This window comes from Nocardioides sp., assembly GCF_025965415.1.
Taxonomy (GTDB): domain Bacteria; phylum Actinomycetota; class Actinomycetes; order Propionibacteriales; family Nocardioidaceae; genus Nocardioides.
Genome location: NZ_JAOPWY010000092.1, coordinates 1 through 49,433 on the forward strand (window position 1 = coordinate 1; position 49,433 = coordinate 49,433).

Here is a 49,433-nt window from a genome sequence, read left to right on the forward strand (position 1 = left end):
GGTCGACCACCACGAGAACGCGGCCGCCTCCGCGGCGGCCGACCCGGCGATCCTCGGGCACCTCGTCACGCTCGCCGACCAGGTGGCGAAGGCCGCCGGCAACGAGGAGTACCGCCTCGTCGTCAACACCGGCGCAGGCGCCGGGCAGAGCGTGTTCCACACCCACCTCCATGTGCTCGGCTCGACGCCCGCCATGACCGAGTCCCTGATCTGAGCCGGGACATGTCACGCATCCGCGCCACCGTCGCCGCCCTCCTCGCCACGGGGCTGCTCGCGCTGTCCGCCTGTGGCGGCGCGTCCGACTCCCGGTCCGACGTCGAGCGCCGCGCCACCCAGCCGGCCGGCGCCTCGCCCACGGCGCAGGAGGCGGCCGAGGGCCACGACGGCCACTACGCCGAGCCGGCGAGGTCCAAGCCGCTGCGTGCGGGAGAGACGCGTACGACGATCGCGATGCCGGGCAGCTACACGCCGTCCGCCCCCTACGGCAAGGGCACCGACGACTACCGGTGCTTCCTCCTCGACCCCGAGCTGGCGCGGGACTCGTGGCTCACCGGCACCCAGGTGCTGCCGGGCAACCCCGAGGTCGTCCACCACGTGATCCTCTTCCAGGTGCCGCCCGAGCAGGTCGCGGCGGCCGAGGCGAAGGACGCGGCCGAGGACGACGAGGGCTGGACCTGCTTCGGCGGCACCGGCCTCGACCGCTTCCAGAACGTCGACAACGCTCCCTGGCTCGGCGCCTGGGCCCCCGGCAGCGACGAGTCGGTCGTCAAGCCCGGCTTCGGCGTCCGCCTCGCCAAGGGCAGTCGCATCGTGATGCAGGTGCACTACAACCTGCTCGCCGGCGTCCAGCCGGACACCTCCGCCGCCCAGCTGCGCCTGGCGCCGGGCAAGCGCCCCTACCAGGCGCTCACCACCATGCTGCTGCCCGCGCCGGTCGAGCTGCCGTGCCGCGCCAAGCACGCCGACGGGCCGCTGTGCGACCGCGACGCCGCCGTGGCCGACGTCAAGGAGCGCTTCGGCGCCGAGGGCAACACCGCGGACCTCCTCCACATCCTGTGCGGCACCGAGCCGAAGGCCGGGGAGGTGCAGTCGTGCGTGCGCACGCTGGCCGAGCCGATCACGATCCACGGCGTCGCCGGCCACATGCACCTGCTCGGCCGCTCGATCAGGATCGAGGTCAATCCCGGCACCCCGCAGGCCAGGACGATCCTCGACATCCCCGTGTGGGACTTCGACGACCAGGGGAGCCGGCCGATCGAGCCGGTCCACCTCGACGCCTTCCAGCAGGTCAAGGTGACGTGCACCCACGTCCAGTGGCTGCGCGACAAGCTGCCGTCCTTCGAGGGCCAGCCCGACCGCTACGTCGTGTGGGGCGAGGGCACCACCGACGAGATGTGCCTCGGGATGCTGCAGGTCACCCGCGGCTGAGCCCGGAGCGAACCGAGTGGGCCGGGAGCCGCCCGCTCGGTAGCATGGAGCCTCCATGCCACCGACTCGGAAGGCCGCCCGCCACGGGCATCCATGACTGACACGACCCGCAGCACGAGCCGCAGCACCATGCGCAGCGCCACCCCGCAGGACAAGCCGACCCACACCGTCGTCGTCCCCAACAGCATCGACATGGTCTCGGTCCTGGGGCCGGGCGACGAGCACCTCCGGCTGATCGAGCGGGCCTTCGGGGCCGACGTGCACGTGCGCGGCAACCGCATCACGCTGACCGGCGACTCCGCCGAGGTCGCGATGGCCGAGCGGCTCCTCGACGAGGTCGTCACGCTGGTCCGCACCGGTCAGGGCGTCACCGCCGAGACCGTCGAGCGGATCATCCAGATGCTGCAGACCGAGACGCAGGAGCGCCCGGCCGACGTGCTGAGCCTCAACATCCTGTCCAACCGCGGCCGCACGATCCGTCCCAAGACGCTCAACCAGAAGCGCTACGTCGAGGCGATCGACAACTCCACGATCACCTTCGGCATCGGTCCCGCCGGCACCGGCAAGACCTACCTCGCGATGGCCAAGGCCGTGCAGGCCCTGCAGGCCAAGGAGGTCAACCGGATCATCCTGAGCCGTCCGGCCGTCGAGGCGGGAGAGCGGCTCGGCTTCCTGCCCGGCACGCTGAGCGAGAAGATCGACCCCTACCTGCGCCCGCTCTACGACGCGCTGCACGACATGGTCGACCCCGAGACCATCCCCAAGCTGCTCGCCGCCGGCACCATCGAGGTCGCGCCGCTGGCGTTCCTCCGCGGCCGCTCGCTCAACGACTCCTTCATCATCCTCGACGAGGCGCAGAACACCACGGCCGAGCAGATGAAGATGTTCCTGACCCGGCTCGGCTTCGGCTCGCGCATCGTGGTCACCGGCGACACCAGCCAGGTCGACCTCCCCTCCGGGACGAAGTCCGGGCTGCGGGTGGTCGAGGGCATCCTCGACGGTGTCGACGACATCACGTTCTGCCGCCTCACCGGCACCGACGTCGTACGCCACCGGCTGGTCGGCCGCATCGTCGAGGCCTACGAGGTCTTCGATGCCCACGCTGAGGCCAAGCTCGCGACGGCGCCGACCAAGACCGGCCCCACCAAGAGCGAGCGGAGCACCCGATGAGCATCGAGGTGCTCAACGAGTCGGGCCTCGAGTTCGACGTACGCCGCCTCTCCCGGCTGGCGCGCTTCGTGATGGAGCAGATGCGCGTCCACCCGCAGGCCGAGCTGTGCATCAAGGCGGTCGACGAGGACACCATCGCCGAGCTCAACGGGCAGTGGATGGAGAAGGAGGGCCCGACCGACGTGCTCGCCTTCCCGATGGACGAGCTGCGTCCCGGCAAGGTCAACGAGGAGCCCGAGGAGGGCGTCCTCGGCGACCTGGTGCTGGCCCCGGCCGTCGCCGAGCGGCAGGGCGTGGAGGCCGGTCACGGTCGCGAGGCCGAGATCGACCTGCTCACCACCCACGGCATCCTGCACCTCCTCGGCTACGACCACGCCGAGCCCGACGAGCACGCCGTGATGTTCGGCCTCCAGAGCGAGCTGCTGGAGAAGTGGCGCTCCAGCGAGGACCGTGCCGACCAGGAACCCGGCTGGTCATGACCGCCGACATCTGGCAGCTCGGATCGGCGACCCTGCTGGTCCTGCTGGCCGGTCTCTTCTCCGCCGCCGACGCCGCCCTGGGCAGCTTCTCGCGCGCTCGCGCCGAGGAGATGAAGGCCGAGGGCCGCGGCGGTGCCGCCCGGCTGGTCCGGCTCCTCGACGACCCCACCCGCTACCTCAACACCGCGCTGCTGCTGCGGCTGCTGTGCGAGATCAGCGCCATCGTGCTGGTCTCGACGTGGGCCCGCGACGCCTTCCCGGGCTCGCTGCTGACGAGCGTGTTCACCACGATCGGCGTGATGCTGGTCGTCTCCTTCGTGGTGATCGGCGTGGCCCCCCGCACGATCGGGCGCCAGCACGACGCGAAGGTCGCCCTGCTCTCGGCGGGGCCGATCTCGCTCGTCACCACGATCCTCGGCCCGATTCCGGCGCTGCTGATCATGCTCGGCAACGCGATCACCCCCGGCAAGGGCTTCAGCGAGGGCCCGTTCTCGACCGAGACCGAGCTGCGCGAGCTGGTCGACATGGCCGAGGCGTCGGCCGTCATCGAGTCTGGCGAGCGCCGGATGATCCACTCCGTCTTCGAGCTCGGCGACACCTCCACCCGCGAGGTGATGGTCCCGCGGCCCGACGTGGTCTACATCGAGCGCCACAAGAACCTGCGCCAGACGATGTCGCTCTTCCTGCGCAGCGGATACTCCCGCATCCCGGTCACGGGCGAGAACCTCGACGACATCATCGGCATGGCCTACCTCAAGGACCTCGTCCGGCGCGACTTCGAGGCCCCCGACGTGGAGTTCACCCAGCGCGTCGACGAGGTGATGCGCCCGGTGCACTACGTGCCGGACTCCAAGCCGGTCGACGCCCTCCTCACCGAGCTCCAGGCCCGACGCCAGCACATCGCGGTGGTCGTCGACGAGTACGGCGGCACCGCCGGGCTGGTCACCATCGAGGACGTCCTCGAGGAGATCGTCGGCGAGATCACCGACGAGTACGACGCCGAGGAGGTCGAGGTCGAGCACCTCGACGGCGGCGTCATCCGGGTCTCCTCGCGCTACCCGGTCGACGACCTCGACGAGCTGGTCGGCTTCACCGTCGAGGACGACGACGTCGACAGCGTCGGGGGCCTGATGGCCAAGCACCTCGGCAAGGTCCCGATCCCGGGCTCCGTGGTGGAGTGCCACGGCCTGCGCCTCGAGGCCGAGCGCGCCACCGGTCGGCGCAACAAGATCGAGGCCGTGCTGGTGTCGGTGGTGGCGGCCGACGGCGAGGACGCCGATGACGACGCCCCCGCCGCGCAGGTCACCTCCGCCGGCCGCTGACCACGACGTACTCCCAGCGCATCCGTCCCGAGCCCTCGTCGGCGTCCGCGGCCAGGGCGTCGAGCGCGGCGTCGAGCTCGGCCCTGCGGTCCGGCCGGTCGGCCAGCGCGCGGTAGGCCATCAGCGTCGGACCGTAGTTGTCACGGAAGTAGGCACGGAAGTCCTCGCGCCCGGGGAACGCGTCCACGTCGACGTGGGCCCGATCGAAGGCCAGGTCCTCGACCCGGTCACCGAACAGCTCGCGCACGTGCGCCTCGTCGCCCCACAGCGGGGGCGGCTGCACCCCGGCCGGCGGGGCCGGCACGAAGTCGCGCATGGTGGCGAACAGTCGGCCGATGAATCCCTCCGGGGTCCAGCTCAGCAGCCCTAGCCGGCCGCCGGGGCGCAGCACCCGCAACAGCTCGTCGGCCGCCGCCTGGTGGTGCGGTGCGAACATCACGCCGACCGTGCTGAGCACGACGTCGTACGACCCATCCGGCCAGGGCAGTGCCTCGGCGTCGGCGACCTGCCAGTCGATGCCGGCGTCGGGGTGCTCGGCCCGTCCGGTCTCGAGGAGCTCGGGCGTCAGGTCGGAGGCGACCACGGTGGCGCCGGTGCGGGCCGCCGGGACGGCAGCGTTGCCGGTGCCGGCCGCGATGTCCAGGACGCGCTCGCCGGACGTGATGGCGAGCGAGGCCACCAGGCGCTGGCCGAGCTCCGGGATGATCTCGCGCGCCACCCGGTCGTAGTGGCCCGAGGCCCACATCGTCCGGTGGCGCTGCTTGAGTGCCGCGTCGCCGTCCACGTCGGTGGGCGGTGCGGTGATCTGGCTGTTCATGTGGGTCCTCCCCGGTTCCGTCAGTGGTGTGCGAGTCACGCTAGGAGCGACGCAACCGTGCGACGAGTGCACGATCTGTACCAGCCGCGCGGGCTGGCGTAGCGTGCGATCCGTGGGCGCGAGCTATCGCCAGTTCTGCCCCATGGCCAAGGCCATGGAGCTGCTCGACGAGCGGTGGACGCTGCTCCTCGTGCGCGAGCTGCTGCTCGGCAGCGAGCGCTTCAACGACCTGCGCCGGGGGCTGCCCCGGATGTCGCCCACCCTGCTGTCGCGGCGGCTCCACCAGCTCGCGTCCGCCGGAGTGGTGACGCGCGAGGACACCGGGGGAGAGGTGCGCTACCGGCTCACCGAGGCGGGTGCGGAGCTGCGGCCGGTGGTGGAGGCGCTGGGCGTCTGGGGCACCCGGTGGATCCCCGGGCTCGCCGACGGGGAGCTCGACCCCAAGCTGCTGCTGTGGGACATGCACCGCAACGTCGACCGGGAGCGGGTGCCGGGACGGCGTACGGTCGTGCGCTTCGAGTTCTCCGACGTGGAGCCCAGGGTCGCGCACTGGTGGATCGTGATCACCGCCGACGACGTCGACGTCTGCGACGACGACCCGGGCGACGAGCCGGCAGCGCGGGTGCAGACCACGCTGCGCACGCTCACGCAGGTCTGGCGCGGCGACCGCACCTGGTCCAGCGCAGTGCGCGACGAGTCGATGCGCGTGCTGGCGAGTGGCGAGGTGGCCCGCTCGCTGCCGGGCTGGTTCCTGCTGTCCCCGTTCGCGGGGGTGCCGCGACCCGCTCACTAGGCTGGGCGGCATGCCTGACGTGCCCGACCTGCCCGACCTGTCCGGCGACCTGAGCGCCGAGGACGCCAAGCTGGTGACCCTGGCGCGCGCCACCCGCGCGCGGGCTCGCTCCCACGAGGGTGCCGCGGTCCGCGACCTCGACGGCCGGACGTACGCCGCGGCGGGCGTCCGCCTCGCGCACCTGGAGCTCTCCGCGCTCGAGGTCTGCGTCGCGATGGCCGTCTCGTCCGCGTCGACCGGGCTCGAGGCGGCGGTCGTCCTCACCGACAGCGAACTGGTCGACGTGGCCGCGGCGAGCGACTTCGCGGGCGCCGACGTGCCCGTGCTGGTGGGCGACGCGACCGGGCGGATCCACACGCGCCAGAGCACCCACGGCAGCTAATCCCTCGCGGGTTGTCCCCGGGACTCGCTAGCGTGGGTGTCGTGCACGTGCCTGTGGGTTGGGAGCAGCACTCCGCCGGGGTGGCGAGGCTCTTGGAGTCGTACGCCGCCCTGCCCGCCGACGCCCCGGTCCGGCTGGCCAAGCGCACCAGCAACCTGTTCCGCGGACGCGCGGCGCTCGGCGCCGGCCTCGACGTGTCCGGCCTCGACGGCGTCATCGAGGTCGTCGGCGACGTCGCCGAGGTGCAGGGGATGTGCACCTACGAGCACCTCGTCGAGGTGACGCTGGCCCACGGGCGCATCCCGCTGGTCGTGCCGCAGCTCCGCACGATCACGCTCGGCGGCGCGGTGAGTGGGCTGGGCATCGAGGCCACCAGCTTCCGCAGCGGCCTGCCCCACGAGTCCGTGCTCGACATGGACGTGATGACCGGCTCGGGCGAGGTCGTGACGACCAAGCCCGGCGACGAGCTCTTCGACGCCTTCCCCAACTCCTACGGCTCGCTCGGCTATGCCATCCGGTTGCGCATCGAGCTCGAGCCGGTGCCGCCCTACGTCGCCCTGCGACACGTCCGCTTCGACGACGCCGATGCCCTCGCCGGGGCCGTGGGCCGGGTCGTGGCGGAGGGTGCGTGGGCGGGGGAGCGCGTGGACGGCCTCGACGGCGTGGCCTTCACCCCCGACGACCTCCGCCTGACGCTCGCCCGCTGGACCGACGAGCCCGGCCCGACCTCCGACTACACCGGCCAGCAGGTCTTCTACCGCTCCCTCCAGCATCGCTCCACCGACCGGCTGACGATGCTCGACTACCTGTGGCGCTGGGACACCGACTGGTTCTGGTGCTCGCGGGCGTTCGGTGCCCAGCACCCGCTCGTACGCCGGCTGTGGCCGCGCCGGCTGCGGCGCTCCGACGTCTACTGGCGCCTCGTCGCCCTCGACCGGCGCTTCGGCATCGGCGACCGGCTCGACCGGCGTGCCGGGCGCCCGCAGGGCGAGCGGGTCGTGCAGGACGTCGAGATCCCGCTCGACCGGCTCGCCGAGTTCCTCGCCTGGTTCGACCGCGAGGTCGGCATGCGCCCGGTCTGGCTGTGCCCGCTGCGGCTGCGTCGGGGGGCCGGGGAGGACGACCGGCCGTGGCCGGGCTACCCGCTGACCGCCGGCACCACCTACGTCAACGTCGGCTTCTGGGGCGTGGTCAACGTCGGGCCCGACGCGCCCGAGTCCCCCCGCAACCGGGCGATCGAGGCGAAGGTCTCCGAGCTCGGCGGCCACAAGAGCCTCTACTCCGAGGCGTTCTACGAGCCCGACGAGTTCGCCCGCCTCTACGGCGGCGAGCACCTCGCGCGCGTCAAGGCGCGCCACGACCCCGACGACCGACTCGCGACCCTCTACGACAAGGTGGTGCAGCCACGATGAGCTCCAGCCCCAGCCTCAACGCCGGCGCGAGGACCACGCCCCGCATGACCATCGGCGACGCGATGGAACGCCTCGTCAGGGGCGGCCTGCCGCTGCGCTTCACGGCGTACGACGGCAGCAGCGCCGGGCCGCCCGATGCCGCGCTCGGCATGGACCTGCGCACCGAGCGCGGGCTGTCCTACCTGATGACCGCGCCCGGCGATCTGGGCATGGCCCGGGCCTACGTCAGCGGCGACCTGGACCTGTCCGGCGTCCACCCGGGCGACCCCTACGACGCGCTGGTGCTGCTCAAGGACCACACGAAGTTCCGGGTGCCGACGCCGTCCGAGGCACTGCGCATCGCCCGCGACCTCGGACTGTCGCACCTGCGCCCGCCGGCCCCGCCTCCCCAGGAGCACCTGCCCCGCTGGCGGCGTGCGGTCGAGGGCCTGCGCCACTCGATGACGCGCGACGCCGAGGTCATCTCGCACCACTACGACGTGTCCAACAGCTTCTACGAGCGGGTGCTCGGCCCGTCGATGGTCTACACCTGCGCGCTCTACGAGACGCCCGACGCGACGCTCGAGGACGCGCAGGCCGCGAAGTTCGACCTGGTCTGCCGCAAGCTCGACCTCCGGCCGGGGCAGCGGCTGCTCGACGTCGGGTGCGGCTGGGGCACCATGGTCCGCCACGCCGCCCGCGAGTACGGCGTGAAGGCGCTCGGCGTGACGCTGTCGCTCGAGCAGGCGCAGTGGGCCAAGGAGGCCATCGACCGCGAGGGACTCGGCGACCTCGCCGGGGTGCGCCACCTCGACTACCGCGACGTCGTCGAGACGGGCTTCGACGCGGTGAGCTCGATCGGCCTGACCGAGCACGTCGGCGTGCGCAACTACCCCACCTACTTCTCCCACCTGCGCGACCGGCTCAGGCCCGGCGGCCGGCTGCTCAACCACTGCATCACCCGTGCGCACAACGGCCGCCAGGAGACCGGGGCGTTCATCGACCGCTACGTCTTCCCCGACGGGGAGCTGATCGGGTCCGGCACCATCATCTCGGCCGCGCAGGACCAGGGCCTGGAGGTGCAGCACTCCGAGAACCTCCGGCTCCACTACGCCTCGACCCTGCGCGACTGGAACCGCAACCTCGTCGAGCACTGGGACGAGTGCGTCGCCGAGGTGGGCGAGGGCACGGCGCGGGTGTGGGGCCTCTACATCGCCGGGTCGCGGGTCGGCTTCGAGCGCGGCGAGGTGGAGCTGCACCAGGTCCTGGCCACCCGCAACCACGCCGACGGACGGACCGATTTCCCGATGCGCCCCGACTGGTGAGACACCGATAGCCTCTTCGGGTGAGCACCCGCGCAGCCCAGTTCCGGGCGACCGTACGTCGCCGCGAACCGCTGACCGACCACCTCGTGCGGCTGGTCCTCGACGGCCTCGACGGGTTCGCGTCCACTGGCGTGCCCGACGAGTGGGTCGGCCTCGTGGTGCCCGGCCAGTTCCAGAGCCGCTACTACACCGTGCGGTCGCTCCGGGACGGCGAGCTGACCCTCGACGTCGTCGTCCACGACGTCGGGCTGGTCACCGAGTGGGCGATGCGCGACTGCGTCGGCGACACGGTCACGATCACCGAGCCCAAGTCGTCCTTCTCGCCGCCGGCCGGAGCCGGGTGGCTGCTGCTGGTCGGCGACCTGACGGCCATGCCCGCGATCGCCCGCATCCTGGAGGCCCGCCCCGACCTGCCGACGTACGTCATCGCGGAGGTCCCCGACGACCTGGGCGACTACCTGCCCGGGCACGCGCAGGTCAGCTGGCTCGCGCCCCCGTCCGCCGGGCAGAGCGCGCTGGCCGAGGTCGTCGAGGGCATCGACTGGCCCGAGGGCGAGGGCTACTTCTGGATGGCCGGGGAGTCCGCGCAGATGCGGGCGATCCGCAAGCACCTGATGCGCGACATCGGCCTGCCGACCAGCCACTACGACGTGATGGGCTACTGGCGCGCGACCGCTGGCCGGCAGCCACGCGCGGTCGATCCCGGACCCATCTGGCGCGCGGGCAAGGCGGCAGGGAAGAGTGACGAGCAGATCTGGGCCGACTACGACGCAGCGCGAGAGGCGAGCGATGGCTGACGAGCAGGACGACACCACCGAGGACGTCGACGAGGACCTCGGTGAGGACGTCGACGACCTCGACGAGGACGACGAGGACGACGACTTCGACCTGTCCGGCGTCGCCCCGGCGGGCGCGTTCTACACCGCGCCCGAGGGCTACCGCAGCGGGTTCGCGTCCTTCGTCGGTCGGCCCAACGCCGGCAAGTCGACGCTGACCAACGCCCTGGTCGGCCAGAAGATCGTCATCACCTCATCCAAGCCGCAGACCACCCGCAACGTGGTGCGTGGCATCGTGCACCGCGACGACGCCCAGCTGATCCTCGTCGACACGCCCGGCCTCCACCGCCCGCGCACCCTGCTCGGCGAGCGGCTCAACGACCTCGTGCGGACGACGTGGGCCGAGGTCGACGTCGTGGCCTGCTGCTTCCCCGCCAACGAGAAGATCGGCCCCGGCGACCGATTCCTGGTGACCGAGCTGGCCAAGGTGCGCCGCACCATCCGCATCGCCGTCGCCACCAAGACCGACCTCGTCACCCCCGAGCAGCTGGGCCAGCACCTGCTGGACATCCAGGCGCTCGGTGAGGAGACCGCGACCGAGTGGGCCGAGATCGTCCCCGTCTCCGCGGTGTCCGGCGACCAGGTCCAGCTGCTGGCCGACCTCCTCGTCGCGCAGATGCCGGAGGGGCCGCCGCTCTACCCCGACGGCGACCTGACGGATGCTCCCGAGGAGGCGCTCGCCGCCGACCTGATCCGCGAGGCCGCGCTCGAGGGCGTGCGCGACGAGCTGCCGCACTCGATCGCCGTCGTCGTCGAGGAGATGGGCCTGCGCGAGGGCCGTCCCGACGACAAGCCGCTGCTGGTCATCGTGGCCAACCTCTATGTCGAGCGTGACTCCCAGAAGGGGATCATGATCGGCCACAAGGGCGCGCGCCTGCGCGCGGTCGGCACGGCTGCGCGCAAGCAGATCGAGGCGCTGCTCGGCACGCCGGTCTACCTCGACCTGCAGGTCAAGATCGCCAAGGACTGGCAGCGCGACCCGCGCCAGCTGCGCAAGCTCGGCTTCTGACCCGATCACCCGGGCGGATGGCAGCCATCGGGCATCGCGTGGGACCTGGGGTCGCGGTGGGCCGTGATGGTCACCGTGCCGTCGGGGTGCGTGGCCGACGTGGTCCTGCCCGGCGCGGCGTACGAGCTGGGGCCGGGGGCGCACCGCTGGCAGGACTCGCCTGCGCCTGCTTGCCGAGAGCCTCGATCAGGCGCCTGATCGCCGGCCTGCGTGAGGTGGGGGTGCGGTAGACGGCCATGAAGCGCCTCGTGGGAACGGGGCCCCGGAGCGGGATGACGCGGACGCTGTCGGGCAGGGCCGGGCGTCCCAGCCGCGGCAGCACGGCCACGCAGAGGCCCGCGGACACCAGCGCGACCTGGGAGGCGTACTCCTCCGCGCGGAAGTCCACACCAGGGTTCTCGGTCGAGGCGTTCAGCAGGTCGAGGATCCAGCGGGTGCAGATGCTGTCCGACACATCGGTGACCCACACGTCGCCCACCGTCTCCGAGAGCGCCACCGACCGCCGCTCGGCCAGGCGGTGCGAGGCCGGGACGACCAGGTCGACGGGGTCGTCGGCCAGGTGCACGGCCTCCAGGCCCGCAGCGAGCGTGGTGCGGTCGTGGACCCAGTCGTGGACGATCGCCACGTCGGCGTACCCGCTCGCGACCGCCTCGAGCCCCAGCTCGGGCGCCAGCTCCCTCAGCTGGACGCGCAGCTCCGGCGCGGCCTCGGCGAGTGCACCCAGTGCCGGCGCGGCAACACCGCGGATCGCCGAGGGGAAGCACGCCAGGCTCAGCGTGCCCGTGAGTCCGCCCGCGAGCTCCTCGAGCCGGCCTCGCGCCACCTCCCGCGCTGCGTCGATGGAGACCGCGGCGTCGACCAGGACCAGGGCGGCGTCGGTGAGGACGACACCACGTCCCACGGGTTCGAGGAGTCGTACGCCCGCCTCGCGCTGCAGCCGGCCGATCTGCTGGCTCACGGCGGAGGGCGTGTAGCCGAGCTCGCGCGCCGCGGCGGCCACCGACCCGTGGCGGTGGACGGCGCGCAGGAACACGAGACGGGACAGGTTGATCATGTAGCAACGCTAACCAGTTCTGACGTCGAATTGGCGCTTGTCCTTATCTGTTTTCGGCGCCGATCATGGAGCCATGACGGCACTCGCGCAGCAGCCCTGGCTTCCCGAGCACAGCCGGGCCTACGTCCACGCCCTGGCCGCGGCGGCCGCGGAGCGGCCCGGTCCCGCAGCGCTCGCCGAGCTGGACCGCCTGGTCGAGGCGAACCGTCAGATCCACGATCGTGACTGCCTGAACCTCAACCCGGCGACGAACATCATGAGTCCGCGCGCCGAGGCGATGCTGTCCGCCGGGCTCGGGTCGAGGGCATCGCTGGGATATCCCGGGGACAAGTACGAGATGGGCCTGGAAGCCATCGAGCAGATCGAGGTCATGGCGGCCGAGCTCGCTGCCGACGTGTTCGGGGCGCGGTACGCCGAGATCCGCGTGCCGTCGGGCGCCATCGCCAACCTGTACGCCTTCATGGCGACGTGCGAGCCCGGGGACACGATCATCGCCCCGCCTCCCAGCATCGGGGGCCACGTCACCCACCACGCCGGCGGGTCCGCCGGGATGTATCGGTTGCGCACCGTCCCAGCACCGGTCGACGCCGACCGGTTCACCGTCGACGTGGCGGGCCTGCGCGCCCTCGCCCTCGAGCACCGGCCCCGGATGATCACCATCGGCGCCAGCATGAACCTCTACCCGCACCCGGTCGCTGCCCTGCGTGAGGTCGCCGACGAGGTGGGAGCAGTGCTGCTCTTCGACGCCGCCCACCTGTGCGGCCTGATTGCCGGAGGCGCCTGGCCGAACCCCCTCGAGCAGGGTGCGCACCTGATGACGATGAGCACCTACAAGAGCCTCGGCGGGCCGCCCGCGGGCCTGATCGTCACCAACGAACCGGAGATCGCCCAACGCCTCGACGCCATCGCCTACCCCGGGCTGACCGCCAACTTCGACGCCGGCAAGGCCGCTGCCCTGGCCGTGACCATGCTCGACTGGAAGGCAGCCGGCACCGAGTACGCCGCGACGATGGTGCAGACCGCCACCGAGCTCGCCTCGGGCCTGCTGGCGCGAGGGCTGCCCGTGTTCGAGGGCGCCGGGGGAGCGACCGCGTCCCACCAGCTCGCCCTCGAGGCACACCAGTGGGGAGGTGGCCAGAGCGCCGCGAAGCTCCTGCGGCGGGCCAACCTCCTGACATCCGGGATCGGCCTTCCCGTGGACGCGGTGGACGGCGACATGAACGGGCTGCGGATTGGCACCCCCGAGCTGGTGCGACTGGGCATGAAGCCTCACGACATGGACGAGCTCGCCTCGCTCATCGCCGAGGGCCTGTCGGCCGAGGTCGATCACGGCGACCTCGCCGCCCGGGTCACGACGTACCGGTCCCGCTTCTCGGGAGTGCACTTCACCGCCTAGCGTGGCGGGCGGCGCGACCGTGGGCCAGCAGGCCAGGTCACACCGGCGTCGTCGACGGTGTCGGGGGAGTAGGCGGCCGCTCGCCGCAGGCGGGTGACGCGGTGTCGCCGCAGGTCGAGGTGCTCGGGACCCTGTCGGGGACGGTGCAGCAGGACTAGGTTCGGGTGCACCGGCTGTTGTATCCCTGGAGGTCCGAGATGAGGATCCTGCGCAAGCTCTCGTCTACGTCCCTGCTGGTCGCGCTGCTCGTCGCCGCGCCGCAGTCCGGCGGTGCGCCGCCGCCGGCCGCACCGCAGGCCCTGCCCCAGCTGGTCGACGTACGTGCCGTGCACCGGGCGGGCTTCGACCGCGTGATCTTCCAGTTCGACTCCGGCATCCCGTCGGGCGCCGACGTCCGCTACGTCCGCAGGCTCCGGGGCGACGGCTCGGGACTGCCCATCCGGATCGCCGGTCGCGCGATCCTCCAGGTCGGTCTCCACGACACCCGCACCGACACTGCGAGTCCCGCCCCGGCCCGCCGGGCTTTCGCCCTGCCCAACGTCATGACGGCGGTGCGGTCGGGCCTCTTCGAGGGCTGGACGACGTACGGCATCGGGCTGGCGAGGCGCACCCCGGTCGAGGTGATCCGCCAGCCCGGGCGGAGCCGTGTGGTGATCGCGGTCGACGCCGACTTCCCGACGGTCGACCGCCAGGTGTTCTTCCTCGACGAGGACCGCTTCGCCGCCAACCAGGAGCCGTTCTTCGTCGCCCGGACGCGCCCCGTCCCGCTGGGGTCGCCGGCCACCGGGGTGATGGACCGGCTCTTCGCCGGCCCGCTCGACCGGGAGCGCAGCCGGGGGCTGCGCCTGGTCCGGTCCGGCGCGACGGGCTTCGCCGACCTGGCCGTCTCCGGCGGCATCGCCCGCGTCCGGCTGCTGGGTCGGTGCTCCAGCGGTGGGTCGACGGTCACGATCGCGGGCGAGATCGCGCCGACGCTGCGCCAGTTCGACACCGTCGACTGGGTCAAGGTCCTCGACCGGTCGGGGGCGACGGCCGACCCGACCGGTCCGACCGACTCGATCCCGGACTGCCTCAACCCCTGACGCCGCCCGACCGCGCGAGCAGCTCGCCCAGGTCGTCGAGGACCGCCTCGAGCGCTTCGGTGCCCCGACGAGTCGGACGCCGTCCGGGAGCGGTGAAGCCAGTTCCTTCTTTCCGACCGGCCGGGCGCTCCGCACCGTAGGGTGAGGGGGTCGAACCTCATCGCCCCACCCTCGTGTCGGTCATCCGGCGCGTCTCGCTGAGCCTGCTCATCGCTGTCGTGGTCCCCGCCGTCGTGTTCTGCGGCGTCTTCGTGCTGGCGGGCGTGTGGACCGCGATCGCAGCGGCGCTCGCCTGGTCGTACGGCGCGATCGCGTGGCGCGCAGTGACCCGACGTCGTACGTCGGGGCTGCTGATCCTGACCGCCATCCTGCTCACCGGCCGGACCGCGCTCTCGGTCGTGGCCGGCAGCACGTGGCTCTACTTCCTGCAGCCGGTGATCAGCGACGGCATCGTCGCCTTCCTCTTCCTGCTGTCGCTGGCCAGCGCGCGACCGATGGTGGCCCGGCTGGCGGGCGACTTCTACCCGATGGACCACGAGCTCGCGATGCGGCCGCGGATCCGCCGCCTCTTCTGGCACCTCACCGCGTTGTGGGCGGCGCTCGGGCTGGCCAAGGCCGGCATGACGCTCTGGCTGCTCCAGTCGCAGTCCCTGGAGACGTTCGTCCTGGTCAAGAGCGTCTCCATGCTGGCGATCAACGTGCTCGCGGCGTTCGCCACGATCGGCATGGCAGCGCTGGTGGCGCGCAAGGAGGGCCTGATGGGCTCCACGCGCCTGCTGCCGGTGACCGTCGAGGCTCAGAACCCGATCGGGAGGCCGGCGTAGTTCTCGGCGAGGCCGGTGGCACCGGCCTCGCTCGTGGCGACCCACCGCAGCTGCGAGAGCTGCAGCTGCTGGTCGAAGTCGTCGCCGCTCGTGTGCAGCATCGTGGTCATCCACCACGAGAAGTGGGTGCAGCGCCAGACCCGGCGCAGCGCGGCGTCGGAGTAGGCGTCCGCGAGCCGGGCATCGTCCCTGCGCAGCAGGTCAACCAGGGCCGGTGCGAGCAGGCCCACGTCGGCCACCGCGAGGTTGAGCCCCTTGGCGCCGGTCGGCGGCACGATGTGGGCCGCGTCGCCGGCCAGGAACAGGCGTCCGTGGCGCATCGGCGTCTGCACGAAGGACCGCATCGGCAGCACGCTCTTCTCGGTGACCGGCCCCGGCGTGAGCGACCAGCCGTCCTGCCCGTCGCCGAGCCGGGTGGCCAGCGCCGACCAGATCCGGTCGTCGGACCAGTCGTCGATGTCGGTGTCGTGGGGGACCTGCAGGTAGAGCCGCGAGACCGTCGCCGAGCGCATCGAGTGCATCGCGAAGCCGTCGGGGTGCCAGGCATAGATCAGCTCGTCGGTCGACGGCGCGACGTCGGCCAGGATGCCGAGCCAGGAGTAGGGGTAGACCTTCTCCCAGCTCTGCCGGACCGCGTCCGGCACCGACGAGCGGGACGGGCCGAACGACCCGTCGCACCCCACCACCACCGACGCGCTCACCCGGGTCGGCGAGCCCGACGCCGACACGAAGGTCACCGACGGGCTGTCCGACTCGAGGTCGTGCAGCGCGGTGTCGGAGACGCCGTAGTGCACCTCCTGGCCGTCGGCTGCGCGCGCGGCGACGAGGTCCTTCTGCACCTCGGTCTGCCCGTAGACCCAGACCGACCGGCCGGTGAGGTCGACGAAGTCGAGGTGGTGCCGCTCCTCGGGCCACTGCAGGTAGATCCCGCGGTGCTGGTCACCCTCGCGCGCGAGCCGGTCGCCGAGGTCGGCCGAGCGGAGCAGGTCGACCGACGACTGCTCGAGGATGCCGGCCCGGATCCGGGAGCCGACGTACTCCTCGGTGCGCGCCTCGACGACCACGGACTCGACGCCCTCGGCCGCGAGGAGGTGGGACAGCAACATGCCGGCGGGGCCGGCGCCGATGATCGCGACCTGGGTGCGCACGTCGTCCATGGGTGCAGTCAAGGCGGTGGCGTGTCCGCTGGACGAGAGGTGGTTTCCGCTGGACGGAACCTCAGGTCGAGCGGGCCGCGTCGAGCGCCCGACCCACGCCGCGCGCGGCCACCTGGAGGGCCGCCACGAGTCGCGGCCGGTCACGCTTGAGCGAGGGCACCACCAGCCCGAGGGAGGCCACGACGTCGCCGCCGCGACGCAGCGGCACGGCCACCGAGCACGCGCCGAGGCTCATCTCCTCGGTCGTGGTCGCGAAGTCGTCGCGCAGCGCCTGCCGGAGCTGGCGCCGCAGCAGCCCGGGCTGGGTGACGGTGTACGCCGTGATGCGGGGAAGGTCGGCCAGCACCTGCTGCTGCACGTCGACCGGTGCGTGCGCCAGGAGCACCTTCCCGACGCCGGTCGCGTGCATGGGCAGCCGGGACCCGATGGTGCTGACGACCGGCACGGAGGCGCTGCCGCGCAGGCGGTCGAGGTAGAGGACCTCGGTGTCGTCGCGCACCGCGAGGTGCACGGTGGCGTGCGTGGCGCCGTAGAGGTCGTGGAGGTAGGGCGAGGCCAGCTCGACCAGCCCGGCCTGGAGTGGCGCGAGCAGCCCGATGTCCCAGAGCCGACGCCCGACGACGTAGTCGCCGGAACCGGTGCGGGTGAGGGCGCCCCACTCGACGAGCTCGGCGACCAGCCGGTGGGCGGTCGCCACCGGCAGCCCGGCGCGCTCGGCGAGGAGGGTCAGCGGGAGCCGGCGGTGGTCCTCGTCGAAGGCGCCGAGCAGGGCCAGCGCCCGACTGGTGACCGAGGCGCCGGGCGTCGTCGAGTTGCCGGCCATGCGTGGCAGTCTTCCACTAGGCGGAATCCGGCGGAACCGGGTCGTGCACGTGGGCGGGGACGGTCGCCAGGGCCGCGACGGCCAGGAGGGCCGCGACCGCGAAGGCGTAGAAGCCCCACGGATAGGCGATGCCCGCTGTCACGAGCGCTCCGCCCAGCGACGGTCCGACGATCGCGCCCACCCGTCCGACGCCCGCGGCCATGCCGAGAGCCGTGCCCCGGATCTCCGGCGGGTAGAGGTGGCCGACGAAGGCGTAGACGAGCACCTGCGCGCTGAACACGAAGATGCCGGCGAGCAGCACCGCGGCGTACACCAGGGCCGTGCTCTCCAGCTTGATGGAGAGCAGGGCGAGGAAGACGGCGGCCAGCCCGAACCAGAGCAGCACGGTGGGCTTGTTGCCCCGGGCGTCGGAGATGCCGCCGGCGACCATCAGGCCGATGACCGCACCGATGTTGAGGACCAGGAGCAGGCCGATGCCGCCCTCGATGGAGTAGCCCGCCTCGCCCATGATGGTCGGGAGCCAGGTGTTGAGGCCGTAGACCAGCAGCAGGCCGCAGAACGATGCGACCCACAGCCCCAGGCTCACCCGCAGGTAGCGGCCGCGGACGACCTCGGTGCTCCGGCTGACCTGCGCTTCGCCGTCGTCGCGGGCCTCGACCGCACGCAGGTACGCCGCCGACTCGGGCAGCCGCGCGTAGAGCAGCGGGACCGTGAGGAGCCCGGCGACGCCGCCGACCACGAACATCGACTCCCAGCCGTGGTCGTCCACCAGCCAGAGGGCGAGCAGCGCGGTGAGCACGGCGCCGACGTGGTAGCCCGTCATGGTCCGGGTCACTGCTGACGAGCGCCGCTCGCTGGTGGCGTGCTCGCTCATGAACGCGAGCGCGGTCGGCAGGCAGGCGCCCAGTCCGAGGCCGGCCAGGAAGCGCAGGCCGGTGAACTGCGTGACGTCCTGCGCCAGCGGCACCGCGAGGGTGAGCAGCGAGAACCACGTCACGCAGCCGATCAGGCTGCGGCGCCGTCCGAACCGGTCGGTGAGCGGGCCGATCGCGACCGCGCCGATGCCGACCCCGACGAGGCCCAGCGTCGCGGCGGTCGTCGCCGAGGAGGCGGTGAAGCCGAGGTCGCCGGTCTCGATGAGGGTCGGGATGACCGCGCCGATGACGACCAGGTCGAACCCGTCGAGGGCGACAGCCAGCCAACACAGCACGACGGGCCAGCGGTTCGAGGGCGCGGTGGTGGTGGGTGTGGAGAGGGAGGGGGAGGTGGACATGCGGCTGCTCCTTGCCGAGGTTCCGAGAGGTCTCACCGTGCCAGCGGTCACCGGGAGCGCCGACGCATTCCTTCCGCCCAGTGGAAGCGCTGGCGCTCGCGCCGTCGCGGGTGGCCGTAACCTCCGTCGGGTGACCCCGACCCACGCGGACCAGACGCAGGCGCAGGTGAGCGCGGAGATGGCGGCCGTCACCGCGGCGTACGACGCGTCCGGAACCGTCGAGACGCAGACCCGGCTCGACTACGCGCCCTACCGCAGCAGCATCCTGCGGCACCCCACCAAGGACCTCCACCACGCCGACCCGGAGGGCATCGAGCTGTGGAGCCCGGTCTTCGGCGAGCGCGACATCGACCCGCTCGAGGCCGACCTGACCATCCAGCACGACGGGGAGCCGATCGGCGAGCGGATGAAGGTCACCGGACGCGTCCTCGACGGCGACGGGCGTCCGGTCCGCCACCAGCTCGTCGAGATCTGGCAGGCCAACGCGGGTGGGCGCTACGTCCACGAGCGGGACCAGCACCCGGCACCGATCGACCCGCACTTCACCGGCGTCGGCCGCTGCCTCACCGATGCCGACGGCACCTACTCGTTCACCACGATCAAGCCCGGCCCCTACCCGTGGCGCAACCACCGCAACGCCTGGCGCCCGGCGCACATCCACTTCTCGCTCTTCGGCTCGGAGTTCACCCAGCGGATGGTCACCCAGATGTACTTCCCGGGCGACCCGCTGTTCGCCCTCGACCCGATCTACCAGGCGATCGTCGACCAGCAGGCCCGCGACCGGCTGGTCGCGACCTACGACCACGACCTCACCGAGCACGAGTGGTCCACGGGCTACCGCTGGGACATCGTCCTGACCGGCGCCCACCGGACACCGCTCGAGGAGGAGTCATGACCCTGGTCCCCACGCCCGGCCAGACGGTCGGGCCCTTCTTCGCCTTCGCGCTCGTCCAGGCCGGGGGAGCCGACCTGGTGCCGTCCGGGCACCCCGAGGCCGTGCGGCTGACCGGGCGCGTCCTCGACGGCGCCGGCGACCCGGTGCCCGACGCGCTCGTGGAGATCTGGCAGGCCGGACCGGACGGCCGCGTCCCGCGCGCCCCCGGCTCGCTGCACCGCGACGGGTCCACGTTCACCGGCTGGGGACGCGCCCCGACCGATCGCACGGGCCGCTTCGCCTTCACCACGCTTACGCCCGGCGCGACGAGCCCCGGCGCGGCGCCGTACGTCGCCGTGGCGGTGTTCGCCCGCGGCCTGCTCGACCGCCTGCTCACCCGCGCCTACCTGCCGGGCGACGACGCCGCGCTGGCCGCCGACCCGCTGCTCGCCTCGGTCGAGGAGGCGCGTCGCGCGACCCTCGTCGCCAACGCCGACGACCACGGGTTCGTCTTCGACATCCGGCTCCAGGGCGAGGGCGAGACCGTCTTCCTCGCCCATCGGCCAGACTGACCGCGTGAGCGACCTCTACTGGCCCGGCGACGACCGGGCGGGCGAGCACTTCGGCCAGGAGGCCTTCGTGCGCGCGCTCGTCGACGTCGAGGAGGACTGGTTGGCCCGTCTCGGCCATCCAGCCGACCTGCAGGCCCTCGTGCAGTCGCGCGACCTCGAGGTGCTGGCCCGCGAGGCCGAGCGGGGCGGCAACCCGGTGATCGGGCTCGTCGACCGCCTCCGCGACGGCCTCACGGGCGAGCCCGCGTCCTGGCTGCACCGCGGGCTCACGAGCCAGGACGTCGTCGACTCGGCGCTGGTGCGGATGGCGGAGCGCGCCGCCGGCGACCTCCGCGCCGACTTGGCGGCGCTGGGGGCGGACCTCACTGCTCTGGCGCAGGCCCACCGCGACACCCCGATGGTCGCGCGCACGCTCACCCAGCACGCCGTCCCGACGACGTTCGGCCTCCGCGTCGCGCAGTGGCTCGCGGCGCTCGTCGACGCCGACGAGCAGCTCTCCGGCCTGTCGTTCCCCGACCAGGTCGGCGGCGCCGCCGGCACCCGCGCGGCGATGGTCGAGCTGGGCGTCGAGGTCGACCTCGAACCGCTCCCGTGGCACACCGTGCGCGCGCCCGTCACCCGCCTCGGCGACGCCCTCGTCACGACCACCGACGCGCTCGCGCGGATCGCCAACGACGTCCTGGTCATGTCGCGGCCCGAGATCGGCGAGCTCTCCGAGGGGCGGCCCGGAGGGTCCTCGACCATGCCGGGCAAGGCCAACCCGGTGCTGTCCGTGCTGGTCCGCCGGGCTGCGCTGACCACGCCGCAGCTCGCGGCGACGCTGCACGTCGGCGCCGCCTCGCAGGTCGACGACCGGGCCGACGGCGGCTGGCACGCCGAGTGGGCGACGGTGCGCGACCTCGTACGACGCACGCTGACCGCCGCCTCGCAGTCGGTGGAGCTGGTCGCCGGCCTGCAGGTGCACGCCGAGCGGATGGCCGCGACCCTCGCGGCCGCCGGGGCGTCGGTCCGTGCCGAGCAGCGTGCGATGACAGACCTGACCGGCCGTGTCCCGCTGCCGTCGTACGACGGACAGGCCGGCGCGATCGTCGATGCCGTCGTCCTGCGTGCCCAACGCCACTGGAGGTCCGCATGATCCCCGTCGTCACCGCCGTCCGCCTGACCGCGGCCGAGGACCGCACCGCGCTGCCGCTGCTGGTGCTCGGCCCGTCGCTCGGCACCTCCGCCTCGACCCTGTGGGGCGACTGCGCGACGCACCTCACCGACGCCTTCGACGTCCTCGCGTGGGACCTGCCGGGCCACGGCCGCAACGGGTCCGTGCCCGACCGCTCGTGGTCGATGGGCGACCTCGCCGCCGGTGTGCTCCGGACCGTCGACGAGGTGCTGGCCGAGCGGGGCGAGGCAGGTGCCACCTTCGGCTACGCCGGGGACTCCGTCGGCGGCGCCGTCGGACTGCAGCTCCTCCTCGACGTGCCGGACCGGGTCTCGGGCGCCGTGCTGCTGTGCACCGGCGCGCGGATCGGCACCGCCGACTCGTGGGCAGAGCGGATCGACCTGGTCCGCTCGGCCGGCACCCCGGCTTTGGTCAGCGCCTCCGCGCAGCGGTGGTTCGGCCCCGGGTTCCTCGAGCGCGAGCCCGCCCGTGGCTCGGCGCTGCTCCACGCGCTGCAGGACGTCGACGACACCGGGTACGCCCAGGTGTGCGGCGCGCTGGCGGACTTCGACCTGCGCGAGCGTCTCGGTGAGGTCGGCGCGCCCGTGCTGGCGGTCGCCGGGTCGGCCGACGTGGCCACGCCACCCGACTCGCTGCGCCAGGTCGCCGACGGCGTGCGCCGCGGTCGCTTCGTCGAGCTCGACGGCGTCGCGCACCTCGCGCCGGCGGAGGCGCCCGAGGTGGTGGCCCGCATGCTCCGCGAGCACCTGCTCGGCAGTCCCGCACGCGACGGCCACCGCACCCTCGACGAGGTCCACGCCGCCGGCATGCAGGTGCGGCGCGAGGTGCTCGGCGACGCGCACGTCGACCGTGCCACCGCCGCGACCACCGACCTCACCCGCGACTTCCAGGAGCTGATCACCCGCTATGCGTGGGGGAGCATCTGGACCCGGCCCGGTCTCGACCGCCGCAGCCGGTCGCTCATCACCCTGACCGCCCTCGTCGCCCGCGGCCACCACGAGGAGCTCGCGATGCACCTGCGGGCCGCGCGCACCAACGGGGTCACGGTCGACGAGATCACCGAGCTGCTGCTCCAGACCGCGATCTACTGCGGCGTCCCGGACGCCAACACGGCGTTCCGGATCGCCCAGGAGGTCCTGGCCGACGAGCTCCCCGGTGGCGAGGCGCCCGACGCGTGACCCGCGCCTCGCCCGGCAGCGGTCAGGCAGGGACCCAGCAGATCCCGTAGCGCCGCCCGGCGTCCCACTGCTCCTTCGTCGGGCTCTCCTGTGCCCAGGTGAAGTCCAGCGGGTCGTCGGCCCGGGCCCGCGCCACGTCGCCGCAGGGAGCCTCCATCCGGTCCGCGACCGCTGCCGGGGCGGGCAGCCTGCGGCCGGGGATGTCGACCGTGGAGACCGCCTGCCACGTGTGCCGGGCCCCGCAGCCGACCCGACGGAACGCTCGTGTGCCGGGGGCCGCGGTAGCGCACATCGCGACGACCGGCGCGTCGCCCCAGCCCTTCGTCTGCCGCGGCAGCCTCAGCAGCTGCCGGGGCGAGGCGACGGCGACGACGTCGCAGCGGAACCAGTCGGCGCCGGCCTCGGCACGTCGCGGGCTCGGGGTGAACCACACCGCTTGGGCCATCGTCAGGCGCAGCTCGCGCGGCGTCACGCCCAGGTGGCGGGGGAGCCGCGCCGTGCACGTCGTACGCGCCTGTCGCTGCGCGGCCTCGGAGCCGACCCGACGGGACCGCCCGGCGGGCGTCTCCAGGCGCAGCCGGCCGACGAAGTAGGTCTGGGCGGTGTGTGCGCGGCGGCACGCGACGGGCTCCGTGCGTCCCACCACCGCCAGTGCCTGCGGGAATGACAGGGCGTGACACTGGCCGACCTTCGGGGTCGGGCCGGGATCGGGCGGGACGGTCTCGGTCGGAGTCGACGACCCCGACGGCGCGGGCGGCTCGGGGGGCGTGCTGGGGGAGGCGGTGCAACCGGCCAGCAGGAGCGCCGCCGCGAGGGTCGCGGCGAGGGCGCGCGGCATCGGCACCCTCACCCCATCACCAGGGCGGCCAGCGTCCCGCCCAGCTCGTACGCCGACTCCCGGTCCGCCTCACCGACGTCGCCCAGCACCTCGAGGACGGGGGCGGCCTGGCGCCAGGACAGCGCACCGACGATCGACTGCACCGAGCGCACGGCGCCGGCCGTGTCGTAGCGGCCGTGGACGTAGAGGCCGTAGGGCTTGCGGCCACCCTCGGCGGTCGCGGCCGACCCGTCGTCGCTGAGCGCGCCACCGGCCTGCAGGAAGATCGTGTCGAAGAAGTGCTTCAGCGCACCGCTCATGTAGCCGAAGTTGGCCGGGGTCCCCAGCACGTAGCCGTCTGCGGCCAGCACGTCGTCGGCGTCCGCGTCCAGCGCGGCCCGGAGGACGACCTCGACCCCCTCGATCGCATCGTCCGAGGCACCAGCGACCACGGCGTCGGTCAGGGCGCTGACCGACGGGGTCGGGGAGTGGTGGACCACCAGCAGTCGGGGCATGGTCAGAGCCTACGAGTGCGAGTAGCCTCCCGTGTCGTGTCCTTCGAGGTGGCGGGCGAGGCCTACGACCGGTTCATGGGTCGCTACTCGCGACCGCTCGCCGCGGACTTCGCCGCATGGCTCGCGCCGACGCCCGGCCAGCGCGCGATCGACGTGGGGTGCGGGCCGGGTGCGCTGACCAGCGTGCTCGTGGACCGGCTGGGTGCCGACCACGTCAGTGCCGTCGACCCGTCCGCGCCGTTCGTCGCCGCCTGTCGCGACCGCCTCCCCGGGGTGGACGTCCGCCAGGCCGGGGCCGAGTCGCTGCCCTACGACGACGACTCCTTCGACCTGGCGGGGGCGTGCCTGGTCGTGCACTTCATGTCCGACCCCGTCGGGGGCGTCGCCGAGATGAAGCGCGTCACGCGCCCGGACGGCTGGGTCGCGGCCACGGTCTGGGACCTGGCCGGCTCGCGCGCCCCGATGGCGCCGCTGTGGGAGGCGATGGCCGAGGTGGCCCCGGAGCACCCCGACGAGAGCGACTTCCAGGGCGGCTCGCGCGCCAGCCTGCTCGCGGTCCTCGAGGGCGCGGCGCTCCGCGACATCGAGACCACCGAGCTGGCAGTGACCGTCACGCACCCGTCGTTCGAGGAGTGGTGGCAGCCCTACCAGCACGGCGTCGGACCCGCCGGTGAGGCCGTCGCCGCGCTCGACCCCGAGCAGCGCGCGGAGCTCGAGCGGGTCCTGCGGCGCCACCTCGGCGAGGGCCCCTTCGACCTCACCGCCTTCGCCTACGCCGCCCGCGGCCGGGCCTAGTCGTCTCAGTTCCCGGGAGGCGGGGAGCGCGTTCGGCGCGCCGGGGCTACTCTGGTGGCGTCATGATGCGCAGCCTGCTCCTCCTTCGCAGCCGCAACGAGGCCTGACCCGGCCCCCTCGTTGCGGAGTGCGGCGCGTGCCGGTCGCCCCTTCAGCACAGCGAGGAAAAATCATGACCCACTTGAGCAACACCGCCAACCAGCAGGGCACCAGCCCGATGCCGTTCGGCCGCTACACGCCCTTCGTCCCCGTCGACGTGCCCGACCGCACCTGGCCCACCAGGAAGGTCGAGAAGGCACCGCGCTGGCTCTCCACCGACCTGCGCGACGGCAACCAGGCCCTCATCGACCCGATGACCCCGGCCCGCAAGCTCACCATGTTCGAGCTGCTCGTGAAGATGGGCTACAAGGAGATCGAGGTCGGCTTCCCCAGCGCCAGCCAGACCGACTTCGACTTCGTGCGCAAGCTCGTCGAGGAGGACCGGATCCCCGACGACGTACAGATCTCGGTGCTGACCCAGGCCCGCGAGGACCTCATCGAGCGCACCGTGGACTCGCTGGTCGGCGCCCCGCGCGCGACGATCCACCTCTACAACGCGACCGCGCCGCTGTTCCAGCGGGTCGTCTTCAACGTCACCCCCGACGAGTGCCGCAACATCGCGGTCCGTGGCACCGAGATGGTGATGAAGTACGCCGAGGAGCGCCTCGGCGGCATCGTCGGCAGCCAGGACTTCGGCTACCAGTACAGCCCCGAGATCTTCACCCAGTCCGACACCGACTTCGCCCTCAGCGTCTGCGAGGCGGTCTCCGACGTGTGGCAGCCCGAGGCCGGGCGCGAGATCATCCTCAACCTGCCGGCCACGGTGGAGATGTCGACGCCCAACACGTACGCCGACCAGATCGAGTACTTCGGCCGCGGCCTGACCCGCCGCGAGCACTCGGCGATCAGCCTGCACCCGCACAACGACCGCGGCACCGCGGTCGCCGCGACCGAGCTGGCGCTGATGGCCGGCGCGGACCGGGTCGAGGGCTGCCTCTTCGGCCACGGCGAGCGCACCGGCAACGTCGACCTCGTCACGCTGGGCATGAACCTCTTCAGCCAGGGCATCGACCCGCAGATCGACTTCGGCGACATCGACGAGGTCCGCCGGACGGTCGAGTACTGCACCAACCTGCCGGTCCACCCGCGCCACCCCTACGCCGGCGACCTCGTCTACACCGCCTTCTCCGGCTCCCACCAGGACGCCATCAAGAAGGGCCTCGAGGACCTGGACAAGAAGGCGTCGGCCCTCGGCGTCGAGGTCGGCGAGCTCCCGTGGGAGGCGCCGTACCTCCCGATCGACCCCAAGGACGTCGGCCGCACCTACGAGGCCGTGATCCGGGTCAACAGCCAGTCCGGCAAGGGCGGCGTGGCCTACGTCCTCAAGTCCGAGCACAAGCTCGACCTGCCGCGCCGCGCGCAGATCGAGTTCAGCCGGGTCGTCCAGCAGCGCACCGACACCGAGGGCGGCGAGATCACGCCGGAGGAGATCTGGGGGGTCTTCCGCGCGGAGTACCTCGACCGCCGGACGCCGCTCGAGCTCGACACCGTGCACACCTCCAGCGCCGCGGGGGAGAAGGACCGGCTCACGGTCGGGGTCTTCGTCGACGGCGAGCGGCAGGAGCTCTCCGGCGAGGGCAACGGCCCGATCGCCGCCTTCGTCGACGCCATCTCCGGGCTCGGCCACGACGTGCGCGTCCTCGACTACGCCGAGCACGCGCTCTCGGCCGGTGGCGATGCGATCGCGGCGGCGTACGTCGAGTGTGCCGTGGGCGAGAAGGTGCTGTGGGGCGTCGGGCTCGACCCCAACATCGTCACCGCCTCCCTCAAGGCCGTGATCAGTGCCGTCAACCGCGCCTGACCCCGCCCGCCTCGGTAGTCCGCTGCACAAAGCTCCTCGATGGAGGTCCGGCGCCAGCCGATTGCAGCGGACTACATTGAGCCCATGCTGGTGAGCGAGCGGATCGGGCAGTTCTTCGTCGAGTCCGACGGCGGGCGCGACCGGCTCGAGTACACCGAGTACGGCTCGGGCGACGAGTGGGTCGTGCTGCTGCACGGCCTGCTCATGCCCCGCCGGATGCAGCAGCCGCTGGCGCGGGCGATGGCGGCGCAGGGCCTGCACGTCGTGACGCTCGACCTCCTGGGCCACGGCCGCTCCGACCAGCCCCCCGACCCGCTGGTGTACTCGATGACCTCCTTCGGCGAGCAGGTCGTGGCGCTCCTCGACCACCTCGGCGCCGAGCAGGCGGTCATCGGCGGCACCTCGCTCGGCGCCAACGTCGCGCTCGAGGTGGCCGTCATCGCCCCTGAGCGGGTCAGGGGCCTGATCGTCGAGATGCCGGTCCTCAACCACGCGCTGGTGGCCGGGATCCTGGCCTTCGTCCCGATCATGCTGGCCGCGCGCTATCTGCCCTTCACGGCCAACACCCTCCAGAAGCTGGCGCGGTCGGTGCCGCGCGGCATCGTCCCGTTCTGGGCGGGCATCGGGCTCGACACCGTCGACCACCGCGCCGACTCGATCGCCTCGGTGCTGCACGGTGTGATCTTCGGGCGCCTGGCGCCGTCGTCCAGCCAGCGCCGCCGCATCCACGCGCCGGTCTTCCTCGTCGGCCACCCGATCGACCCGATCCATCCCTTCGTCGACGCCGACATGCTCGCCGCCGAGCTGCCCAACGTCCGCTTCGAGCGCGCGTCCTCGATCCTGGAGTGGCGGTTCCGGCCGGACCGGCTGACCGCGGCGGCCGCCGACTTCGCCGTCGACTGCTGGCGCGCCGGCGCCGCGACCACCCGCGCCCGGAAACGCTGACGTCCAACCGGCGTGCGGCGGGTGCGTGGGGGAGAATGGTCCCGTGCCCCTCTACCGCGACGAGGCGGTCGTGCTGCGCACCCACAAGCTGGGCGAGGCCGACCGCATCATCACCCTCCTGACGCGACAGCGCGGGAAGGTGCGCGCGGTCGCCAAGGGCGTGCGGCGTACGACGTCGCGCTGGGGCTCGCGCCTCGAGCCGTTCACCCACGTCGACCTGCAGCTCGCCGAGGGCCGCAGCCTCGACGTGATCACCCAGGCCGAGACCATCGACCCCTTCAACGCACGCCTCGGCCTGGACTACGACCGCTACACCGCCGGCACGGTGATGCTGGAGACCGCCGAGCGGCTGGTCACCGAGGAGCAGGAACCCGCCGTCCAGCAGTTCCTCCTCCTCGTCGGCGGGCTGCGCGCGATGGCCGGCACCGAGCACCCCGCCAAGCAGGTCCTCGACTCCTACCTCCTGCGCTCGCTCTCGGTCGCCGGCTACGCCCCGTCGTTCGACCACTGCGTGCAGTGCGGGCTGGAGGGGCCGCACCGCTTCTTCAACCCGTCGGCCGGGGGCGTCCTGTGCACCTCCGACAAGCTGCCCGGGTCGGCCACCCCCGCGCCCCAGACGCTGCTGGTGCTGGGCGCGCTGCTCGTCGGCGACTGGCCGGTCGTGCACACCGCCGACCCGCGCCACCTGCGCGAGGCCAGCAGCCTCGTCTCGGCCTACCTCGCCTGGCACCTCGAGCGGGGCCTGCGCTCCATGGCGTACGTCGAGCGCTGAGCCGAGTCGGCGCGTCTGCTGACGCGCAGCGCGCCGAGTCGGCGCGTCTGCCGACGATCGGCCTAGGCTCAGCCCCGTGAAGCGACCCGTCCGACCGCCGACCCCGCACCCCAGCGGAGCCATGCCCCCGCCGGTGCCGCGCGACCTCGTGCCCGAGCACGTCGCCATCGTGATGGACGGCAACGGCCGCTGGGCCAAGGACCGCGGCCTGCCCCGCACCAAGGGCCACGAGCAGGGCGAGTCCTCGCTCTTCGACGTCGTCGAGGGCGCGATCGAGATCGGTGTGAAGGCGATCTCGGCCTATGCGTTCTCCACCGAGAACTGGTCGCGCTCGCCCGACGAGGTGCGCTTCCTGATGGGCTTCAACCGCGACGTGATCCGCCGGCGGCGTGACGAGATGCACGAGCTCGGCGTGCGGGTGCGGTGGGCCGGGCGCGCCCCGCGGCTGTGGAGGTCGGTCATCAAGGAGCTCCAGGTCGCCGAGCAGATGACCCGCGACAACGACGTGCTGACCCTAACGATGTGCGTCAACTACGGCGGCCGCGCCGAGCTCGCCGACGCCGCCCGGGCCATCGGCCGCGAGGTGGCCGCCGGCCGGCTCGACCCCGACAAGATCGACGAGAAGGTCTTCGCCCGCCACCTCTACGTCCCCGAGCTGCCCGACGCCGACCTCGTGTGGCGCACGTCGGGGGAGCAGCGGCTGTCCAACTTCATGCTGTGGCAGGCCGCCTACAGCGAGATGGTCTTCACCGACGTGCTCTGGCCCGACGTCGACCGCCGGCACCTGTGGGCCGCGGTCGAGACGTACGCCCGACGCGACCGCCGCTACGGCGGCGCGCTCCCCAACCAGGCCTGATCCCGCGAGCGGTGGTCCAGCCACGGTCCACCGGCCCGGAAGGTGGCTCCACCACCGCCCATGGGAGTGGCGGCGTACGACACGCTGCCGAGCGGTGGTCCAGCGACGGTCCGCCGGCCCGGAAGGTGGCTCCACCACCGCCGATGGGGGTGTCGGCGTACGACACGCTCGCGAGCGGTGGTCCAGCGACGGTCCGCCGGCCCGGAAGGTGGCTCCACCACCGCCCGAGCCGGGACGGGGCCGGGCCTAGCGGCAGGCCGGGCAGGTCCCGAAGATCTCCAGCGTGTGGCTGATGTCGGCGAAGCCGTGCTCGCCGGCGATCGCGTTGGTCCAGCGTTCCACGGCCGGGCCCTCGACCTCGACGGTCGCCCCGCACGAGCGGCACACGAGGTGGTGGTGGTGCGTGTCGGAGCAGCTGCGCCAGATGGCCTCGCCGTCCTCGTTGCGCAGCATGTCGACCTCGCCGGCCTCGGCGAGCGCGGACAGGGTGCGATAGACGGTCGCCAGGCCCACCGAGTCGCCCTGCTGGCAGATCAGGTCGTGGATCTCCTGGGCGCTGCGGAAGTCGTCGAAGCCGGCCAGGGCGGCCGCGACCGCGAGCCGCTGGCGGGTGGGCCGGACGGCCGGCCGCGCGCCGTGGTCAGTGCTCGTCATAGTGCTCTCCATGGGGGGCGTGCCGGTGCCCGTCGTGGACGTAGTCGACGTGGTCGCCGTGCGGCACGCCCGGGTGCCCGCACTCCGGCCCGTGGGCGTGGTCGTGCTCGCCGCTGGTGCGGTGGGGCGTCGCGGTGACCTCGGGGAAGGGCGCCATCAGGCGTGAGCGGTGCCGGATCCACACGCCGAGTGGCCAGGTGGCGGCGAACATCGCCAGCGCCAGCAGCACGATCGTGGGGCCGGGCGCCACCGATGCGTGGAAGGAGAGGGCCGCGCTGAGGACCAGCCCGCCGACCGCGGCGAGGGAGCCGACCGCCATCGCGCCCAGGAGCGTGGTCCGGAACGACTTTGCCAGCTGCTGCGAGGTGGCCACCGGCACGACCATCAGCGCCGAGACCAGGAGCAGCCCCACCGTGCGCATGGCGACGGTGATGCTCACCGCGGCGAGCACCGCGATCAGCATGTTGTACGCCCGCACGCGCAGTCCGGCGACCCGGGCGAACTCCGGGTCGCTGGCCACGGCGAACAGCTGGGGCGAGAGCCCCAGCGTGACGACGAGGACCACGACCGCCAGCGCCGCGGTGAACCAGACGTCGCCGGGCGAGATGCTGTTGAGCGAGCCGAAGAGGTAGGCCTGCAGCGTGGCCGCGCCCTGCCCGGCCAGACCGGTGATGAGGACGCCGCCGGCCAGCCCGCCGTAGAACAGCAGCGCCAGGGCGACGTCGCCGTTGGTGTGGCCGCGCTCGCGGATGACCTCCATGAGCAGCGCCCCCAGCACGGCGACCGCGACGGCGGTCCACGTGGGGGAGGTGCCGGTGAGCAGCCCGAGCGCGACACCGGTGACGGCGACGTGGCCGATGCCGTCGCCCAGCAGCGCGAGGCGCCGCTGGACGATGAACGTGCCGATCGCCGGTGCGGCCAACCCCGTGAGCAGCGCCGCCACGAGCGCGCGCTGCATGAAGGACAGGGAGAACAGGTCGAGGAACGTCATGGCCGGCCTCCACCGTTCCAGCGGTGCGGGTCCAGCGGCCCGTCGAGGGGTGAGCCCACGTGGGGGGCGTGGTCGTGGACCCGGGCGTCGCCGTGGTCGTGGGGGTGGTGCGTGTGCGACGCGACCTCCTGGGTCAGCGGCGGACCGTCGTAGGCGATCCGCCCGTCACGCATGACCACGGTGCGGTCGATCAGCGGCATCATCGGGCCGATCTCGTGGGCGACGAGCACGATCGTCGCGCCGCGTGCCTTGAGCCGACCGAGGGCGTCGGCGAGGGCCTGCTGGTTGGGCAGGTCGACGCCGGCGGTGGGCTCGTCGAGCACCAGCAGGTCGGGCTCGCCGGCCAGCGCGCGGGCGATGAGCACGCGCTGCTGCTGGCCACCGGAGAGCTGGGAGACGCCGTACGACGCCCGGTCCGCGAGCCCGACGACCTCGATCGCCTCCTCGACGGCACGGCGGTCAGCGGCGCCGGCCGGCCGCAGGAGCCGGCGGCGGCCGATGCGACCCGACGCGACGACCTCGCGGACCGTCGCCGGCACCCCGCCGGTCGCCGTGGAGCGCTGCGGCACGAAGCCGAGGCGCTGCCAGTCGTGGAAGTCCTCGACCGGTGTGCCGAACAGGCGCAGCACCCCGCCCGCGACCGGGAGGAGGCCGGTCACGGCCCGCACGAGCGTGGACTTCCCGGAGCCGTTGGAGCCGAGCAGGGTCACGAAGTCACCGGTGCGGACCATCAGGTCCACCTCGCGCAGGATCGGTCGTCCGCCGATGGCGACGGACGCGCCATCGAGCACGACGGGCGGGACGGCGGGGTCGGGATGCATCACGAGCAGCCGTTGGCCTGCTGGAGTGCGGTCAGGTTCTCGCGCATGAGGGAAAGGTAGTCCTCGTCGCTGGTCTCGTCTGAGAGGCCCTCGAGGGGGTCGAGCACCGCCGTGGTGACGCCCAGGTCGCCCGCGAGGGTCTCGGCGGACTTCGCGCTCCCGAGCCGCTCGGAGAAGACCGTCGTCACGCCGTCGCTGGCGACCAGCTGCTCGAGCCGGGCGAGGTCGGCGGCCGTGGGCTCGGCGTCGGGGGAGAGGCCGACGATGGCCTCGAAGTCCAGGCCGTAGCGCGAGAGGTAGGAGAACGCCTCGTGGCTGACCACGACCGTGCTCCGCTCGCACGTGGCCAGTCCCTCGCTGAACTCCGTGTCGAGCGTCTCCAGGTCGCGGCGCAGGTCGGCGGCGTTCGCGGCGTACGTCTCGGCGTTGTCGGGGTCCACCTCGGCGAGCTCGTCGCCGACCGCGTCGCCGAAGTCGGCCACCAGCAGCGGGTCGAGCCAGAAGTGCGGGTCGAGGTCACGTTGGTCGTCGCCGTGGTCGTCGCCGTCGTCGGCGTGGTCCTCCGCGGTGGGTTGCAGGTCGACGACGGAGGCGGCGTCGAGGACGGGAGCCTCGACGTTGGCGGCCGTCTCGTCCACCGCCGGCTGGAAGCCCTCCTCCAGCACGACCAGCTCGGCGCGCTCCAGGGCCGCAGTCTGGGCGACGTCGAGGGTGAGGTCGTGCGGCTCCTGGCCGGGCTGGGTCAGGTTCTGCACCGACCACCCGTCACCCGCCACCCGACCGGTCACCCAGGCCAGCGGGTAGAACGCCGCGGCTGCCGGGCGACCGTTCCCGGAGTCGTCGGCGGTCGCACCACAGCCCGCAAAGAGGAAGGCGGTGGTGAGGGAGGCGGCCAGGGCGATCGGTCGGACGACGGACGACATGAGAACGATTCTCACCAGTGTTGAGAATCATTGTCAAACCGACCGGGACGTAGGCTGGCGCCGTGCTCGTCGTCACCCGCCTCCGTGCCCAGACCTCCGACGGCTTCTCCGACGAGGCCGCGGGGGAGGAGCTGCGACGCGGGCTGTTGCACGCGCTCGGCATCCTCGCCGCGAAGCCCGGGTACGTCGGCGGCGAGGTCGGTCGCAACGTCGACGACCCGACCCTGTGGGCCCTGGCCACGCGGTGGGAGAACGTCGGCTCCTACCGTCGCGCGCTCGGGTCCTACGAGGGCAAGATGCACATCCAGCCGCTGATGGTCCACGCCCTCGACGAGCCCAGCGCCTACGAGGTGGTCGAGGAGGGGACCGACCTCAACGAGGCCCGGGGCCGACGCCGTCCTGAGGAGGGCGACGGAGGAGTCCGTCTCGAAGGGTCGATACGCTGAGCGCTCGCCACGAGCCGGCAGCCAGCCGGCCCGACCTGCCCCATGTAGAAGGAACCACTGTGGCCAAGCCCGCCCCGACCGCCCTCGACAACGTCGTCTCCCTCGCCAAGCGCCGGGGTTTCGTCTACCCGTGCGGCGAGATCTACGGCGGCACCAAGTCGGCCTGGGACTACGGCCCGCTCGGCGTGGAGCTCAAGGAGAACATCAAGCGCCAGTGGTGGCGCTTCATGGTCACCCGCCGCGACGACGTGGTCGGCCTCGACTCCAGCGTCATCCTGCCCACCCGCACCTGGGAGGCCTCCGGCCACCTGAGCACCTTCAGCGACCCGCTGACCGAGTGCCAGTCGTGCCACAAGCGCTTCCGCGAGGACCACCTCCAGGAGGACTACGCCGCCAAGAAGGGGATCGACGACCCCGACACGGTCGACATCAACGAGTCGGTGCCCTGCCCCAACTGTGGCACCCGCGGTGCGTGGACCGAGCCGCGCAACTTCAACATGATGCTCAAGACCTACCTCGGCGTCATCGAGGACGAGTCGGGCCTGCACTACCTGCGCCCGGAGACCGCGCAGGGCATCTTCCTCAACTTCGCCAACGTGGTGACCTCGAGCCGCCAGAAGCCGCCGTTCGGCATCGCCCAGATGGGCAAGAGCTTCCGCAACGAGATCACCCCCGGCAACTTCATCTTCCGCACCCGCGAGTTCGAGCAGATGGAGATGGAGTTCTTCGTCAAGCCCGGCGAGGACGACGAGTGGTTCCGCTACTGGATCGAGGAGCGCACCCGCTGGTACGTCGACCTCGGCATCAACCCCGACAACCTGCGCCACTACGAGCACCCGCAGGAGAAGCTCTCCCACTACTCCAAGGGCACGACCGACATCGAGTACCGCTTCGGCTTCTCCGGTCGTGACTTCGAGGAGCTCGAGGGCATCGCCAACCGCACCGACTTCGACCTCAAGCAGCACAGCGAGTTCTCCGGCAAGGACCTGTCCTACTACGACCAGGCCGCCGACGAGCGCTACCTCCCCTACGTCATCGAGCCCGCGGCCGGCCTGACCCGCTCCCTGATGGCGTTCCTCATCGACGCCTACACCGAGGACGAGGCCCCCAACACCAAGGGTGGCGTGGACAAGCGCGTCGTGCTCAAGCTCGACCCGCGCCTCGCGCCGGTCAAGATCGCCGTGCTGCCGCTGAGCCGCAACGCCGACCTCTCGCCCAAGGCCAAGGCCCTGGCTGCGGAGCTGCGCCAGAACTGGAACGTCGAGTTCGACGACTCCGGCGCGATCGGTCGTCGCTACCGCCGCCAGGACGAGATCGGTACGCCGTTCTGCGTGACGGTCGACTTCGAGACCCTCGACGACAACGCGGTCACCATCCGCGAGCGCGACACCATGGCCCAGGAGCGGGTCAGCCTCGACGGCATCACCCGCTGGTTCGCCGAGCGCCTCGTCGGCTGCTGAGCAGTCGGCGTGCCCCGGGTGTGTGGCACGGTGGGCGGGTAGGTCCACCCACGCATCCGGAGGTGTCATGCGAGCTCACACCACTCGCGGCTCGGTGCTGGTCAGGGATCCGGCGCCCGCGCCGTGCCACCATGGCGGCATGCGCCGCACGGTCCTCCTCCCGATCGTCCTCGCGTGGTCGCTGACCGCGTGCGGGGGATCCGACCCGGAGGCCACGCCCAGCCCCGAGGCGCCCGCCACCGCCGCCGTCGACGCAGACTCCACCGCGCCCGGCACCGAGCTCGACTTCGGTGACGCGGCCACCCTCGTGTGGCAGCCGGCGACGAGCCTCACCGGCACGCTCGACCTGAGCGTCGACGCGGTCGCCGAGCAGTCCCCGTCGGTCTTCGACGGCTGGGTGCGCGACGACGCCACGGCCCGGGCGCGCCCCTACTTCGTGACGGTGTCGCTGAGCAACACCGGCGAGACCGATCTCGCCGGCCAGGAGGTCCCGCTCTACCTGCGCGACGCCAACGGCACGCTGGGGGCGCCGTGGACGCTCGGCGGCGACTTCACCGCCTGCCAGAGCGGGCCGATGCCGACGCCGTTCGCGCCGGGCGACGCGGCCGAGATGTGCCTGGTCTACCTCGTGCCCGACGGCGCCCGGATCATCGACATGGTCTTCGAGCCGACCGAGGGCTACGACCCGATCGTGTGGACCGGCGAGGTGGCGAAGCCGGTGAAGGCCTCCGCCGGGAAGCCCGGCAGGCCCGCGAGGAAGAAGCGCGGCAACGGCTGATTTTGGGTCGGACCCCGACCCGCTCGACAATGGAGCCATGACCGCCGTGCCCGCCTCCCTGACGCTCGGGTCGCTCCGTGTCGAGACCCCGGTCGTGCTGGCGCCGATGGCCGGCATCACCAACGCGGCCTACCGCCGGCTCTGCGCCGAGCAGGGTGCCGGGCTGTACGTCAGCGAGATGATCACCAGCCGCGGGCTCGTCGAGGGCGACGAGACCACGCAGAAGATGCTGGTCTTCGACGAGCTCGAGACGGTCCGGTCCGTGCAGCTCTACGGCACCGACCCGGTCTACATCGGCAAGGCGGTCGAGATCCTCTGCGCCGACCACGGCGTGGCCCACGTCGACCTCAACTTCGGCTGCCCGGTGCCCAAGGTGACCCGCAAGGGCGGCGGGGGAGCCCTGCCGTGGAAGCGCGGCCTCCTCGGAGAGATCCTCACGTCCGCGGTCGCCGCGGCGGCGCCGTACGACGTCCCGGTGACGATGAAGACCCGCAAGGGCCTCGACGACGACCACCTCACCTACCTCGACGCCGGTCGGATCGCCCAGGAGACCGGCGTCGCCGCGATCGCGCTGCACGGCCGGACCGTCCAGCAGGCCTACTCCGGCGAGGCCGACTGGGACGCCATCGCCGCGCTCGTCGCGCACGTCGACATCCCCGTCCTCGGCAACGGCGACATCTGGGAGGCGGCCGACGCGCTGCGGATGGTCGCGCAGACCGGGGCCGCCGGGGTGGTCGTCGGCCGCGGCTGCCTGGGCCGCCCGTGGCTGTTCCGCGACCTGGCCGCGGCCTTCCACGGAGACGACGTGGCGACGCTGCCGACCCTCGGCGAGGTGCGCACGATGATGCGCCGGCACGCCGAGCTGCTGTCGGAGCACATGGGGGAGGAGCGGGGCTGCAAGGAGTTCCGCAAGCACGTCAGCTGGTACCTCAAGGGGTTCGGTGCGGGCGGCGATCTCCGCCACCGGCTGGCTCTCGTCGACTCGCTGGCCACGCTCGACGACCTGCTTGCGGGCCTCGACGCCGACGAGCCGTTCCCCGTGCGCGAGCTCGGCACCCCGCGCGGTCGGCAGGGGTCCCCGCGGTCCCGGGTGGCGCTGCCCGAGGGGTGGCTCGACGACACCGACGGCCGCGGCGCGCACCTGCGCGAGGACACCAGCGAGACCACCGGCGGCTGACGCCCGGCTGCGAGGCCGGGCCGGTCGCCGTACGACGGGATCCGTGCCGGGTGAGCCGGAACACGCTCGTTTTTACCGTGCGAGATTGGGACAGGCCGAGAATCCTGTGCTTCACTCGATGATCGCGCCGACGTGGGCACGGGCCCCGAAGCACTCGGTCCGTGGATCGGCGCGACAGTCCCCCGTCAGCAACTGCAAAGGATCAGCGCTGTGGCTCAGCATCGCCACAAGCGGGACAACCCTGCTACCCCCCGTCCATCCCTCCTCTCGCGAGTCCCCCGCTCCGTCCTGGTGTCCGCACCGATCGCCGTCGTGGCGACGATGTCAGCCGTGACGATGGGCGTGCTCGCTGCCGACCCCGCGACCTCCGACAACCTGCTGGCCTCCTCCAGCAGCACGTCCAGCAACACCCAGTCGTTCGCCAAGGCGACCTCCCTCAGCCGTCGCAGCGACGCCACCGTCTCGCGGTCGCAGATCCGCACCGCCGCCCGGGCCGAGGCCGCCGCCCGCCAGGACCTCCAGGTCGACAAGCTGGCCCGGCAGAGCGCCAAGAAGCTCGACAACCAGCTCTGGACCACCGAGGCGCTCAACCTCTGGGACGGCCCGAGCGAGAAGGCCCAGAAGATGGGCGAGATCGCGTCCCTCAAGCAGGTCTCGGTCACCGGCCGACGCCAGGCCGGCCGCGCGCAGATCGTCCTCGACGGCCAGTCGCGCTGGGTGAGTGCCGACTATCTCGCCGCCGACAAGCCCGAGGCCGGTCCCAGCCTCGGCGGCGCCTGCACCAACGGCTCCACCATCGACGCCGGGCACGCTGCGCTCTACTCGATCCACGACGTGGTCTGCGCCAACTGGCCGGAGATCACGTCCTACGGCACGTGGCGGGGCGACGGCGAGCACGGCCAGGGCCGCGCCATCGACATCATGACCAGTGGTGAGACGGGCTGGGCGGTGGCCAACTTCCTCCGGGCCAACTACGCCTCGCTCGGCATCGAGTACATCATCTTCTCGCAGAACATCTGGTCCGTGGAGCGCTCCGGCGAGGGCTGGCGCGGGATGTCCGACCGTGGGTCGACGACGGCCAACCACTACGACCACGTGCACGTCACGGTCTACTGACCGCCCCCCGGGACTCCCGGACCGCGGTGTCCTCGGTGCTCGCTAGGCTGACCCGCCGATGAGCACCGAGGACCTGTACGACGACGCGGCGCGCGAGCGCATCGTCGCGGAGCCACCCAAGCGCGTGGACGCCCCCGTGCGGCTGGCGTTCGAGCGCGACCGGGCGCGCGTCGTGCATGCCGCGGCGTCGCGGCGGCTCGCGGCCAAGACCCAGGTGGTCGGCCCGCAGACCGACGACTTCGTGCGCAACCGGCTCACGCACAGCCTCGAGGTCGCCCAGGTCGCCCGTGACCTGGCGCGCGCCATCGGCACGCACCCCGACATCGCCGAGACCGCGGCGCTGGCCCACGACCTCGGCCACCCGCCCTTCGGCCACAACGGCGAGCGCGTGCTGGCCGAGCTCAGCGCCGACTGCGGCGGGTTCGAGGGCAACGCCCAGACCCTGCGCCTGCTGACCCGGCTGGAGTCGAAGACCTTCGACGCCGAGGGCCGGTCGGTCGGGCTCAACCTCACCCGGGCGACGCTCGACGCCTGCACGAAGTACCCCTGGCCCCGCGGCGAGGCCACCGGTCCGCACGGCGTCCACGCCGACGGCACGCCTCGCGTGGTGGTGAAGTTCGGCGTCTACGACGACGACCGGCCGGTCTTCGACTGGCTGCGCACGGGCGTCGAGGGCCGCCGACGCTGCCTCGAGGCGCAGGTGATGGACCTCGCCGACGACGTCGCCTACTCGGTCCACGACGTCGAGGACGGGATCGTGGCCGGTCGGCTCGACCTCACCCGCCTGGACCGCGACGCGCTGTGGGAGACGGTGCGCTCCTGGTACCTGCCGGGCATCGACGACGCCGCGCTCGACTCGGCGCTCGCCGGCCTGCGGGCCGTCGGGAGCTGGCCCCTGACGTCGTACGACGGCAGCAGGCGCAGCCTCGCCGCCATCAAGAACCTCACCAGCGACCTGATCGGCCGCTTCTGCGGCAGCGTCCAGCAGGCGACCTTCGCGTCGACGGCGGGGGACCCGCCCGTGCGCCACCGTGCCGACCTGGTGGTCCCGGAGCACACCGAGGTGGAGATCGGCGTGCTCAAGGGCATCGCGGCCCACTACGTCATGCAGGCCGACGACCGGGTCACGCTGATGAAGGCCCAGCGCGAGCTGGTGGCCGAGCTCGTCGAGGGGCTGTGGGCGCGGGGCGTCGACGGCCTCGACCCGGTCTTCGTGGAGGACTGGGAGGCGGCCGCCGACGACGCCGAGCGGCGCCGGGTGGTCATCGACCAGGTGGCGTCGCTCACCGACGCGAGCGCGGTCACCCGCCACGCCCAGCTCACCGCCGGTTGAGCAGCGAGCGCATCCGTCCCGCCGGTGGAGCAGCGAACGCATCCGTCCCGCCGGTGGAGCAGCGAGCGCATTCTTCCCGCCGGTTGAGCAGCGAGCGCATCCGCCCCGCCGGTTGAGCAGCGAGCGCAGCGAGCGTGTCGAAACCTAGGGCAGGTCGCCCTGGGGGTAGGGGTTGTCCTGCAGTGCGACGTTGTCGGGGTTGAGCTGGTCCTCGAGGTCCGAGCGGTCGCCACGGGACGGCGTCACCTTGTCGGCGGCGGTGCTGGCTGCGGCCACCACCTTGTCCTTGACGACCGGCGCCTTCTCCTTCGCCAGGTCGGCGGCCTGCGTCGCCTTCTCCTGCACGTGCGGGTCGTCCTTGACCCGGGTGGCGACCTTCTTGATCTGCTCGTAGCGCTCGCGACCGGCGCGGCTGCCGAGGACGTAGCCGACGAAGCCGGCGGCGAGGATGGTGAGTTTCTTCATGGTGGTGCTCCTTCGGAGGTGGGGTCAGTGGGTACGGCGCCAGGCGACGAGCACGACCGCCATGGCCAGCAGTGAGGCGGCCGCGGCCAGCACCTCGGGACGAGGGGTGCCGGAGTCGGTCGTCGCGGAGTCCTTGAGGGCGGCGACCTTGTGCTGCGCCCGTGACTTCACGTCGAGCCGGGCCGTGAGCTGGTCGACGGTGTCGGCGAGCTGCTCGCGCTGGACGGCGATCTCGGCCTCGATCTGCTCGGGGGTGCGCGGGCCGCTGTCCTGATCACTCATGGTGGTCTCCCTTGACCGTGGCGATGTCGTCCTTGAGGCCCTGGATGGCCTTCTCGGGCGCGGGCGGAGCTGCCTCGGCGACCTTGTTCTTGCCGGCCAGGCCGGCGATGCCCGCCCCGACCAGCAGCACGAGCGCGACGAGGAGGGCCGCGAGCCAGGCGTCGAGGACGGTGGCGAGCCCCAGGATCGCGGTCGTCACGAGGGTGGCGAGGGCGAAGAAGCCGAGCAGACCGGCGACGCTGAACATGCCGATCCCGACGCCGGCCCGCTTCCCCTTCTGCGCGATCTCGGCCTGCGCGAGATGGATCTCTGAGCGGATGAGCTCGGGGATCTGCTGGGAAAGCTGGTGGACGAGGGCACCGAGGGTCTGACTCTCCGGCGCTCCCTGCTGTTGAGTCATGCCTCGACCCTGCCAAACCCCGGCCCCACGACCAACCCCGTCCCCTCCCAAGGGGTGGCGACTGCCTCCCGGCGGGGATGTGGAGACGGGGGGTCGGTGGTGGGTCGGCGCCCGTAGACTCCCCGTCGTGGCAGGCCGGATTCGCGAGGACGACATCGCCGAGGTGCGCGAGAAGGCGCGGATCGACGACGTCGTGTCGCAATACGTCACGCTCAAGCGTGCAGGCGGCGGCTCGCTGAAGGGCCTGTGCCCGTTCCACGACGAGAAGACGCCGTCGTTCAACGTCAACCCCGCCCGGCAGTTCTACCACTGCTTCGGGTGCGGGGAGGGCGGCGACGTCATCTCCTTCCTGATGAAGGTCGACGGCCTCACGTTCACCGAGTCGGTCGAGCGGCTCGGCGAGAAGTACGGCGTCCAGCTGCGCCGCGAGGAGGGGGACGACGAGCCGGTCCGCCCCCGCGGACCGGCACGGGGGCGGCTGATCGAGGCCCACAAGGTCGCCCAGGAGTTCTACGCCGAGCAGCTGGCGTCGGCCGATGCGGTCGTCGCCCGGCAGTTCCTCCACCAGCGCGGCTTCGACCAGGCAGCGGCGGCGACGTTCGGCGTCGGCTTCGCGCCGCGCGACGGTGAGGCGCTGACCCGTCACCTGCGCGGGCGCCGGTTCACCGACGAGGAGTCCGTGGCGGCCGGGCTCGTGGCGCACGGGCGCTCCCACTACGACCGCTTCCGCGGACGGCTCGTGTGGCCGATCCGCGAGGCCAACGGCGACACGATCGGCTTCGGCGCCCGGCGCATCTTCGACGACGACCGGATCGAGGCGAAGTACCTCAACACCTCCGAGACCGCCATCTACAAGAAGAGCCAGGTGCTCTACGGCATCGACCTGGCCCGCACCGCGATGAAGGACAGCCAGCAGGCCGTGGTGGTCGAGGGCTACACCGACGTGATGGCCTGCCACCTCGCCGGCGTACGCACCGCAGTGGCGTCGTGCGGCACCGCGTTCGGCACCGACCACGCACGCGTCCTGCGCCGCTTCCTGGGTGACCACGGCGCCACCAGCGGCGAGGTCATCTTCACCTTCGACGGCGACTCGGCCGGCCAGAAGGCCGCCATGAAGGTGCTGGAGAGCGACCAGGTGTTCGCCTCGCAGACCTACGTCGCCGTGGCTCCCGAGGGCATGGACCCCTGCGACCTGCGGATCAAGGAGGGCGACGAGGCGGTCCGTGAGCTGGTCGCCAAGCGCCAGCCCCTCTACCGCTTCGCCCTCGACAACATCCTCGCCCGCCACGACCTCGACCGCGCCGACGGGCGCGTCGACGCGCTGCGCGACGCGGCCGGACTGGTGGCCAGCATCCGCGACAAGACGAAGGTCGAGTCGTTCTCCCGCGAGCTCGCCCACATGGTCGGCGTCGACCTCGACGAGGTGCGCGGCGAGGTGCGCCGCGCGGCCAGCCGGCCCGCGGCCGCCGAGGAGCCGCGCAGCGGCCGGAGGGACGCACCCGAGGTCCCCGAGCCGGAGCGGCCGAGGCTGCCCAGCCTGTCCGACCCGCGCTTCCTCATCGAGCGCGAGCTGCTCAAGCTCGTCATCCAGCACCCCGCCGGCGTCGGCCGCACGACCGCGCACGTCACCACCGCCGACTTCACCCACCCGACCTTCCAGGGCGTCTGGGAGGCCGTGACCGCTGCCGGCGGGCCGCCGAGCGGTGTCGACGACGCGGGCTGGGCCAACCGGGTGCGCACCGCCGCCACCGAGCCCGCGGTCATCGCCGCCGTCACCGAGCTCGGCGTCGAGCCGGTCCGCGGCACCTCCGACCCCAACCCGACGTTCGCCGTCGCCTACGTCTACCGACTCCAGGAGCTCACCACGTCCCGCCGCATCGCCGACGTCAAGGCCCGCCTGCAACGCACCAACCCGGTCGAGAACGCCCTCGACTACAACCGCATGTTCGGCGAGCTCGTCGTGCTCGAGCAGCACCGTCGCAAGCTGCGCGAGGGCGCGGTCGGCCAGACCGGGTCACAGTCATGAGCCCCGTCTTCGGCAAGGGCCGGGGCCGTGCGTCCTCCTCGTCCGTGGCGGTCGCACCGGGGGAGAAGGTGCTGGCCACGGCCACCGCGACCGACGGCACGGTCCTCGCCGGCACCCGCGACGCCTTCTACGTCGTCGCCGACGGCGCGACCAGCCGGGTGCCGTGGGAGCAGGTCGAGGCCGCAGGCTGGGATCGCGACACCGACGTCTTCCGGCTCTCCGAGGTCGGCAGCTGGGGCGAGCAGCGGCCCGTCCACACCGCCACGATCGCCGAGCCGGGTCGCCTGCTGGAGCTGGTGCGCGAGCGGGTCACCGCGAGCGTCGTGCTGCAGCGCCACGTGCCGGTCTCCGGGCGTCGCGGCGTGCGCGTGATCGCCCGGCGCGCGCCGTCCGGAGCGGGCGGGATCCAGTGGGTCTACGAGTACGACGAGGGCGTCGACCCGGACGACGCGGCCGTCCGTGACGTGGCCCGGGAGGCCCTCGAGGTCATGCGCCGCGACGTCGGCCTGCCCTGATTTCCCCACTCGCGCAGGCCCTTGCTAGTGTTTGCCCCCGCTGCAAAGCGATCCCCTGTAGCTCAACTGGCAGAGCATTCGACTGTTAATCGGAGGGTTGTTGGTTCGAGTCCAACCGGGGGAGCCAGAGAAGGGCCTCCGATCTGCGGAAACGCAGATCGGAGGCCCTTCGACATGTGAACCACCAGCCATGGCTGTCCGTTGACTGTCCACAGACCCTCGCGGGACGCGCCCGCATCGGGACGAGGGTGGCAGCTCGCGTCAGGCGGTGCCTGCTCGGCCGGCACGGCACGGGGACGTCGTGTGGCAGCGGCGTGGCCGCGACTCGGACGGGAGCGGCGTCAGACGGCCCAGAACGTGTCGGCCACGTCGGTGATCATCATCTTGCCGGGGGCGTGGGCGATGGCGAACGGCAGGCCGGCCGCCACGGCGATCGCCTGCGGCGTGACCCCGCAACCCCAGAACACCGGGACGTCCCCGTCCTCGATGAGCGGCGCGTCGCCGTAGTCGGGAGAGTCCAGGTCCGCGATGCCGAGGGAGGCAGGGTCGCCGATGTGCAGCGGTGCACCGTGCATGGTCGGGTAGCGGCTCGTCACCTGCACGGCGGTCGCCACCTGGCGGGCGGGGATCGCGCGCATCGACACGACGATCGGCCCGTGCATGACTCCCGCCGCCCGCGAGGCGACGTTCGTCCGGTACATCGGCACGTTGCGGCCCGCGGTCAGGTGGCGGACCGGCACGCCGGCGTCGACCAGTGCGTGCTCGAAGGTGAAGCTGCAGCCGATGAGGAAGGCGACCATGTCGTCGGTCCACTGCTCGGTGACCTCCGAGCGCTCCTCGACGACGACGCCGTCGGCGATGATCCGATAGCCCGGGATGTCCGTGCGCAGGTCAGCCCCGGGAGCGAGGCTCGTGCGGGGAGAGCCCGGGTCTGAGACGTCGATGACCGGGCAGGACTGGGGGTTGCGCTGGGCGAACAGCAGGAAGTCGTAGGCGTACCGCTTCGGCACGGCGATCAGGTTCGCCTGGGTCATTCCCGTGCACCAACCGCTCGTCGGCACTGACAGGCCGTCACGGAACATCTGCCGGGCCTCGGCGGGGGTCAACGACTCCACTGGTGCACTCATGTGAGGGCCTGCTTTCTTGTCTCTTCGAAGAACAACGTGTCGCCGGGTCGGATGTTCGCAGCACGGTCCATGTCCGCATCCACCACCACCGCGATGACGGGGTAGCCGCCGGTGACCGGGTGGTCGGCCAGCATCAGTGTCGGGTGACCCCCCGGTGGGACCTGCAGCGCGCCCCGGACGACCCCCTCGCTGGAGAGCTCTCGGGACACCACCCGCTCGAGCACCGGACCGGCCAACCTCATGCCGATCCGGTTCCCGACGGCGGTGGCCGTCCACGGCTCGGTGAGGAGCGTGCGGCAGGAGGCAGTGGTGAACCAGTCGTCGCGCGGACCCATGATGACCCGTAGCCGCGAACCGGTCGCGGCTCGGGTGACGGCCTGGTCCACGGTGGGATACGTGGTCGGCGGCGCGCCGACGGGCAGCCGTACGCCGTCCGCGAGGACCTTCGGGCCGAGGTGCGCCATCGTGTCGGTCGAGCGGGAGCCCAGCACCGGGGGGACCGCGATCCCGCCCCGGACCGCGAGATAGCTCCGGACGCCGGCGGAAGCGACGCCGACCCGGATCGTCTGCCCGGCCCTCACGCGCAGGACGGCGTTGCAGCTCTCGGGGCGGCTGTCGACCCAGATCGGCACCGGGGCTCCGGTCACCGCCATCAGCAGGTCACCCGACGGGGACGCCGAGAAGTCGCCGACGGTGATCTCGATGGCAGCGGCATCCTCGGGGTTGCCCACCAGTCGGTTCGCGAGCTTGAGGGACCCGCGATCCGCGGCGCCCGAGGCGCCGACGCCGATCCTCGCCAGTCCGGGGCGGCCGAGGTCCTGGATGGTCGCCATGGGGCCTGCGTGCAGGACCACCAGCTCCGCGCTACGCAACGCTGTCCACGCTCGCGAAGCTGACCCGCGTCCCCGGGGTGAGCAGGGCCGGCGGGTCTCGGTGGAGGTCCCACGCCTTGAGGGCGGTGTGACCGACGATCTGCCACCCGCCGGGGGACTCACGCGGGTAGACGCCGGTGAACTCCCCGGCCAGCGCCACCGCGCCCGCCGGCACGCGGGTGCGAGGGCTGGCGCGACGTGACACCTCCAGCCCGCCGGCATCGCCGACGAGGTAGCCGAAGCCGGGGGAGAACCCCGCGAAGGCGACTGTCCAGACCTGGCCCGTGTGGCGACGTACGGTCTCCGCGACGGAGATCCCGAGCAGCGAAGAGACCACGGCCAGGTCCTCGCCGTCGTACCGGACGGGCACGGTCAGCACCTCTCCGGTCTGACGCTGCGCCCGTTCGGGGGACCGGGTCCTGATGTCCTGGCAGACCTGCTCCGGAGTGGCGACGGCGGGGTCGAATCTCACCAGCAGGGTCTCCAGTGCCGGCACCAGGTCCACCATCCCGGAGACCGGGCGTGCCTCGAGGTCTGCATGGAGCGACAGGACGTCCTCGAGGGTGGCCAGCTCGACGAGCACGGCGACGTCACCGCAGCGCATGAACCTCACCGCGCAGCTGCTCGGATCTCGACACCTGCTGCGGTCAGCGCGGCGCGGACCGCGTGTGCCATCTCGACCGCGCCCGGGCTGTCACCGTGGATGCACAGGGAGTCGGCGTCGATGCTGATGATGCTGCCGTCGATGGCCTCGACCTCGTGGTGGGTGACCATGCGGGTCGCCCGACGGGCCACGTGCTCGACGTCGGTGAGGACGGCGCCGGGCTCGGACCTGCTGACCAGGGTCCCCTCGGGGGTGTAGGCGCGGTCGACGAACGCCTCGGTGATCACCCCGAGCCCCTCCTCGCGGGCTGCGGCCAACACCGCGGAGCCGGGCAGCCCGAGGATCTTCAGCGAGGGGTCGAAGGTCTTGGTCGCCCGGACGACCGCCCGTGCCTGCCCGACGTGGTGGACGACGGTGTTGTAGAGCGCGCCGTGCGGCTTCACGTAGGCGACGCGCTGGCCGGCGGCCCGGGCGAATCCCTCCAGCGCTGCGATCTGGTAGAGCACCGCGTCGGCCAGGGACTCCGGCGACATGTCCATGAAGCGTCGGCCGAAGCCGGCCAGGTCCGGGTAGCCGACATGGGCGCCGATCCTCACACCCTCGGCGGCCGCGGTCGCGGTGGTCTGCCGGATCACCGTGGGGTCCCCGGCGTGGAATCCGCACGCGACGTTCGCACTGCTCACGAGCGACAGCATGGCGGCGTCGTCGCCGAGGCACCACGCGCCGTAGGACTCGCCGAGGTCGCAGTTCAGGTCGACCGCGAGGGGACCGGCGCTCATCGCTGTCTGCTCCCCGCGTCGACCTCCGGAGTCGGCGGACGCAGCCGGTGCCAGGTCGTGGCTCGCTCGTACGCCGCGCCGACCTGGAGGACGGTCGCCTCGTCGAACGCGCGACCGATGATCTGCAGACCGAGCGGGAGGCCCTGCGCGTCGACACCGCACGGCACCGACAGCGCGGGCAGTCCGGTCAGGTTCGCCGGACACGACAGCCGCACGTAGGAGCTCATGATCGACTCGGAGTAGCTGTCGGTGATGTCCAGGACCGAGGCGTCGCGCAGGGCAGCGGAGGTCGGGAGGGTCGGGACGACCACGACGTCCGCGGTCGAGAGGATCTGCTGCCACTCGGCCTGGACGAGCCCGCGAGTGCGCTGGCCGTCGATGTAGTCCACCGCAGGCAGGCTCAGGCCAGCCTCCAGCAGGGTGCGGACGTCCTCGGTGTAGAGGTTGCCCAGCGGGCCGAGGCGGTGCCGGTGGTAGGCGCTGGCCTCGGCCATCATGATCGCGAACGTGGCGCCCATGTACGCCGGCGCGAGTGGGAGCTCGACCCGGACGACGGTCGCGCCCAGCTGCTCGAGCACCGCGAGGGACTGCTCGTAGGCGTCCTGCATGCCGGGGCTGAGGTTCTCGGCGTAGTGGTTGACCGGCACGGCGATCGTGAGTCCGTCGACCCCGTCGTCGAGGCGGGCCAGGTAGTCGGGGACCGGCACGTCGTGCGAGCCCACGTCGGCGGGATCGTGCCCTGCCATCACCTGCAGCGCTGCCGCGGCGTCGGCGACGTAACGCGTGAGCGGGCCGGCGTGGTCCAGGGACCAGCTCAGCGGCGCGATCCCGGACTTGCTCACCCGGCCGTAGGTCGGCTTGATGCCGACGACGCCGCACAGCGCGGCGGGCATCCGGATGGAGCCGGCGGTGTCCGTGCCGAGCGCCATCAGGCAGGTGTCGAGGGCCAGTGCGGCCGCCGACCCGCCACTGGAGCCGCCCGGGACCCGGTCGAGGTCCCAGGGGTTGCCGGTCTGCGGGGTCGTGGACCCGAATGCGAACTCGTGGGTGTGGGTCTTGCCGAGGATGACCGCGCCGCCGTCGCGGAGCAGCCGGACGCTATGGGCGTCCACGGCGGCCGGCGGGGCGTCGGCCAGCGATCGCGAGCCCGCCCGGGTCACGCGCCCGGCGACGTCGAAGAGGTCCTTCACCGCGATCGGGATGCCGTGCAGCGGGCCGCGGTCGATGCCGCGCCCGATCTCGTCCTCGGCCTGCTGGGCGGCGGTGAGCGCGTCCTCGGCGTAGACCTCGACGTAGGCGTTGACGGCACCGTCGACCTCGTCGACACGGGCCAGGCAGGCGCGGGTCAGCTCCACCGGCGAGAGCTCGCCACGCCGGATCGCCGTCCGGGCGGTCAGGATGTCGAGGTCGCTGTTCACTTCTCCACCCCTCGGCTCGGGTCGAACGACATCGCGACGGCCGCCTCGCCCAGGGGCACCGCGCGCATGCGCCCCAGCAGCAGGTTCAGCTCGGGCGACAGCGCGGGCAGCGAGTCGGGGGGCCCGACCGGTGCCGGCCTCCCTATCACTCGTCGTCCTTCGCCGCGGCAGGAAGGTAGAGCTTCTTGGCGTCCCTCTCGAACATGACCAGGTAGACCAGCACCACCGCTAGGGAGGCGATGGCGATGATCGCACCCAGGGAGTAGACGACGGGTGTCACGCGGATCGTCGTCACCGAGACGAGGGCGCGCGGGAGCGAGATGTCCTGTCCCAGCGCCAGGGCGCTGCGCTGGAGCTCGTCGAAGGAGAGCGTGAAGCCGAAGAGCAGGGACGCGAGCACCGCGGGGCGCAGGATCGGCAGCGTGACGTGCCGGAAGACCTGCAGCGCCGTGGCCCCGAGCATGGACGCCGCCTCCTCGATCTGCCGGTCGAAGCGGTTGAGGAAGATCATGAAGATCACGAACGAGAACGGAAGCGTCCACCCGACGTGCACCAGCAGGCCTGTGGTGTACCAACGCGGCTCGAGCTCGATCGCGGTGGCCAGGAGCCGGATGCCGAGGCCCACCACGATGCCGGGCGCGATCATGCCGAGCAGCAGGACGAAGAACAGCGAGTTACGGCCCCGGAACTGCTGGCGGAATGCGACGGCGGCTGAGAGCCCCAGCACCGTCGCCACGACGGCGGTCAGCCCCCCCAGCAGCAAGGAGAGCTGGAGCGGGCCCCAGTAGTCGGTGATCGGCTCGCCGGCGATCGTGAACAGCTCGATCCGGTCGGGGTGCAGCAGCTTCTCGTAGGAGATCATCGACAGGTTCGTGGGTGGGAACGTCGACGTCTGGTCCTCGGTGAACGACAGGCTGGTCATCACCAGCAGCGGCGCGTAGAGCGCGACCAGCACCAGCAGGAGGAACCCCATGCTGACGAACTTGAAGATCCGCTGTCCTCGGGTCTGCACCTCCACGGCTCAGACCTCCTTCCGCAGGTCGTGGATACGGCTGAGCAGCCAGATGAGCACCAGGGCGATCACGAGCAGCGCAGCGGAGACCGCTGCGGCCATGGGCCACTGGAGCGTCTCGGCGTACCGCAGGGACAGTCCGGCGAGCATCGGGTTGGTGGCCCCGCCGACGATCTGCTCGGTCGCGAAGTCGCCGAGCAGGAACACGGTCGCGAAGAACGAGCCGGCGACGATCCCCGGCTTGGCGAGAGGGATCTCGACCTTCCAGAACGTCGTCCAGGGCGAGGCACCCGACATGCGTGAGGCCGCGAGGGTGTCGGCGTCGATCCGGGAGAGCCCGAAGTAGACCGGGCCGACGATGAACACGATGTACATCGACACCAGCGCGATCGTCATCGCCACCGAGTTGTACAGGAACGCCGAGCTGGGGCTGTCGATGATCCCGGCCTTGACGAGCGCCCCGTTCAGTACGCCCTTGTTGCCGAACATCGGGATCCAGGTGATGATCCGGATGACGTAGCTGACCCAGAAGGGAAGCACGGTGAGCATCAGGATGGCGGTCTGCATCGAGAGAGATCGCACGTGGCGGGCGATGAAGTAGGCCGCCGGGACGCCGATGCCGAGGATCAGCGTGAGCACCGTCAGCCAGGTGCGCACCGTCCACCAGACGATGCCCCAGAAGGTGGAGTCGGTGAGCATGAGGGAGTAGGTGGACGGGTCCCAGTCCTGGACCAGCTCGAAGCCGTCCAGGCGCCAGAACCCGACCGTGACCACGAAGACGACGGGCACGATGACCGAGACCGAGATCCAGATCAGCGCGGGCCATGCCAGGAGTGGGGGGAGAGCCTTGCGCCCGGTGGCCCCGCGGAGTGAGGGAGACCTGGTCTCGCTCTCGGTCTCGGTCGTCGTCGTCATCGTGGTCCTTCTCAGAGCCCCTCGGGTCAGCTGGCGGTGAACTCGGTCCAGAGGCGCGAGTACTCGGCGAACTCGGCCGGGTACTGCTGCCACTCGGCAGTGTTCTGGATCCGGGACTCCAGCGAGGGCCGCTTGTCGGTGGCGCCGGCGTACCAGTAGTCCCAGTCGGAGATGTCGGGGTCGGTGGTGAAGGTGTTCTCGATGAGCGGCTTCACCAGGTCTGGGCGCGGGGTGTAGTAGCCCTGCGGAGCCATGATCTTGTGCGGCTCGCCACCGAGCCAGTAGTCGATGTAGTCGACGACCGTCTCGTAGTTCTTCGTCTCGGGGGAGACGAGGACGCCGTACCACCAGGCGTTGTTG

General features: G+C 72.1%; 54 protein-coding genes, 1 tRNA gene and 1 pseudogene. 33 read left to right on the forward strand and 23 right to left on the reverse strand.

Annotated elements, in window-relative coordinates; all coding sequences use genetic code 11:
- From JWN97_RS09695 to JWN97_RS09715, 5 genes are all read left to right on the forward strand, one after another.
- On the forward strand, positions 1 to 214 hold a 214-nt coding region (locus tag JWN97_RS09695), incomplete at its 5' end, for an HIT domain-containing protein (protein ID WP_297621785.1).
- A gap of 8 nt (positions 215 to 222) precedes the next feature.
- Positions 223 to 1,428 carry a hypothetical protein gene (locus JWN97_RS09700; protein WP_297621787.1) on the forward strand — a complete coding sequence of 402 codons (1,206 nt, stop codon included), beginning with the start codon at positions 223 to 225 and terminating at the stop codon, positions 1,426 to 1,428.
- 129 nt (positions 1,429 to 1,557) lie between these two features.
- On the forward strand, positions 1,558 to 2,598 hold the full coding sequence (locus tag JWN97_RS09705; protein WP_297621921.1) for a PhoH family protein: 1,041 nt from the start codon (positions 1,558 to 1,560) through the stop codon (positions 2,596 to 2,598).
- Positions 2,595 to 3,077: an rRNA maturation RNase YbeY gene (gene ybeY / locus JWN97_RS09710; protein WP_297621789.1), complete on the forward strand. Its 483-nt coding sequence runs from the start codon at positions 2,595 to 2,597 to the stop codon at positions 3,075 to 3,077. Before JWN97_RS09705 ends, ybeY begins: the two co-directional genes overlap by 4 nt.
- Entirely contained in the window at positions 3,074 to 4,399 is a 1,326-nt protein-coding gene (locus JWN97_RS09715; protein ID WP_297621791.1) for a hemolysin family protein, read from the forward strand. The genes ybeY and JWN97_RS09715 overlap by 4 nt, the downstream gene beginning before the upstream one ends.
- Here JWN97_RS09715 and JWN97_RS09720 read toward each other — a convergent pair.
- The gene (locus tag JWN97_RS09720) at positions 4,380 to 5,216 is read right to left on the reverse strand and encodes a class I SAM-dependent methyltransferase (protein WP_297621793.1); all 837 of its coding nucleotides are present in this window, start codon (positions 5,214 to 5,216) and stop codon (positions 4,380 to 4,382) included. The two genes, JWN97_RS09715 and JWN97_RS09720, sit on opposite strands and share 20 nt — an antisense overlap.
- A 112-nt stretch (positions 5,217 to 5,328) precedes the next feature.
- Here JWN97_RS09720 and JWN97_RS09725 point away from each other — a divergent pair, with 112 nt between their 5' ends.
- The 6 genes from JWN97_RS09725 to era are packed head-to-tail and all read left to right on the forward strand — an operon-like array spanning position 5,329 to position 10,952.
- Complete coding sequence (locus tag JWN97_RS09725; RefSeq protein ID WP_297621795.1) at positions 5,329 to 6,009, forward strand: helix-turn-helix domain-containing protein; 681 nt, start codon at positions 5,329 to 5,331, stop codon at positions 6,007 to 6,009.
- 10 nt (positions 6,010 to 6,019) lie between these two features.
- Positions 6,020 to 6,391, forward strand: coding sequence for a cytidine deaminase (locus JWN97_RS09730; protein ID WP_297621797.1), 372 nt, complete (start codon positions 6,020 to 6,022; stop codon positions 6,389 to 6,391).
- Positions 6,392 to 6,432: 41 nt separating this feature from the next.
- Entirely contained in the window at positions 6,433 to 7,803 is a 1,371-nt protein-coding gene (locus JWN97_RS09735) for an FAD-binding oxidoreductase (protein WP_363321274.1), read from the forward strand.
- Positions 7,800 to 9,107, forward strand: a complete 1,308-nt coding sequence (locus JWN97_RS09740) for a class I SAM-dependent methyltransferase (RefSeq protein ID WP_297621799.1) — start codon at positions 7,800 to 7,802, stop codon at positions 9,105 to 9,107. Before JWN97_RS09735 ends, JWN97_RS09740 begins: the two co-directional genes overlap by 4 nt.
- 20 nt (positions 9,108 to 9,127) lie before the next feature.
- Positions 9,128 to 9,904, forward strand: coding sequence for a siderophore-interacting protein (locus tag JWN97_RS09745; RefSeq protein ID WP_297621801.1), 777 nt, complete (start codon positions 9,128 to 9,130; stop codon positions 9,902 to 9,904).
- Positions 9,897 to 10,952 carry a GTPase Era gene (era, locus tag JWN97_RS09750; RefSeq protein ID WP_297621803.1) on the forward strand — a complete coding sequence of 352 codons (1,056 nt, stop codon included), beginning with the start codon at positions 9,897 to 9,899 and terminating at the stop codon, positions 10,950 to 10,952. The genes JWN97_RS09745 and era overlap by 8 nt, the downstream gene beginning before the upstream one ends.
- 70 nt (positions 10,953 to 11,022) lie before the next feature.
- On the opposite strand, the gene JWN97_RS09755 is transcribed toward era, so the two are convergent.
- Positions 11,023 to 12,006 (reverse strand): LysR family transcriptional regulator, encoded by a 984-nt coding sequence (locus JWN97_RS09755; RefSeq protein WP_297621805.1) that lies wholly within the window; start codon positions 12,004 to 12,006, stop codon positions 11,023 to 11,025.
- Positions 12,007 to 12,079: 73 nt separating this feature from the next.
- Between JWN97_RS09755 and JWN97_RS09760 the strand changes: the two genes are divergently transcribed.
- From JWN97_RS09760 to JWN97_RS09770, 3 genes are all read left to right on the forward strand, one after another.
- On the forward strand, positions 12,080 to 13,402 hold the full coding sequence (locus JWN97_RS09760) for an aminotransferase class I/II-fold pyridoxal phosphate-dependent enzyme (RefSeq protein WP_297621807.1): 1,323 nt from the start codon (positions 12,080 to 12,082) through the stop codon (positions 13,400 to 13,402).
- Positions 13,403 to 13,599: 197 nt separating this feature from the next.
- The gene (locus tag JWN97_RS09765) at positions 13,600 to 14,484 is read left to right on the forward strand and encodes a hypothetical protein (protein ID WP_297621809.1); all 885 of its coding nucleotides are present in this window, start codon (positions 13,600 to 13,602) and stop codon (positions 14,482 to 14,484) included.
- A 173-nt stretch (positions 14,485 to 14,657) separates the two neighbouring features.
- A complete protein-coding gene (locus tag JWN97_RS09770; RefSeq protein WP_297621811.1) occupies positions 14,658 to 15,308 on the forward strand; it encodes a VC0807 family protein in 651 nt (216 codons plus the stop codon).
- Here JWN97_RS09770 and JWN97_RS09775 read toward each other — a convergent pair.
- From JWN97_RS09775 to JWN97_RS09785, 3 genes are all read right to left on the reverse strand, one after another.
- Positions 15,281 to 16,465: a 4-hydroxybenzoate 3-monooxygenase gene (locus JWN97_RS09775; RefSeq protein ID WP_297621813.1), complete on the reverse strand. Its 1,185-nt coding sequence runs from the start codon at positions 16,463 to 16,465 to the stop codon at positions 15,281 to 15,283. The genes JWN97_RS09770 and JWN97_RS09775 overlap by 28 nt on opposite strands.
- A gap of 61 nt (positions 16,466 to 16,526) precedes the next feature.
- The gene (locus tag JWN97_RS09780; RefSeq protein WP_297621815.1) at positions 16,527 to 17,288 is read right to left on the reverse strand and encodes an IclR family transcriptional regulator; all 762 of its coding nucleotides are present in this window, start codon (positions 17,286 to 17,288) and stop codon (positions 16,527 to 16,529) included.
- Positions 17,289 to 17,304: 16 nt separating this feature from the next.
- Positions 17,305 to 18,561, reverse strand: coding sequence for an aromatic acid/H+ symport family MFS transporter (locus tag JWN97_RS09785; protein ID WP_297621817.1), 1,257 nt, complete (start codon positions 18,559 to 18,561; stop codon positions 17,305 to 17,307).
- Between the two features lie 130 nt (positions 18,562 to 18,691).
- Here JWN97_RS09785 and pcaH point away from each other — a divergent pair, with 130 nt between their 5' ends.
- The 5 genes and pseudogenes from pcaH (at position 18,692) to pcaC (ending at position 22,359) form a co-directional block, all read left to right on the forward strand.
- Entirely contained in the window at positions 18,692 to 19,456 is a 765-nt protein-coding gene (pcaH, locus tag JWN97_RS09790) for a protocatechuate 3,4-dioxygenase subunit beta (RefSeq protein WP_297621819.1), read from the forward strand.
- Positions 19,453 to 20,007, forward strand: a complete 555-nt coding sequence (pcaG, locus tag JWN97_RS09795) for a protocatechuate 3,4-dioxygenase subunit alpha (RefSeq protein WP_297621821.1) — start codon at positions 19,453 to 19,455, stop codon at positions 20,005 to 20,007. The genes pcaH and pcaG overlap by 4 nt, the downstream gene beginning before the upstream one ends.
- A gap of 4 nt (positions 20,008 to 20,011) precedes the next feature.
- A complete protein-coding gene (locus JWN97_RS09800; RefSeq protein ID WP_297621823.1) occupies positions 20,012 to 21,142 on the forward strand; it encodes a lyase family protein in 1,131 nt (376 codons plus the stop codon).
- Positions 21,139 to 21,879: pseudogene (locus JWN97_RS21215) on the forward strand (alpha/beta fold hydrolase); the annotation flags it as partial. The gene JWN97_RS09800 and the pseudogene JWN97_RS21215, both read left to right, overlap by 4 nt.
- Positions 21,880 to 21,912: 33 nt before the next feature.
- Positions 21,913 to 22,359 (forward strand): 4-carboxymuconolactone decarboxylase, encoded by a 447-nt coding sequence (gene pcaC, locus JWN97_RS21220; RefSeq protein ID WP_363321276.1) that lies wholly within the window; start codon positions 21,913 to 21,915, stop codon positions 22,357 to 22,359.
- A 22-nt stretch (positions 22,360 to 22,381) separates the two neighbouring features.
- Here pcaC and JWN97_RS09810 read toward each other — a convergent pair whose 3' ends face one another.
- Together JWN97_RS09810 and JWN97_RS09815 are read right to left on the reverse strand one after the other, a co-directional pair.
- Positions 22,382 to 23,197 (reverse strand): septum formation family protein, encoded by an 816-nt coding sequence (locus tag JWN97_RS09810; protein WP_297621828.1) that lies wholly within the window; start codon positions 23,195 to 23,197, stop codon positions 22,382 to 22,384.
- An 8-nt stretch (positions 23,198 to 23,205) separates the two neighbouring features.
- Entirely contained in the window at positions 23,206 to 23,691 is a 486-nt protein-coding gene (locus tag JWN97_RS09815) for an NAD(P)H-dependent oxidoreductase (protein WP_297621830.1), read from the reverse strand.
- Positions 23,692 to 23,727: 36 nt separating this feature from the next.
- Between JWN97_RS09815 and JWN97_RS09820 the strand changes: the two genes are divergently transcribed.
- From JWN97_RS09820 to JWN97_RS09840, 5 genes are all read left to right on the forward strand, one after another.
- Positions 23,728 to 24,486: a methyltransferase domain-containing protein gene (locus tag JWN97_RS09820; RefSeq protein ID WP_297621832.1), complete on the forward strand. Its 759-nt coding sequence runs from the start codon at positions 23,728 to 23,730 to the stop codon at positions 24,484 to 24,486.
- A 172-nt stretch (positions 24,487 to 24,658) separates the two neighbouring features.
- Positions 24,659 to 26,386: a 2-isopropylmalate synthase gene (leuA, locus tag JWN97_RS09825; RefSeq protein ID WP_297621834.1), complete on the forward strand. Its 1,728-nt coding sequence runs from the start codon at positions 24,659 to 24,661 to the stop codon at positions 26,384 to 26,386.
- A gap of 84 nt (positions 26,387 to 26,470) precedes the next feature.
- Entirely contained in the window at positions 26,471 to 27,331 is an 861-nt protein-coding gene (locus JWN97_RS09830) for an alpha/beta fold hydrolase (RefSeq protein ID WP_297621836.1), read from the forward strand.
- 43 nt (positions 27,332 to 27,374) lie between these two features.
- Positions 27,375 to 28,103 (forward strand): DNA repair protein RecO, encoded by a 729-nt coding sequence (gene recO, locus JWN97_RS09835; RefSeq protein ID WP_297621839.1) that lies wholly within the window; start codon positions 27,375 to 27,377, stop codon positions 28,101 to 28,103.
- 76 nt (positions 28,104 to 28,179) lie between these two features.
- Entirely contained in the window at positions 28,180 to 28,959 is a 780-nt protein-coding gene (locus tag JWN97_RS09840; protein WP_297621841.1) for an isoprenyl transferase, read from the forward strand.
- Positions 28,960 to 29,205: 246 nt separating this feature from the next.
- Here JWN97_RS09840 and JWN97_RS09845 read toward each other — a convergent pair whose 3' ends face one another.
- Genes JWN97_RS09845 through JWN97_RS09860 form a run of 4 tightly spaced genes read right to left on the reverse strand, consistent with a single transcriptional unit; the run spans position 29,206 to position 32,348 of the window.
- Positions 29,206 to 29,613: a Fur family transcriptional regulator gene (locus JWN97_RS09845; RefSeq protein WP_297621843.1), complete on the reverse strand. Its 408-nt coding sequence runs from the start codon at positions 29,611 to 29,613 to the stop codon at positions 29,206 to 29,208.
- Positions 29,600 to 30,604: a metal ABC transporter permease gene (locus JWN97_RS09850; protein WP_297621845.1), complete on the reverse strand. Its 1,005-nt coding sequence runs from the start codon at positions 30,602 to 30,604 to the stop codon at positions 29,600 to 29,602. Before JWN97_RS09850 ends, JWN97_RS09845 begins: the two co-directional genes overlap by 14 nt.
- Positions 30,601 to 31,425: an ABC transporter ATP-binding protein gene (locus tag JWN97_RS09855; protein ID WP_297621847.1), complete on the reverse strand. Its 825-nt coding sequence runs from the start codon at positions 31,423 to 31,425 to the stop codon at positions 30,601 to 30,603. The genes JWN97_RS09850 and JWN97_RS09855 overlap by 4 nt, the downstream gene beginning before the upstream one ends.
- Positions 31,425 to 32,348 (reverse strand): metal ABC transporter substrate-binding protein, encoded by a 924-nt coding sequence (locus JWN97_RS09860; protein ID WP_297621849.1) that lies wholly within the window; start codon positions 32,346 to 32,348, stop codon positions 31,425 to 31,427. Before JWN97_RS09860 ends, JWN97_RS09855 begins: the two co-directional genes overlap by 1 nt.
- Positions 32,349 to 32,410: 62 nt before the next feature.
- Here JWN97_RS09860 and JWN97_RS09865 point away from each other — a divergent pair, with 62 nt between their 5' ends.
- The 6 genes from JWN97_RS09865 (at position 32,411) to JWN97_RS09890 (ending at position 38,658) form a co-directional block, all read left to right on the forward strand.
- Entirely contained in the window at positions 32,411 to 32,794 is a 384-nt protein-coding gene (locus JWN97_RS09865; protein WP_297621851.1) for an antibiotic biosynthesis monooxygenase, read from the forward strand.
- A gap of 59 nt (positions 32,795 to 32,853) precedes the next feature.
- Entirely contained in the window at positions 32,854 to 34,254 is a 1,401-nt protein-coding gene (locus JWN97_RS09870) for a glycine--tRNA ligase (protein WP_363321275.1), read from the forward strand.
- A 139-nt stretch (positions 34,255 to 34,393) separates the two neighbouring features.
- On the forward strand, positions 34,394 to 35,032 hold the full coding sequence (locus JWN97_RS09875) for a hypothetical protein (protein ID WP_297621853.1): 639 nt from the start codon (positions 34,394 to 34,396) through the stop codon (positions 35,030 to 35,032).
- Positions 35,033 to 35,069: 37 nt separating this feature from the next.
- Positions 35,070 to 36,209, forward strand: a complete 1,140-nt coding sequence (gene dusB / locus JWN97_RS09880; RefSeq protein WP_297621855.1) for a tRNA dihydrouridine synthase DusB — start codon at positions 35,070 to 35,072, stop codon at positions 36,207 to 36,209.
- A gap of 291 nt (positions 36,210 to 36,500) precedes the next feature.
- On the forward strand, positions 36,501 to 37,325 hold the full coding sequence (locus tag JWN97_RS09885; protein WP_297621858.1) for a hypothetical protein: 825 nt from the start codon (positions 36,501 to 36,503) through the stop codon (positions 37,323 to 37,325).
- 58 nt (positions 37,326 to 37,383) lie between these two features.
- Positions 37,384 to 38,658, forward strand: coding sequence for a deoxyguanosinetriphosphate triphosphohydrolase (locus JWN97_RS09890; protein ID WP_297621864.1), 1,275 nt, complete (start codon positions 37,384 to 37,386; stop codon positions 38,656 to 38,658).
- 144 nt (positions 38,659 to 38,802) lie between these two features.
- On the opposite strand, the gene JWN97_RS09895 is transcribed toward JWN97_RS09890, so the two are convergent.
- Genes JWN97_RS09895 through JWN97_RS09905 form a run of 3 tightly spaced genes read right to left on the reverse strand, consistent with a single transcriptional unit; the run spans position 38,803 to position 39,805 of the window.
- On the reverse strand, positions 38,803 to 39,123 hold the full coding sequence (locus JWN97_RS09895) for a YtxH domain-containing protein (RefSeq protein WP_297621866.1): 321 nt from the start codon (positions 39,121 to 39,123) through the stop codon (positions 38,803 to 38,805).
- Between the two features lie 24 nt (positions 39,124 to 39,147).
- A complete protein-coding gene (locus JWN97_RS09900; RefSeq protein ID WP_297621868.1) occupies positions 39,148 to 39,405 on the reverse strand; it encodes a DUF3618 domain-containing protein in 258 nt (85 codons plus the stop codon).
- Positions 39,398 to 39,805 carry a phage holin family protein gene (locus JWN97_RS09905; RefSeq protein ID WP_297621870.1) on the reverse strand — a complete coding sequence of 136 codons (408 nt, stop codon included), beginning with the start codon at positions 39,803 to 39,805 and terminating at the stop codon, positions 39,398 to 39,400. Before JWN97_RS09905 ends, JWN97_RS09900 begins: the two co-directional genes overlap by 8 nt.
- A 127-nt stretch (positions 39,806 to 39,932) precedes the next feature.
- Between JWN97_RS09905 and dnaG the strand changes: the two genes are divergently transcribed.
- From dnaG to JWN97_RS09920, 3 genes are all read left to right on the forward strand, one after another.
- The gene (dnaG, locus tag JWN97_RS09910) at positions 39,933 to 41,831 is read left to right on the forward strand and encodes a DNA primase (RefSeq protein ID WP_297621872.1); all 1,899 of its coding nucleotides are present in this window, start codon (positions 39,933 to 39,935) and stop codon (positions 41,829 to 41,831) included.
- Entirely contained in the window at positions 41,828 to 42,346 is a 519-nt protein-coding gene (locus JWN97_RS09915) for a hypothetical protein (RefSeq protein WP_297621874.1), read from the forward strand. Before dnaG ends, JWN97_RS09915 begins: the two co-directional genes overlap by 4 nt.
- A 51-nt stretch (positions 42,347 to 42,397) precedes the next feature.
- Positions 42,398 to 42,473: transfer RNA gene (locus tag JWN97_RS09920), tRNA-Asn, on the forward strand.
- Positions 42,474 to 42,687: 214 nt separating this feature from the next.
- On the opposite strand, the gene JWN97_RS09925 is transcribed toward JWN97_RS09920, so the two are convergent.
- The 9 genes from JWN97_RS09925 to JWN97_RS09965 all read right to left on the reverse strand — a co-directional run.
- On the reverse strand, positions 42,688 to 43,473 hold the full coding sequence (locus tag JWN97_RS09925; RefSeq protein ID WP_297621881.1) for a putative hydro-lyase: 786 nt from the start codon (positions 43,471 to 43,473) through the stop codon (positions 42,688 to 42,690).
- Positions 43,470 to 44,327, reverse strand: coding sequence for a biotin-dependent carboxyltransferase family protein (locus tag JWN97_RS09930; RefSeq protein ID WP_297621890.1), 858 nt, complete (start codon positions 44,325 to 44,327; stop codon positions 43,470 to 43,472). Before JWN97_RS09930 ends, JWN97_RS09925 begins: the two co-directional genes overlap by 4 nt.
- Before the next feature lie 10 nt (positions 44,328 to 44,337).
- The gene (locus JWN97_RS09935; protein ID WP_297621927.1) at positions 44,338 to 44,949 is read right to left on the reverse strand and encodes an allophanate hydrolase subunit 1; all 612 of its coding nucleotides are present in this window, start codon (positions 44,947 to 44,949) and stop codon (positions 44,338 to 44,340) included.
- 5 nt (positions 44,950 to 44,954) lie between these two features.
- Positions 44,955 to 45,728: a 5-oxoprolinase subunit PxpA gene (locus JWN97_RS09940; protein WP_297621898.1), complete on the reverse strand. Its 774-nt coding sequence runs from the start codon at positions 45,726 to 45,728 to the stop codon at positions 44,955 to 44,957.
- Entirely contained in the window at positions 45,725 to 47,146 is a 1,422-nt protein-coding gene (locus tag JWN97_RS09945) for an amidase (RefSeq protein WP_297621906.1), read from the reverse strand. The genes JWN97_RS09940 and JWN97_RS09945 overlap by 4 nt, the downstream gene beginning before the upstream one ends.
- Positions 47,143 to 47,295, reverse strand: a complete 153-nt coding sequence (locus tag JWN97_RS09950) for a hypothetical protein (RefSeq protein WP_297621913.1) — start codon at positions 47,293 to 47,295, stop codon at positions 47,143 to 47,145. The genes JWN97_RS09945 and JWN97_RS09950 overlap by 4 nt, the downstream gene beginning before the upstream one ends.
- Positions 47,292 to 48,164 (reverse strand): ABC transporter permease subunit, encoded by an 873-nt coding sequence (locus tag JWN97_RS09955; protein WP_297621915.1) that lies wholly within the window; start codon positions 48,162 to 48,164, stop codon positions 47,292 to 47,294. The genes JWN97_RS09950 and JWN97_RS09955 overlap by 4 nt, the downstream gene beginning before the upstream one ends.
- 3 nt (positions 48,165 to 48,167) lie before the next feature.
- The gene (locus JWN97_RS09960; RefSeq protein ID WP_297621917.1) at positions 48,168 to 49,073 is read right to left on the reverse strand and encodes an ABC transporter permease; all 906 of its coding nucleotides are present in this window, start codon (positions 49,071 to 49,073) and stop codon (positions 48,168 to 48,170) included.
- A gap of 26 nt (positions 49,074 to 49,099) precedes the next feature.
- A partial coding sequence (locus tag JWN97_RS09965) for a hypothetical protein (RefSeq protein WP_297621919.1) occupies positions 49,100 to 49,433 on the reverse strand: 334 nt, incomplete at its 5' end.

Excerpts from the sequence above, each read along its gene's own strand:
- JWN97_RS09700 (WP_297621787.1), top strand. The coding sequence starts at position 223 with ATGTCACGCATCCGCGCCACCGTCGCCGCCCTCCTCGCCACGGGGCTG.
- JWN97_RS09705 (WP_297621921.1), top strand. The coding sequence starts at position 1,558 with ATGCGCAGCGCCACCCCGCAGGACAAGCCGACCCACACCGTCGTCGTC.
- ybeY (WP_297621789.1), top strand. The coding sequence starts at position 2,595 with ATGAGCATCGAGGTGCTCAACGAGTCGGGCCTCGAGTTCGACGTACGC.
- JWN97_RS09715 (WP_297621791.1), top strand. The coding sequence starts at position 3,074 with ATGACCGCCGACATCTGGCAGCTCGGATCGGCGACCCTGCTGGTCCTG.
- JWN97_RS09720 (WP_297621793.1), bottom strand. The coding sequence starts at position 5,216 with ATGAACAGCCAGATCACCGCACCGCCCACCGACGTGGACGGCGACGCG.
- JWN97_RS09730 (WP_297621797.1), top strand. The coding sequence starts at position 6,020 with ATGCCTGACGTGCCCGACCTGCCCGACCTGTCCGGCGACCTGAGCGCC.
- JWN97_RS09740 (WP_297621799.1), top strand. The coding sequence starts at position 7,800 with ATGAGCTCCAGCCCCAGCCTCAACGCCGGCGCGAGGACCACGCCCCGC.
- era (WP_297621803.1), top strand. The coding sequence starts at position 9,897 with ATGGCTGACGAGCAGGACGACACCACCGAGGACGTCGACGAGGACCTC.
- JWN97_RS09755 (WP_297621805.1), bottom strand. The coding sequence starts at position 12,006 with ATGATCAACCTGTCCCGTCTCGTGTTCCTGCGCGCCGTCCACCGCCAC.
- JWN97_RS09760 (WP_297621807.1), top strand. The coding sequence starts at position 12,080 with ATGACGGCACTCGCGCAGCAGCCCTGGCTTCCCGAGCACAGCCGGGCC.
- JWN97_RS09765 (WP_297621809.1), top strand. The coding sequence starts at position 13,600 with ATGAGGATCCTGCGCAAGCTCTCGTCTACGTCCCTGCTGGTCGCGCTG.
- JWN97_RS09775 (WP_297621813.1), bottom strand. The coding sequence starts at position 16,465 with ATGGACGACGTGCGCACCCAGGTCGCGATCATCGGCGCCGGCCCCGCC.
- JWN97_RS09780 (WP_297621815.1), bottom strand. The coding sequence starts at position 17,288 with ATGGCCGGCAACTCGACGACGCCCGGCGCCTCGGTCACCAGTCGGGCG.
- JWN97_RS09785 (WP_297621817.1), bottom strand. The coding sequence starts at position 18,561 with ATGTCCACCTCCCCCTCCCTCTCCACACCCACCACCACCGCGCCCTCG.
- pcaG (WP_297621821.1), top strand. The coding sequence starts at position 19,453 with ATGACCCTGGTCCCCACGCCCGGCCAGACGGTCGGGCCCTTCTTCGCC.
- pcaC (WP_363321276.1), top strand. The coding sequence starts at position 21,913 with ATGCTCCGCGAGCACCTGCTCGGCAGTCCCGCACGCGACGGCCACCGC.
- JWN97_RS09810 (WP_297621828.1), bottom strand. The coding sequence starts at position 23,197 with ATGCCGCGCGCCCTCGCCGCGACCCTCGCGGCGGCGCTCCTGCTGGCC.
- JWN97_RS09815 (WP_297621830.1), bottom strand. The coding sequence starts at position 23,691 with ATGCCCCGACTGCTGGTGGTCCACCACTCCCCGACCCCGTCGGTCAGC.
- leuA (WP_297621834.1), top strand. The coding sequence starts at position 24,659 with ATGACCCACTTGAGCAACACCGCCAACCAGCAGGGCACCAGCCCGATG.
- JWN97_RS09830 (WP_297621836.1), top strand. The coding sequence starts at position 26,471 with ATGCTGGTGAGCGAGCGGATCGGGCAGTTCTTCGTCGAGTCCGACGGC.
- JWN97_RS09845 (WP_297621843.1), bottom strand. The coding sequence starts at position 29,613 with ATGACGAGCACTGACCACGGCGCGCGGCCGGCCGTCCGGCCCACCCGC.
- JWN97_RS09850 (WP_297621845.1), bottom strand. The coding sequence starts at position 30,604 with ATGACGTTCCTCGACCTGTTCTCCCTGTCCTTCATGCAGCGCGCGCTC.
- JWN97_RS09855 (WP_297621847.1), bottom strand. The coding sequence starts at position 31,425 with ATGCATCCCGACCCCGCCGTCCCGCCCGTCGTGCTCGATGGCGCGTCC.
- JWN97_RS09860 (WP_297621849.1), bottom strand. The coding sequence starts at position 32,348 with ATGTCGTCCGTCGTCCGACCGATCGCCCTGGCCGCCTCCCTCACCACC.
- JWN97_RS09875 (WP_297621853.1), top strand. The coding sequence starts at position 34,394 with ATGCGCCGCACGGTCCTCCTCCCGATCGTCCTCGCGTGGTCGCTGACC.
- dusB (WP_297621855.1), top strand. The coding sequence starts at position 35,070 with ATGACCGCCGTGCCCGCCTCCCTGACGCTCGGGTCGCTCCGTGTCGAG.
- JWN97_RS09890 (WP_297621864.1), top strand. The coding sequence starts at position 37,384 with ATGAGCACCGAGGACCTGTACGACGACGCGGCGCGCGAGCGCATCGTC.
- JWN97_RS09895 (WP_297621866.1), bottom strand. The coding sequence starts at position 39,123 with ATGAAGAAACTCACCATCCTCGCCGCCGGCTTCGTCGGCTACGTCCTC.
- JWN97_RS09900 (WP_297621868.1), bottom strand. The coding sequence starts at position 39,405 with ATGAGTGATCAGGACAGCGGCCCGCGCACCCCCGAGCAGATCGAGGCC.
- JWN97_RS09905 (WP_297621870.1), bottom strand. The coding sequence starts at position 39,805 with ATGACTCAACAGCAGGGAGCGCCGGAGAGTCAGACCCTCGGTGCCCTC.
- JWN97_RS09915 (WP_297621874.1), top strand. The coding sequence starts at position 41,828 with ATGAGCCCCGTCTTCGGCAAGGGCCGGGGCCGTGCGTCCTCCTCGTCC.
- JWN97_RS09925 (WP_297621881.1), bottom strand. The coding sequence starts at position 43,473 with ATGAGTGCACCAGTGGAGTCGTTGACCCCCGCCGAGGCCCGGCAGATG.
- JWN97_RS09935 (WP_297621927.1), bottom strand. The coding sequence starts at position 44,949 with ATGCGCTGCGGTGACGTCGCCGTGCTCGTCGAGCTGGCCACCCTCGAG.
- JWN97_RS09940 (WP_297621898.1), bottom strand. The coding sequence starts at position 45,728 with ATGAGCGCCGGTCCCCTCGCGGTCGACCTGAACTGCGACCTCGGCGAG.
- JWN97_RS09960 (WP_297621917.1), bottom strand. The coding sequence starts at position 49,073 with ATGACGACGACGACCGAGACCGAGAGCGAGACCAGGTCTCCCTCACTC.